The following is a 57,671-nucleotide window of genomic DNA, read 5'->3' as shown; positions in this document are numbered from 1 at the left end:
GGGGGCCGAGCGCCAGGGCCAGCAGCACCAGCAGCTGCCCGCCGGCCGAGAGCACGTCGCTGGCCAGGGCCGCCTGCACTTTGCCATCGGCCAGCAGCAGCTTGCGAAGCGTATCCTGCCCCCCGGTGGCGGCCAGCAGCACCACAAAAGCCGGCAGCACCGCAGCGGCTTGGGGCAGCAGGCGGGCGCCCGCCACCACACCCGCCACCGCCAGCAGGCTAAAAATCAGCTGCAGCGCCAGCAGCAGTTGCTGGTAGGCGGCCCGGCGGGTGGCGGGCAGCGCGCCCACCACCACCTGCATGGGCTGCGTGATAACGGCCCCCTGCACCGCCAGCAGCAGCAGCAGCACCAGCTGCCAGGCGCTGTACTCGCCAAAGGTGGCCAGGCCGCACAGCCTGGCAATGAAGATGTTGGTCAGAAAGCTGGTGGCGCTCACCGTGGCCTGGCCCGCCACCACCCAGTAGCGCGGCGACAGCCGAAGCCGCTCCAGGCGCAGGGCCCGGAGCGGCTTCGGTAGCATCGTGTTCAGGGTTGGGTTCATGCTTGCAGGTCGAGGCCGGCGGGCAGGGGCAGGCCCGTGGGTTCGGCGGCAGCTTGCGGGACGTGGCGGGTCCAGCGGCGCAGGCGGCGGGCCGCGATGCGCAGGAAGCCGGGGTCGTAGCCGTCGCGGTTCAGGCAGAGCTGCACATTGGGCAGCTGGTATTCGGCCACCAGCAGGTCCAGCTCGGCGAGGCGGGCGGTGGGCGTGGTGCGGCTGTCGATGACGAACAGGTTGGCCTGCGCACCGGTCATCACAGCCAGGGCGTGGCTGTCCTGGGCCAGGGTCAGGTTTTGGATAAGCAGCAGCTCATCGGGCTGGGCGTCGGGGTTTGGCGACGTCGCATCGCGCAGCACCAGGGCGCGCACTTTCAGGCCCTGCAAGGCCAACGCCTGCCGCAGGTGCTCAAAGAAAAACGACTGCCCTTCCTTGTTCGAGAAAGCACTCACCACCAGCTTGCTGCCGGGCACGAAGAAGCCCTTGAGCGCCAGCCGCGTGGCCAGCTGCTTGAAGAAGGCCAGCTGGCCTTCCAGGTCTTCGCCCAAATGCGGAATAGTGGCCGCCAGTGGCGTAGAAGCCTCTTTTTGCACCGCGTAAGCATCGCCCGGCGTCGCGCTCACGCCCGCAATCAGGTAGGCCAGCAGCGAGCCCACCAGCAGGCCCAAAAAGCCGGACACCAGCAGCACGAAGCCCCGGTGCGGGGAGGTGGGCTCGGTGGGTACCAGGCCATCGGCAATCACGCGGTGGTAGGAAATGGGCGTGGCCTTGGCAATCTCCGCTTCGGTTTCCTTTTCCCGCAGGAAGGTATACAGCTTCTCATTCAGCTGAAAATCACGCTCCAGAATGGCCAAATCTTTCTCGCGGGTGGGCAGGCCCGTAAACACGCCCTGCGACTGCCGAATGGTGCGGTCGATGTCGCGGGCGCGGATGGTGAGGCTGGTGCGCGTGTTCCGGATGCTTTCCAGCAGGTAGCTGTTGAGGTCGGCCAGCTTCAGGTCCACGGTTTGCACCTGGGCATCTTCGGGCGTGAAGCGCAGCAGCAGGTCGTGCTTTTCCGCCTGCAGGTCCTTGATTTTCTTGATGATATCCGTCGAGAGCAAGTCGTTGAACGTCTCGAAGTTGGGGGCCAGCGCCAGGGCGTGGTCCTTCCCGTTGGTCATGTAGCGGTAGAGGTCGTTGGCGGCGGCCAGGCTCATCTGGATGTTGGCGCGTTGGATTTTCAGCTCCGCAATCTTGCGCAGGTCAGTTTCGGTTTCCTGCTTGATGTTAACGATGCTCTTCTTGTCGCGGTATTGCTCCACGGTGTCTTCCGAGTGCGAGAGTGTGCGGCGCACGGTCTTCAGCTGCTCGGCAATCGACTGCGAGGTGGCATTCACCACCTTGTACTTAGTAGCCAGGTAATCATCCAGATATACGGCCGTGAGGGCGTTTACCAAGTCAGCGGCCTTCTGGGGCACCGGGCTCTGGTAGCTGATGCGCAGCACGGGCACGTTGTGGTCGGTGCTGCTCACGTCGAGCTGGCTGCCGAGGGCCTCAATCAGCTGGCCACGGTCGTGCTGCACCAGGCGGTAGTGGTCGGCGAGGGGCACGTCGGGGCGGTTTTTCAGCTGCTCCTCGTTGCGGGTAATGGTTACTTCCGCGCCGGTTAGCTGCATGGGCTGGCCCAGGCGGCCGCTCACCACTTCGCCCGATGGCGCGGTCAGCGTCAGGGCCCCGGCGGCGTCGATGCGCAGGTCGATGGCCTTCTCGGCCCACTTCGGGTTGCGCAGCGTCAGTGCCACCCGAAAAGGGCTGGCGCGGTACATTTCGGTGGTGCGCAGCTTGCCCACGCGGTAGGTGCTCAGGTCGAAGGCGAAGGACAGGCGGTCCAGCGCACGGCCCAGCAGCAGGGGCGAGCGCACCAGCTCGGCTTCGGCGCTGCTGCGGTCGGTGCCCGAGAAGGCGTCCAGGTTCTTAATCAGGGTCGTGTTCATGGCCCCTTCGTTCACGTCGGCCAGCTTGATTTTGGCCGTGCTTTCGTACATCGGCGTGGCGTAGCGCAGGTATTGCCAGGCGGCGGCCAGGCTCAGGCCCAGGCACACCAGCACCACGGGCAGGCCCCGCCACAAGGGGCGCAGCAGGCGGGAGGTTTGTTTCAATTCGCTCATTGGAAAGGGATTATAAGAAGAAGCGGGTCAGAATGAGAATGGTGCTCACGATGGAGGCAATGCCCAGCACCGACGGCGCTTTGCGGTCGAACTGCTTGCCGTTTTTGGCCGGTACGTACACCACGTCACCGGGCACAATCACTAGGTTGTTGCGCTCGAAGCTGCTGAGCTGGGTCAGGTCTACTTCGGTGGTTTTGGTGCCGGTGGCATCCTGGCGCAGCACTTTCACATGGCGCTTGTCGGCGTAGGCGCCAAAGTCGCCGGCCTTGCCCAGCACCTCCACCAGGGTGTTGCGCTCTTTCTCAAAGCGCTGCTTGCCGGGAATGCCTACTTCGCCCAGCACGGTGGCTTCCATGTTCAGCACTTTCAGGGTCAGCTGCGGGTTCACAATCCACTTGCTCAGTACTTTCTCCAGCATTTCCTCCGCCTCGGGCACCGTAAGGCCCTCCACGTGGTAGGAGCCCACCTTGGGCACGTTCAGGCCGCCGGTGGCGTCCACCAGCAGCCATTTGCCCTCTATTTCGTTCACGCTGTAGTGCCCGTAGATGGAGCCCACGCTCAACTCCTCGTGGTCCCACACGCTGAGGCTGACTTTGTCGTCCTTGCGCAGGTGGTACTGATAGCCCGGGCCCACGTCGAGGGTACTTGGTGCCGGCAGCGCCTTTTTAGTAGTGAACAGGTTTTGGGTGCAGCTGCTCAGCAAGCCAAGTGCGAGCAAGAGAATCAGACCCAGTGGGCCGCGAAGGTGTACTAATTGAATCATGAGGGGTATTGGAAAGGGAAGGCGCACCCACCACGGGTGCCGGCCTGGAAAAGGAGGAAAAGAAGGCCTTAAGCCGCGAGGGCTGAGGTGCCTGGCGCTGGGCCAGCAGCTGGCTCACCGTGCCAATTTTGTCGAGCACCGTGATGAGCCGGGTGGTGAGGTGGTCGTCCTTGACCACGTAGTCGAACGCCCCAAGCTTGAGGGAATCCACGGCTACCTGCACGTGGCGCTGCCCACTCACGAGCACCACGTAGGTATCGGGGTTGAAGCGCTTGATGGCCCGCAGGGCGTCGGTGCCCGACACGCTGCCCATGCTCTGGTCCAGAAAAATAATATCGGGTTCCTCGATGAGCGCATCCAGGCAGGCCCCGCCGCTTTCAAACAGGTGCACGTCGCTATAGCCATGGCTGCGCACCGCATGCTCTATCAAACAGCGGCAATAAGGGTCGTCGTCGACCAGGAATATTTTTTCAGTTTTGTTAAGCATGGTAGTTCGTTTGGCCGGGGCAAGGCCAAGGAAGTGCCAAAACACAAAACAGTTGTTATATAATTGATAATCAGTTTTTTGTTAAAAATTGAAAACCATCCGCACTCTATTTATCAGACGATAATCTGAAAAATAGAGTCGTTGAATTCCCGATTTATTGAGCTGTCGACGTGTATGCGATTCGGACCGGAGCATGCTTAAACCAGCAACAAAAACACCAGCCGCCGAAACCCATGCAGCCCCGCCAGGGCACCTGAAAGGCGTCCCGGCGGGGCTGCATGGGTTTCGGAAGCAGGCAGCTCAAAGCGGCACCGGACTCCTTTTTATATCCCGAACTTTAGAAGCCGTTTGAGTCAATTCTTCTGATTTCAAACGGTGTAGAGACGCATCTTTGCGTCTTGTCGTTGGGCGATTTCCTTCAACGACAAGACGCAAAGATGCGTCTCTACACCGTTCCAGCGGTATTCTTCGCTAACTTAAACTGCTTCTTAGCGGGAAAGGGGCTTCCTTTTGGCAATGACCCAAAAACAGATGGTGCGACGAATTGCCCACCGGGCTTCGTCGCACCACTTCGTGTCAGACTACCGCTCTTTTATCCGGCAATAAGCTATTTCAGCTTATCCAAGGCCGCTTTCAGGCGTGGCAGTGCGGCCGCAATAGACTCCACCGTTTCGGCTCCCACCGAGGCGCGGAACCAGGGCTCGGTGGCCGGCGAGCCGAAGGCGCTGAAGGGCACCAGCGCCAGCTTGGCTTCGGCGATGAGGTAGGAGGTGAGCTCGGCGGTGGTGGTGAGCACGGTGCCGTCGGGGGCGGTGCGGCCCAGCACGTCGATTTTGGCGGTGAGGTAGATGGCCCCGGCTGGTGCCACGGCATCGACGGGGCAGCCCTGGGCTTTCAGCTCCTTCAAGCCGTCGAACAGCGCAGTCAGGGAGCTTTGCAGGCGGCCTTTAATGCTGGTCAGGAACTCATCAACGGCAGCGGTCTGAGGCAGGAATTTACCCATGGCCACCTGTTCGGCTTTGGGGGCCCAAGCCCCAACGTGGCCCAGGATGGACTTCATCTTCTCGATAATGCCGGTCGGCCCGAAGCTGTAGCCCACGCGCACGCCGGTGGCGGCAAAGCACTTCGACGTACCGTCGATGTAGATGACGTAATCGCGCAGCTCGGGGCGCAGGCTTACGGGGTCGTAGTGCTTGGCATCGCCAAAGGTGAGGAGCCAGTAAATCTGGTCGTAGAGGATGTAGAGCGGCTTTTCGTCGGGACCACGGCGCTTGTTTTCGGCAATCACCAGGTCGCATATTTCTTCCAGGCCTTCCTTGGTGAATAAGGTGCCGGTGGGGTTCAGCGGCGAGCACAGGGCCAGCAGCGTGGCACCGGCCACGTGCGGGGCCAGGTCGGCGGCCGTGGGCATGAAGTCGTTTTCGGGCAGCGTGGGTACGGCAACCGGCGTGGCCCCTACAAGGTGGCAGTAGTGGTTGTTGTTCCAGCTGGGCAGCGGGAAAATAGCCTTGTCGCCTTCGTCCAGCAGGGCACGGTAGGTGGCGTAGATGAGCGGGCGCGAGCCGCCGGCAATCAGAATGTCATTGGGGCCGTAGTCCAGGCCCTGGCGGGTTTTCAGGAAGGCCGATACGCTGTCGCGCAGCTCGCCCATGCCGGCGGCGGGCGGGTAGTTGGTCATGCCGGCCTGGTAGGCCGCGACAATGCCAGCCGTAAGACCGGCCGGAATCGGAAAAATCTTGGAGTCAAAATCACCGATAGTCAGGTTGCAGATGTTCGCGCCCTGGCGCACCTGCTCGCTTACCTGGTTGCCAATTCGAATGATTTCGGAGCCGATAAGGCCGGCTGCCATCTTGGATACTTGCATGGGGAAAACGGAGAAATGAATGCCGCTTCGGCCCACGAAGGTAAAAGCCGCCGCGCTTAATAAAAATGAAGAACCTGGAGGGTTGTCATCCTGAGCGTAGCGAAGGACCTTGTCACGCCAGAAAAACTGGCAGTAAGCACGTCCAGCGCAAACGTAATAAGGTCTCCTTCGTCGCTGCTTGATTCGCAGAATGCTCAGAATGACAGCCGTACTTATTTCTCCGCAGGCGCTACTGTCCGGCGGCGCGGCGCAGCTCCTCGTCGGCCCCGGCGGCGCGCTTGCGGGCGGCCGTCACTTTGCTGCTGCCGAAACGGTAGGTGAGGGCCGCCGTAACCACCCGCGAGTCCTGCCGGGTAAAGAAGGTTTCGGTGAAGCCGGCGTAGGTGGAGGTAATGCGCAGGGGCGTGGTATAGAAAATGTCGGCCGCGTTCAGGCGCAGGGTGCCCTGCTTTTTCCAGATGCTTTTTTGCAGCCCCGCCGATACCTGGCCGCGTGGCCGGATAACCTCAAACCCATACACTTCCCGTGACTCGTAGAGCCCGTTCACATCGACCGACCAGCCGCCCGGCATTGTGAAGCTATTGTTGGCGGTGAGGGTGCAGGCCAGCTGGCCCCGGTCGAGGGCGGTGCCGGCCAGGTAGCCCACGTAGCGCGCGTAATAGAAGGTGCCGTTGGCGTAGAGCGTCCACCATTTGCTGAGCTCCAGGGGCGCGGTGAGGGTGAGGCTGTAGTTGTGCAGGGTGCTCAGGTTCACGTTGCGGTTCACCACCAGGCGGCCGCCGTCGGGGGCGGGCAGCACCACGTTCACAATGGGCTGGTCGGTGCGGGCATAGGCCAGGGCGCTGATGAACTTCTGGCGGTAAGTGTGCGTGAGCTCGACCGAATAGCTGGTCTGGGCCACCAAATCGGGGTTGCCGGCGCTATAGGAAGTTGCGTCGAGATAGGCCCGCAATGGGTTCAGCTGCGCGTAGTTGGGACGGTCGATGCGCCGGGCCACGGCCAGGCCCAGCGCGTGCCGGGTGCTGAGCGTGCGCTGTACCGTGGCGCTGGGAAACAGGTTGAGGTAGTGCCGCTCACGGCTGGCTTCGCCCGTAAAATCGGCCTGCGTATTGGTCTGCTCGGCGCGCAGGCCCGCCTGCCAGGTGGTTTGGGCGGCCGCACCCTTCAGGCTCACATACGCGGCATTCACGTTTTCGCGGTACTGAAAGCTGCTCGAAAGGGCCGGGCTAAAAGCGCCGTTGAACCAAAAAACGGCGTCGTTATCGGTCTGTACCCGGGTCACCTTTGCGCCGGTTTCCAGGCGTGTGCGGTGGGGCAGGGGCAGGCTGAAATCAACCTTCGCCGCCCCAATGCTCAGGTTGTTGCGCTGGTCGCCGGTGAGCAGGGTAGAAGGCCGGGCCGGCGCGTCGAAATACGTATTGAGCGCCATCAGGCGGGTGGTGTGGTAGCGGGCGTAGTCGGCGTCGGCGGTGAGGGCGGCGGCCGTGGCCGAGTCGGCGAAGGCGTGGCGCAGGTTGAGGTTGGCGCTGCCGTTGGGCCGGTTGATGTCCTGCGCTACCGCCGCAGAATAGTGGTCGGCCGCTTCGCCGGCCGCGTTGTAGAGCTGGGTCTGATTGGTGGTCGTGTTCGTGGTCTGGCTGGCCAGCGCGGTGACCGAAACGCCGAGCTGCGTGCGTTTGGAAAGCGTCAAATCCAGCCCGACTTTCCCGCTGTGCGAGCGCAGCCACGACAGCTGCTCGTTGGCCTGCACGCTGCTGGCGGCCGGCAGCAGCGCCGTGGCCCCAAACTGCCGGTTGAAATCGACCCGCACAAACCCGTGCCGGTCGGTGTAAGCATAGTTGCCGTACAGGTTCAGGCGTTTGCGCCGGTGATTGAGCCCGAAGCCGCCCACGAATTTGCCGTACTCGCCCCGTCCGTAGCTGGCGTTGGCACTGCCGTTGGTGCCCAGGCGCTGGTCCTTTTTTAGGTGAATGTCAATCACGCCCGCGCCGCCCTGGGCGTCGTACTGCGCCGGTGGGTTGGTAATCAGGTCGATGCTTTGCAGCTGCTCGGCGGGCAGGGCCCTGAGGTAGTCGGCCAGCTCCGTGCCGGTGAGGGGCACGCGCTTGCCATCGATGACCACCAGCAGGCCCAGGCGGCCGCGCAGGGCCAGGATATCATCTCCGGCCAGGGTCACGCCCGGCGCGCGGGTCAGCACCTCCAGCGTGGTGGCCCCGGCCGTGAGCGGGCTGTCGGCCACATTCACCACGGTGCGGTCGGCCAGGTGCTCAAACAGGGGCTTGCGGGCCGTTACGGTCACTTCCTTCAGGGTAGTAGCTTGGCTGGTTGCCAAGCGGATAGCCGGCACGGCCAGGCCGGCCACCGGCAGCGCATACACCGGGCTCCAGTACCAGGCAAACCCCACCTGCGCCACCGAAACCCGGTAGGAGCCACCCGCCGCCGCCTCCAGCTGGAACCGGCCCTGCTCGTCGCTGAGCTCAGATTTTACGGCCACCGAATCGGTGGCGCGGTGCAGGGTTACGGTGGCAAACTCCACGGGCACGCCAGCGGCGCTGCTCACGGTCCCGCTCAGCGTGGAGCGGCTCTGGGCTTGGCCGGCCAAAGGTGCGAAACAACTGATTCCGGCGAGCAGCAACGGGTAAAAACCGGTTGTGCCTCTGCCAGACCAGCGCGGGTAAAAATGGGGCATCGGGTAGCGATTGGGTAGAAATCGGAGGAAGAAGCCGGGAAACAGGAGTCCCCGGCCGGTGGGTGGCCCGCACAAAGCCCGCTTTCCAAAGCCACAGATATAGCCTTTGGAATGAACTGCTTAGCGGCCCCGCCAAAGTGTAAAGGTGTAGTTGAGCCGGCGATATTCCAAAAAAAGCTACCCGTTTCTGCCATTACGGCGGTATTTTCGCCCAATGCATCCCCTTATCCTCACCGTTCCTTCCCTGGCGGACCTGCCCGCTGCCGCCACCCGCCTGCAGGCGGCCATTGCCGAAGCCGGCTGTTCGGTGGTGGCCTTTGAGGGCGAGATGGGGGCCGGCAAAACCACGCTCATCCGGGCGCTGGCCGGTGCGCTGGGCGTGGTTGATGACGTGAGCAGCCCCACGTTTTCCCTCGTAAACGAGTACCGCGATGCCCGCGACACGCCTATTTACCACTTCGACTTCTACCGGATTGACTCCATCGTCGAAGCCGAGCAGATGGGCGCAACGGAGTACCTCGATTCCGGGTATCTTTGTTTGGTAGAATGGCCGGCCCGCGTGGCGGCACTTTTGCCCGTGCCCTACCTCGAAGTGCGCGTGCTGGTATTGCCGGATGAAACCCGGGAGATTGAATTAAAAATTATTAATTAAGAATTAAAAATTGCCCTCGCATATTCCGATATGCCCAGTGATTATTAATTGTTTCAAGATTTTTAATTCGTAATTTATAATTTATAATTTTCTAAAATGCCCGAGCAGCTACCCTCCGGTTTTGAGTCCTTGGCCACCAGCCGCGCCTATTTCACGCAGGAATCGATGCTGGCCGTGGAAACGCGCAAGCGCAAGCTCTTCATCGGGATGCCACGCGAAACCTCGCTCCAGGAAAACCGCCTCGGCCTGACGCCCGAAGCCGTGCAGCACCTCGTTTCGGCCGGCCACGAAGTAGTGATGGAGGCCGGTGCGGGCGAGCCCAGTAAGTACGCCGACCACGATTACTCCGAAGCCGGCGCGCAGATTGCCTACTCCACCGAGGAGGTGTTCAAAGCCGATATTCTGCTGAAAGTAGCCCCGCCCACGCTCGAAGAAATTGAGCTGCTGCATTCCGGCCAAACCCTGATTTCGGCCCTCCAGATGGGCTCCATGACGCAGGAATACATTTCGGCCCTCTCGCGCAAAAAAATCAACGCCATCGGCTTTGAGCTGATGAAAGATCCCAGCGGGGCCCGCCCCGTAGTGCGCGCCATGAGCGAAATCGCGGGCTCAACGGTGATGCTGATTGCGGCCGAATACCTGGCCCGTTCCAACGAGGGCAAGGGCATCATTCTGGGTGGCATCACGGGCGTGCCGCCGTCGCAGGTGGTCATTCTCGGGGCCGGCACGGTGGCCGAGTACGCCGCCCGCGCCGCCACCGGCCTCGGGGCCGAGGTGAAAGTGTTCGACAACCACCTCTACAAGCTGCGCCGCCTCAAGCACAACCTGGGCATGCAGCTCTACACCAGCACGTTGGACACGTTCGCGCTCAGCCAGCAAATTCGCCGGGCCGATGTGGTCATCGGCGCGCTGGCAGTGGAAGACGGCCGCATTCCCTTCATGGTGCCCGAGGAAATGGTGGCCAGCATGGCCTCCGGCTCTGTCATCATCGACGTGAGCATCGACCAGGGCGGCTGCTTCGAAACCAGCGAGATGACCAGCCACAGCAGCCCCATTTTCCGCAAATACGACGTGGTGCACTACTGCGTGCCCAACATCGCCTCCCGCGTGCCCCGCACCGCCACCAACGCGCTGAGCAACATCTTCACGCCCATCCTCCAGGAAATCAGCCAGCACGGCGGCATCAACGAAGTGCTGTTCACCAACGAGCATTTCCGCAGCGGCGTGTATATCTACCGAGGCTCACTGACGAATGCGATGATTGCGAAGAAATTTAATTTGCGGTATAAGGAGTTGGGTTTGTTGATTGCGGTGCGCAATTAATTTGTTGCGGAATGAAAGCTAATAGTAAAGCGCTTTTCCCGCTGATTTTTCTTGGCTTATGTATCTCGCTACTTGGCTGTGGGGAAAGTAAGAAAGACGATTCTAAGCAAGCCCCAGTAGCTTCTGCTGATAGTTTGACGGATTATATCACAGCATTACGTGCAAAAGAAACAGCTTATTCAAAAAGGCAAACTAATGGTTATGGGGAGTTACTTAATAACATCTCCTTCGAAGTTAGAACTGACGATAAAAAGGAATTTGCAAATGGCTTGATTCCTTGGGCCAGTATCGAAAATCCCGAAAGTGAAATCTCAAAACTTGTTGATGCAAACAAAATAGTTATTCCTGAAAAAAAGGTCACAATTGTGATTGATTATCCATTGGCAAAGGAATTTCGATTTGATGCAGAATCAAAAATAGGGTTCACCAGAGCGCAGCTTTTACGAGATATCAGCAGGGCTTACTACAAGATTTACGAGGAGGAAGAGCGTACTGCTACCACTAAAACAATTCCTGCTGAAAAGCGAACCACGACCTATAATAGGAACCATACTAATGGAACCTACGGCATTTGGGGCCATGACATTGCCGATTTAGTTTTAGCAGAAGTTTTGGTTTACAAGGAAAGCGGCGGTAAGATTATTCTGTCGCTGAACATTGAATCTTAAGGCATTCTAAGCCGCCACTTCATACCGCAGCCAAATAACCCCATGCGGCCGCTGCTCCACGCTAATTAATTTCAATTGCGCCGCCGGCCCCGGGTTTTCACCCTGCTCAAAAATGGTGGCCGAAGTGGCCGCCCCATCAATGACGGGGAAATGCAGCAGGCTGAGTTCGTCAATCAGCCCAGCTTTGAGCATTGAGCCGTTGATATGGCCGCCGCCTTCCAGCAGGATAGTTTTGATGGGAAAGAGGCGGCCCAGCTTGTCGAGCACCAGCGTTAAATCAAGCTCTTTCTTGCCGCCGAAGAGGTAGGAAACGCCCTGGTTGCGCAGGTAGGCCAAGTATTCGTCGCTCACCTGCTCGCTGAGGATGGTGATGAGATGGTCGTCGTCGATGGAGCCGGATTTCCAGCCCAGCTTGCCGTGGGCGTCCACGGCGATGGCGAAGGATGTGGCGGTGTAGTCGGCCACGAAATCCAGGCGGTCGAGCGGGTGGCTCACGGGTTGCAGGTTGGGGGCCAGGCCTTTGGTGAAGTCCTTTTCCATGGTCACGCGGCCGCACATCCAGGCATCGGCCTCAAAGGTGGCCGCGGTGGCTTCGTACTCCTTCGTATCGGGCGACTGGCCCCAGCGGCTGAGAATGGTGCGCCCGTCGAGCGAGCTCATCATGTGGCAGATAACGCGGGGTCTGGTGGTTTTGGGCATGGTGGACGGGATGGCGATGGTTGGGGAAATGTCCCGGTTTACGAAAACAGCTGCGCTCCGGCCAATCAGGCCAGCGGCCCTGCCGGCAACCGCTGGGCTCTACGACAACCCCGTAATCACCCCGTTGTCGTCGATTTCCATGCCGGTGGAAGCGGGCACGGGCGGCAGGCCCGGCATGCGCAGCAGCGTGCCGAGGATGGGGATGAGGAAGCCCGCGCCGGCCGCCAGCTCACACTCGCGCACGGTGACGCGGAAGCCTTCGGGCCGGCCGATGAGCTTCTCGTTGTCGGAAAACGATTTTTGGGTTTTGGCCATGCAAATGGGCAGCCCGGCCAGGCCCAGGCGGTCGATGCGGCGCAGGTCGGCTTCGGCCTGGGCCGTGTAGTCGACCCCGACTGCGCCGTACACTTCGCGAGCAATGGTTTCAATTTTGGCTTTCACCGGCTGGTCCCAGGCATAGAGGGGGCGCAGGTGGTTGGTGCCTTGGGCAATGTTGGCCAATACGGCCTCGGCCAAGGCGGTGGCACCGGCACCGCCGTCGGCCCAGCTGGTGCTGAGGACGGCCTCCACACCGAGGGCCTGGCACAGCAGCTGCACCAGGGCCACTTCTTCGGGCGTATCGGTCACGAAGTGGTTGATGGCCACCACGGGCTGGTAGCCGAACTTCTGGGCGTTTTCGATGTGCTTAGCCAGGTTGGCAAAGCCCCGCTCACAGCGGGCCAGGTCGGGGGTGTTGAGCTCGGCCGCGGGGGCACCGCCGTGGTGGCGCAGGGCGCGCACGGTGGCTACCAGCACCACGGCGGCGGGGGCCAGGCCCGCGTAGCCGCACTTGATGTTGAGAAACTTCTCAGCCCCGAGGTCGGCCCCGAAACCGGCTTCCGTCACCACGTAGTCGCCCAGCGAGAGGCCCATGCGGGTGGCCAGCACCGTGTTGGTGCCCTGGGCAATGTTGGCGAAGGGGCCGCCGTGCACCAGGGCGGGAGTTTGCTCCAGGGTTTGCACCAGGTTGGGCTTCAGCGCGTCGCGCAGCAGAATGGCCATGGCGTCCTCGGCCTGCAGCTGGCGGGCGTAAATGGGCTTGTTATCGTAGCTGAACGCCACCAGGATGTTGCCGAGCTTGGCCTTGAGGTCGGGCAGGCTGGTGGCCAGGCACAGGATGGCCATCACCTCTGAGGCGGCCGTGATGTTGAAGCCGTCGGAGCGCATCACCCCGTTGGCTTTGCCGCCCAGCCCGATGATGATTTGGCGCAGGCTGCGGTCGTTCAGGTCGAGGCAGCGTTTCCAGAGCACGGTGCGCGGGTCGATGTTGAGCGGGTGGTTGGGCGTCTGGATGGCGTTGTCGAGCAGGGCGGCCAGCAGGTTGTTGGCCTTTTCCACGGCGTTGAAGTCGCCGGTGAAGTGCAGGTTGATGTCTGCCATTGGGCTCACCTGCGAGCGGCCGCCGCCGGTAGCCCCGCCCTTGGCCCCGAAAACGGGCCCCAGCGAGGGCTCGCGCAACACCACCACGGCCTTTTTGCCTAGCTTGTGCAGCCCGTCGCCCAGGCCGATGGACACCGTGGTTTTGCCCTCGCCGGCCGGGGTGGGGGTGATGGCCGTGACGAGAATCAACTTGCTGGCGGCCACCTTTGCCGGGTCAATCAGGTGCAGGGGGAGCTTGGCCTTGTGGCGGCCATAGGGCTCCAGGTCGTCCTCGGAAATGCCCAGGCGGGCGGCCACCTCTTTAATGGGCGGTAGGACTACGGATTCGGCAATGGAAATGTCGGACATGCGGCGGGGGTGAGTGTTTTGAGTAGGGCAACAGAAAAGGTCGTCTTTTGTGTAGCCCACCCGAGCATCCATTTTGAGTCAGCTCCCGGATGGCTTCCCAATTGGGGCCATTATCAGCTTTTGAGCAACAGTGCTTGCCACGCCTCCACCAGCCGCCCTTCGGCCAGCAGCTGGCGGCCCAGCTGTAGCAGCTGCCGCTCCAGCTCTGGAGCATCGTCGCGGTGCTTGTTGAGCAGGTAGGCCACCATGGGCTCGGTTTTGAATTCCTCGACTTGTTCGGGCGTAGGCAGGGCATTGTGCTCGATGTTGGCGAGGCGGCCCAGTTCGTTGCCGGTGAGCACGTCGGAGGTGCGCAGGTGCTCGGGCAACTGGTCGATGCCGATGCCGATGTGGCGGTTGGGCTTGGGCACCTCGAAAAGGCTGCTGCCGCTGGCCCGGCAGTACCAGTCGCCGCCCAGCCGGGCCACGGCGTCGAGCTTAAACGGGTCGATGCCGTTGGCATCGGGCAGCAGAATATCCTGGCGAAAATGCGCTCGCACCACCCGGCAGATGATGAGGTTGCCGGCCCCGTTATTCTTGCCCAGCTCAATAATCTGCTCCACCACGCACTCGAAGGCGGCCGGCGCTTCGGCCACGCGGGGCGGGCGCACCAACTCCGATGCCAACTCGGTGAGGCCGGCTTTGGTAAATTCATTCACGCCCTTGCCGTACTCGGTGCTGGACAGTGACATCTGCTCCACCAGCGCGAAGTCGCAGATGTTGATGACGACTTCAGCAACCTCGCGCACGTTTTGCAGGGTGTGCTTCTGGCTATTGTCGCGCACGCGGTTGGCGGGCGAAAACACGAGGATGGGCGGGTTGGAGCTGAAGGCGTTGAAAAAGCTGTAGGGGCTCAGGTTCACGCGGCCCTCGGCGTCGATGGTGCTGGCGAAGGCCACCGGGCGCGGGGCCACGGCTCCCACCAGGAAAGGGTGCCACTGGGCGGGGGTGAGGTCGGCGGGGGTGAGGGAGTGGAAAGCGGGCTTGGGCGCGAGCATTAGCGTAGGACGGTGGGTTGAGTGACCAAAGCTACTTAACCCAGGTCGCGAAGTAAAAAACGACAGCCCCGGGCCTATTATAAAGAAGCTGTCTAAAAAGCCGATTCTTTTACGGGTCTGTCATCCTGAGCCTGCGAAGGACCTTCTCATGCTTGGTATTTCGTCGAACAAGTGTCGTTCAGCGGAGATAAGGTCCTTCGCAAGCTCAGGATGACAGATTTCAAGACTTGCTAAACAGCTTCAAAATGCAATGCAACGAGGTTGAGTAGCTTGCTGGCATGAAAACGATTTTACCGACGCTGCTGCTATTGCTATTGCTATTGCTGCCGGGGCGGCCCGCGCTGGCCCAGGTGGTGCCGCCCCGCTCCGTAGCTGCCGCCGACACCGCCCGGCTGCGCCAGCACCTCACGTATCTCACCACTATGCCGCAGCCGCGCAACTACACGCACCCAGCCGTACTCGATTCGGTGGCGGATTACGTGGCAGGACGGCTGCGGGCGGCCGGCGCGCACGAAGTGGGGGAGCAGCCCTACCAGGTGCAGGGCCGCACCTACCGCAACGTGCTGGGCACCTTCGGTCCGGCGGCTGGCCCGCGCCTGGTAATAGGAGCGCACTACGACGTGTGTGGCGAGCAGCCGGGGGCCGACGACAACGGCACCGGCGTGGCGGCCCTGCTGGAGCTGGCCCGCCTGCTGGGCCAGCAGGCCAGCCTGCCGTACCGCATCGAGCTGGTGGCCTACACGCTGGAGGAGCCGCCGTTTTTCCGCACGGCAAACATGGGCAGCTACGTGCACGCGGCTGCCTTGAAAGCGGCCGGAATACCGGTGCGCGGCATGGTGGCGCTCGAAATGCTGGGCTACTACGACGACCGCCGGGGCTCGCAGCACTACCCCATCGGGCCGCTGAAATTCATCTATGGCAGCCGGGGCAACTACGTAACGGTGGCCCAGAAATTTGGCAACGGGCCTTTTGGGCGGCGCTTTGCCCGGCGGTACCGGCAGGTGGCCGGGCTGCCCGTGAAACGCTTCAAGGCCCCGGCCTGGCTGCCGGGCATCGACTTTTCCGACCATCTCAACTATTGGAAGTTTGATTATCCGGCGGTGCTGCTCACGGACACCGCTTTTTACCGCAACCAGAGTTACCACCAAACCACCGACACCCTGGCCCGGCTCGATATGCGCCGGCTGGCCCTGGCCGTGGATGCGCTGCTGGCAACGGTGTTGACGGGCGGCTGAGTATGCAGCGGAGACGATATATTTGCTAAACTGATATATGTTTGGTAAATAACTGTAGCTTTGGGTGTCTCTCCAACTGATTGTGCCCTATGAATGCGCCCACCTGCCCAAAGTGTGATTCGGACGAAGCCACCAAAAGTGGCGTTATCAGCGGACGGCAACGGTTTAAGTGCCGGGCGTGCGGCTACCACTATACGGTGGCTAAGGTGGGCCGCGAGGTAGATAGCTACTACGTCATCAAGGCGTTGCAGCTCTACATCGAGGGCGTGAGCTACCGCGAGATTGAGCGCCTGCTGGGCGTGAGCCACGTGAGCGTGATGAACTGGGTGAAGAAATATGGCGTGAAAGCCCCGCGCCAGCCCGACTATCATCCGACCTATAAAATACTCAACCACAAGGAGCTGGCAGAGTTTTTTCAACAGCCCGGCAACCTGAAAGGGGCTGGTATGATGGTAACGGAGCTGGGCGACAAGTTTATGGTGATTCGTTGGGAACGGTTCCGGGGGAGCTGAGCTATAGCTGCGGGGCGCAACTATAGCCCGCGCGGCGGCATCGGGCCGGGAATGTATAGGTTTGGGGAAACTGATTGGCGACTTCCAATAGGCCGCGCTGGTTTTGCTGCTCTCTTTTCCAACTATTCCCACAAACCCATGCAATTTTCTCGCTACGCGCTGACCCTTACTGCGCTGCTGGCCGCCGAAGCGGTGTCGGCCCAGGTGCAGCCGCCACCCGTCGGTAATCCGACCTCGCCGCCGCCGGCCGCCCCGGCCCCGGCTCCCGCGCCGGCCGCGCCTACCAAGTCGGCTCCCTACGGCGGGGGCCTGAAGATGAACCTCTCGCCCGACGGCTCCAAATACGTGCGAATCCTGCTCTGGACGCAGGTTTATGCCCGCTACACCGAGAACAACACCGGCACGCTGCGCGCCCCCGGCGTACCCAAATCGAGCCAGGTCGATTTCGGCCTGCGCCGCTCGCGCATGGTGGTAATGGCCCAGCTGAACCCCCGGTTCCTGGTGTACACGCACCTGGGCATCAATAACCAGAACGCCGTGAGCGGCGGCGTGGCCCCCACCACCGACGGCAAAAAGCCGCAGTTCTTCATTCACGAAGCCGTGACGGAGTACAAGGTGAACAAGTACCTGAGCCTGGGCGCGGGCCTGCACTACTACAACGGCATCTCGCGCCTCACCAACGCCAGCACTACCAGCATTCTGCCGATGGACCTGCCGCTCACCAACTTCCCCACCATTGAGCAAACCGACCAGTTTGCGCGCTGGCTGGGCATCTACGCCAAAGGCCGCATCGGTAAGTTCGACTACCGCGTGGCCATGGACGACGCTTTCCTGACCAACCAGGCCAGCAACCCGCTCAGCCTGGGCACTACCACGGGTGGGGTGAGCACCGGCACCGGCGTAGCCAACTACAACCCCCAGAATACCAGCCACGTATACCAGGGCTACTTCAGCTATAACTTCCTGGAGCCCGAGGCGAACCTGCTGCCTTACACCCAGGGTACTTACCTGGGCACGAAGCGGGTTTTCAGCATCGGCACGGGCTTTTTGTATAACAAGGACGCCATGTACTCGCGCACGGCCGGCAGCGCCGTCGCCGTGACGCCCGGCGTGGCGGCCGACCCGTTTGGCACCATCGCTACCAATAAGCACGATATGGTGATGCTGGGCTTCGATGCCTTTTACGACGTGCCGCTCGATACGGCTTCCCGCACGGCCATCACGCTCTACGGCGTGTATTACAACTACAACATGGGCCCAAACCACGTGCGCTTTGTGGGGGCCGAGAACCCCGGTTACGGTGCCAGCGCCCTGCGTGGCAACGCCGTCCCACTGTCGGGCACGGGGGGAGTTTTCTACGGGCAGGTGGGCTTCCTGCTGCCTAAGAATACGCTCGGTGCCAAGGCCCGCCTGCAACCCTACATCGCCTACCAGCACGCCAACTACGAGGGCCTGAAAAACAGCGCCGGCGATACCCAGGGCGTGAACATCACCGATGCGGGCCTGAACGTGCTGCTCGATGGCCATAACGCCAAAGTGACCATCAACTACCGCGCCCGGCCCGACTTCACCAACCTGAACGATGTGCAGTACCGCCCCGAAATCTCGCTGCAAACGCAGGTATTCCTGTAGGCCCCGGCTTGTTGCTTCTTCTTGCTTTGCTAACCCTTTTTCTTGACTAAAACAGTATGGAACAGAGTCTAAACCCGCCCTACGTGGCTGACACTGCGGTTGCGCACGATAACAACACCACCTCCACCAGCACCATCTGGAAGGTTATCACGGCCTCGTCGGTAGGCACGGTCATCGAGTGGTACGACTTTTACATTTTCGGTTCGCTGGCGGCTATCATCGGGCCGGTGCTGTTTGGCTCGAAAGGCAAGATTGAAGACACGCTGCTGGGGGCGCTGGCCGTATTTGGGGCTGGTTTCGTGGTGCGGCCATTCGGGGCCATGTTCTTTGGCCGGCTCGGCGACATGATTGGCCGCAAGTATACCTTTCTCGTTACGCTGCTGATTATGGGCGGGGCCACGTTTATCACCGGCCTTATCCCGAGTTACGACAAAATCGGGCTGGCCGCGCCGGCCATTGTGGTGGTGCTGCGCCTGTTGCAGGGCCTGGCCCTGGGCGGCGAATACGGCGGGGCCGCGACCTACGTGGCCGAGTATGCCCCCGATGCCAAGCGGGGCTACTTCACCAGCTTTATCCAGATAACGGCTACCGGCGGCCTCATCCTCAGCATTTCGGTTATTCTCATCACCCGCAAGCTGATGGGGGAGGATGCGTTTAAGGAGTGGGGCTGGCGCATTCCGTTCCTGCTTTCGGGCTTCCTGTTGGTGGCTTCGTACTACATCCGCCGCCAGCTGCACGAGTCGCCGCTGTTTGCCAAGGCCAAGGCCACTGGCACCACCAGCAAAAGCCCCCTGCGCGATTCGTTCATGAACCCCGTGAACCGTCGCCTCGTCCTCATCGCCCTCTTTGGCGTGACCATGGGCCAGGGCGTTATTTTCTACACCAGCCAGTTTCAAGCCTTCACATTCATGAATGCCACGCTTAAGCTCGACATCGTGAATTCCAGTATCGTGATGGTGGTGGCCATGCTGCTGGGCACGCCGCTGTTCGTGTACTTCGGCTCGCTGTCCGACCGCATTGGCCGCAAGCGCATCATCATGACCGGTATGATTTGCGGAGCCCTGTTCACCGTTCCGCTTTTTTATGGCCTGAAGGCGTTTGCCGGACCACTCTCGGAAATTACGCCCGCCACGGTAGATGCCGCCGGCAAAGCCGTGCCCGCCGTGATGAAGGCCCTCACGCCCAACATCCCGGGCATGATTGCCATGGTGTTCTGCCTCGTTACGTTCGTAACGATGGTGTACGGCCCCATCGCGGCTTACCTGGTCGAGCTGTTCCCGACCAGCGTGCGCTACACCTCCCTGTCGGTGCCGTACCACATTGGTAACGGCGTGTTTGGCGGCTTTGTGCCCCTCATTGCCACGTCCATCGGCGTGTGGGCCGCCGCCCAGCCGGCCGGCACCTTCGCCAAAGAGCATAGCAGTCTGTTGGGCCTGGTTTACCCGGTCACCATTGCCCTCATCTGTTTCATCATTGGTATGGCCCTGATGAAGGACGTGCGCAACGTGAAGCTGATTGACGAGCAGCAGCCCGCCGCTTAACCCGTTCGCGCGCTGCGACCAGGTGAAAGTCCGCCGGGCCCCGCGCCCGGCGGACTTTTTCTTAGATTGGCCATCCCAAGCTGCCCCGCTATCATGTCCGACGCTCCCGATAACTCCCTGCCCAATCTCGTGCCCGCCGACCGCCCCGCGCCGCGCCGGGGGCCGCGCCTGCTGTTCATCGCGGTGCTGTTCGGGGTGCTGCTCAATTACCCGCTGCTGGGCTTGTTCGACCACGACGGGCGCGTGGGCGGCGTGCCGGTACTGTACCTCTATGTGCTGCTGACCTGGATTGCGCTGGTAGGCTTAACCGCCTGGCTGACGCGAGGAGGAATTAAAAATTAAGAAGGCAGAATTAAAAATGGAAGTTAGGTCTGTACTCAACCCAAACAGATGCACTTATTACACCCTGAATTTTTAATTCTTAATTCATAATTTTTAATTAAAAAAATGTCCAGGCTGCTCGTCATCGGCTTTTCCTTCGGCTACCTGGTCCTGCTTTTCGGCGTGGCCTACGCCGCCGAGCGCCGTTCGGCCGCCCGGAAAAGCCTGGTGAGCAACCCCTACGTGTACGCCCTGAGCATGGCCGTGTACTGCACGGCCTGGACGTACTACGGCTCGGTGGGCCGGGCCGCGCACAACGGGCTGGAGTTTGTGGGCATTTACCTGGGGCCCACGCTGCTGGCCCCGGTGTGGTGGCTGGTGCTGCGCAAGATTATCCGCGTGAGCCGGCAGCAGCGGCTCACCTCCATTGCCGATTTTATTTCGGCCCGCTATGGCAAGAGCGCGGCGTTGGGCGCGCTGGTTACGGTGGTGTGCGTGCTGGGCATTGTGCCCTACATCGCCCTGCAAATCAAAGCAATTGCGGCTTCGTTCGTCACCCTTACCGGGAGTGGCGCGGGCGTGGGCGGCCCGGCCGATACCACGGCCCTCTACACCACGAGCGCGCTGGCGGTGTTCACCATCCTGTTCGGGGTGCGCTCGGTAGAGGCTACCGAGCGGCACGAGGGCATTGTGCTGGCCGTGGCCGTGGAAAGCGTGCTGAAGCTGGTGGCATTTCTGGTGCTGGGGGCTTTCGTCACGTTTGGGCTGTTTCACGGCTTCACCGACGTGTTCGACCAGGCGGCGGCCGTGCCGGCCCTGCGGCAGCTGTTCACACTGCGCGGCTCGGGTACGAGCGGGGCCGAGTGGTTCACGCTGCTCGTGCTCAGCATGTCGGCCATTCTGCTGCTGCCCCGGCAGTTTCAGGTGGCGGTGGTGGAGAACGTGGACGAAAACCACCTGCGCAAGGCCATGTGGCTGTTTCCGCTCTACCTCATCATCATCAACCTGTTTGTGCTGCCGGTGGCCTTTGGGGGCATGCTGAAGCTGGGCCACACGGGCATCGACGCCGATACCTACGTGCTGGCCCTGCCGCTGGCGGCGGGGCATTCGTGGCTGGCGCTGCTCACGTACCTGGGGGGCTTGTCGGCGGCCAGCAGCATGATTATCGTCGAAACCATTGCCCTGAGCGTGATGATGAGCAACCACTTGCTGATGCCGGTACTGGTGCGCGTGCCCTCGGCCCGGCCCGAAGGCCAGACGCGCTGGTTTGCCTACCTGGGCCGCGTTGCCCTCGAAAGCCGCCGCTTGGCCGTAGTGCTGGTGCTGCTGCTGTCCTACGGCTACTACGCCGAGGTGGGCAAAGCCCTGCCGCTGGTGAATACCGGTCTGGTATCGTTCGCGGCGGTGGCGCAGTTTGTGCCCGCCGTGCTGGGCGGGCTGTACTGGAAGGGCGGGACCCGGCGCGGGGCCACAGTGGGGCTGCTGGCGGGGTTTGCGGTGTGGTTTTTCACGCTGGTGCTGCCCACGCTGGTAGGGCCGGGGCGGCTGCCCGAGTCCATTCTGACCGAGGGCCTGGGCGGCATCAGCGGCTTGCGGCCGTTTTCGCTCTTTGGGCTCGATGGGCTCGATTACCTCTCGCACGGGCTGTTCTGGAGCTGGTTTTTCAATATCGGCCTCTACGTGGGCCTCTCGCTGGCCTGGCCGCCCACGGCGCTGGAGCTGCGGCAGGCCGACGTGTTCGTGGACGTATTCACGCGTCGCAGCCTGGCCGAGGAAGTGGCCGGCTGGCAGGGCCGCACCCCATTTCCCGACGTGCGTGCCCTACTGCTCGGCTTCCTCGGGAAGAAGCGCACCAACCAGGCCCTGCGCACCTTCGCCACACGGTTCCCCGACGCAATGCCGCCTTCACCTTCGGAGGAACTCACCACCTCACCACCTCACCACCTCACCACGGCCGACCCGCGCCTGCTCACCTACGCCGAGAAGCTGCTGGCCGGCAGCCTGGGCCCGGCCAGCGCCCGCATGCTGGTGGCCTCGGTGGCCGGGGCCGAGCAAATCAGCTACGACAGCGTGGTGGGCATTCTCAAGGAAAGCCAGCAATTGCTCGAAGCCAACCGCCAGCTGCAGAAGCAGAGCCGCCAGCTCCAGCGCCTCACCGACGAGCTGCGCGCCGCCTACGACCAGCTGCAGGCCCTCGACCACCGCAAAGACGAATTTCTCTACACTGTGACGCACGAACTGCGCACGCCGCTTACCAGCATCCGCGCGCTGGCCGAAATTCTGGCCGATAACCCCGATTTGGAGGAGGAGGAGCGCCTGCGCTTTCAGCTCACCATCGGCCGCGAGGCCGAGCGCCTCACCCGCCTCATCTCCCTGGTGCTCGATTTGGAGAAGTTTGAAAGCGGCCAAGCCACCCTCGACCGCGCCCCGATAGCAGTGAACGAGCTGGTGGCCGAAGCTCTCGACATTGTAGGCCAGCTGCTGCGCGACAAGCACATCGCCCTGCACGTCGACGTGCCCGCCGACCTGCCCGTGCTCCACGCCGACCGCGACCGCCTGATGCAGGTGCTCGTCAACCTGCTTTCCAACGCCATCAAAGCCTGCCGGCCCGACGGCCAGGGCCGCATCGCGGTACTGGCCTGGCCCACCGCCGATGTGCTCCTGCTTTGCGTGGAAGACAACGGCCGGGGCATCTCGCCCGCCGCCCAGCACCTCATCTTCGACAAGTTCTACCAGGCCCAGCACCAGACCACCCGCAAGCCCGAAGGCACCGGCCTGGGCTTGGCCATCACCCGCAAAATTGTAGAGCTGCACCACGGCCGCATCTGGGTCGAAAGCAGCCTGGAGCAGGGGGCCCGCTTCTTCATCGAGCTGCCGCTGGCGGGAAGCGGTCCGGAAGAAACGGAGTACGACCCGAAACGTCATGTAGCGCGGAGCGAAGCATGACCATTTACTACCCTTGCCCACCCCGTGCCTATTGTTCTCTTTCCTGCCTCACCACCCATGAAAACGCCCCACATTCTCATTGTCGATGATGAGCCCAACATCGTCATGTCGCTCGAATTTCTGATGCGCAAGAATGGCTTCCAGGTCGGCATTGCCCGCAACGGTACCGAAGCCCTGGCCGCCATCGACCAGACCGCCTACGACCTCATTCTGCTGGACATCATGATGCCCGATGTTGATGGCCTGCAGGTGTGCCGCCAGCTGCGCCAGCGCCCCGACCGCGCCGGTACCAAGGTCATTTTCCTCTCGGCCAAAAGCCGTGAGGCCGACGTGCAGAAGGGCTATGAAGTCGGGGCCGATTTATACATTCCCAAGCCGTTCAGCACCCGCCAGCTCATGGAGAAAGTGCGGGAGCTGCTGGGCGTGGCGACGTAACGTTCCCGTAGCACATGCTTTAGCTTGTGCTCGCGTGCCGAATCCGTTCAACGCCGCACAAGCTAAAGCATGTGCTACATCCCACCACCCCCAAATCCCACCCGCTATGAAACCAGCCTGCTCTTACGCCGCCACCCACGCCGCCAGTCTGGCCGACCCGGCCGGGTTCTGGACTGCCCAGGCCGCCCACCTGCACTGGGACAAAAAGCCCACCGAACCTCTCAGCCAGGATGCTAACGGCTTCTACCGCTGGTTCAAAGGCGGCGAGCTGAACACCAGCTTTCTCTGCCTCGACTGGCAGGTGGAGCAGGGCCGTGCCCACCAGCCGGCCCTGATTTACGACTCGCCCGTGACCCACACCCAGCGCACCTACACCTACGCCGAGTTGCTGGACCTTACTGCCCGCCTGGCCGGCGGCCTGCGCGCGCTGGGCGTGGAAATGGGCGACCGCGTCCTCATCTACATGCCCAACATGCCCGAGGCCGTGGTGGCCATGCTGGCCTGCGCCCGCCTCGGGGCCGTGCATTCGGTGGTGTTTGGAGGGTTCGCGCCGCACGAGCTGGCGGTGAGAATAGACGATGCCCGGCCCCGCGTTATCATCTGCGCTTCGGGCGGCATGGAGTTCGACCGCGTGATTCCCTACAAGCCGCTGGTGGAGGAAGCCTTGGCCAAAGCCACCTTCCAGCCAGACCATGTCGTGGTGTGCCAGCGCGATTTCGTGACCGCCGAGATGCAGCCCGGCCGCGACCTCGACTACCAGGAATTGCTGCGCGCCGCCCCGGTTCCCGCCGTGTCCTTGCCCGCCACGCACCCGCTCTACATCCTGTATACCAGCGGCACCACTGGCCGGCCAAAGGGCGTGGTGCGCGACCACGGCGGCCACGCCGTAGCCCTGTTCTTCAGCATGAAAACCGTGTATGACCTCGCGCCCGGCGAGGTCATCTTCTCCGCTTCGGATATTGGCTGGGCCGTGGGGCATTCCTACATCGTGTACGGGCCGCTACTGCGGGGCTGCACCTCCGTGCTCTTCGAAGGCAAGCCCGTACGCACGCCCGATGCCGGCACCTTCTGGCGCATTGTGGCGCAGTACCGCGTCAACGCGATGTTCACCGCGCCCACCGCCATCCGGGCCATCAAGAAGGAAGACCCGGAAGGGCTGCTGGCCAAAAAGTGCGACCTGAGCAGCCTGCGCCACCTTTTCCTGGCCGGCGAGCGCTGCGACCCCGCTACCTACGCCTGGGCCGGCCACCTACTGGGCGTGCCGGTAGTGGACCATTGGTGGCAAACCGAAAGCGGCTGGCCCATGCTGGCCACGCTGGCCGGGCTGGAAGAAATGCCCGCCCCCCGCGCCGGCAGTGCCGGCCACCCTGTGCCTGGCTACGACGTGCATATCCTGGACGAGGCCGGCCAGCCCGTGCCCGCCGGCACCACCGGCCTGGTGGCGGTGAAGCTGCCGCTGCCTCCTGGCTGCTTCCCCACGCTCTGGAACGACGACGTCCGCTTCCGCGAAGCCTACCTCAGTGCCTACCCCGGCTACTACCTCAGCGGCGACGGGGGCTACCGCGACGACGATGGCTACACCTACATCATGGGCCGCGTCGATGACGTCATCAACGTGGCCGGCCACCGCCTCAGCACCGGCGAGATTGAGGAAATCCTGGCCGCCCACCCGGCCGTAGCCGAATGCGCCGTATTGGGCATCGCCGACCAGCTGCGCGGCCAGGTGCCCGTGGGCTTGGTGGTGCTGAAAGACGGCCAGACGATAGGAGAGGAGCAGCTCGAAAAAGACTTGGTGGCCAACGTGCGCGCCCAAATCGGGGCATTGGCCTGCTTCCGCGCCGCGCTGGTGGTGAAGCGCCTACCCAAAACCCGCTCCGGCAAAATCCTTCGCAAAACCATGCGCCAGCTCGCCGACGGCGAAGATTTTACCCTGCCCGCCACCATCGACGACCCCCTGATTCTGGATGAAATCCGCGCCGACCTACAGCGGCGCGGCCTGGGGTTGGCTTTCACGGCCAAAGCCTCCGCCTAGCGCACCGCACCGCGCCAAGCCGAGGGCAAGCCCCATCTGCTGCCCCTTGCCAACTCCTAACTCTCAACTCCTAACTCCTAACTCAAAAAAATGTCTGCAATCCGAACCCGTACCCTCGAAGAATACCACGCCGACTACCAGCAGTCTGTGGCCGACCCCGATGCCTTCTGGGCCGCCGCTGCGGAGCCCTTCACCTGGCGCAAAAAGTGGGATACCGTGCGCAGCGGCGAGTTTTCGCCCGCCGGCGAAAGCCGTTGGTTTGATGGGGCCACCCTCAACCTCACCGAAAACTGTCTCGACCGCCACCTCGAGCAGCGCGCCAACAAGCTGGCCATCATCTTCGAGCCCAACGACCCCAAAACCCGCCACCTGCGCCTCACCTACCGCGAGCTGCACACGCAAGTGTGCCAGTTTGCCAATGTGTTGAAGAAAAATGGCGTGCAGAAGGGCGACCGCGTGGTGCTCTACATGCCCATGATTCCGAGCCTGGCCATTGCCGTGCTGGCCTGTGCCCGCATTGGGGCGGTGCACGGCGTCATTTTCGCCGGTTTCTCAGCCACCGCCATCGCCGACCGTATCAACGACGCCCAGGCGGCCTTCGTGCTCACCGCCGATGCCCTGGAGCGCGGGCCCAAGCAAATTCCCGTCAAGAGCGTGGTCGATGAGGCCCTGGAGTTCTGCCCCAGCGTGCGCCGCGTTATCGTGATAGAGCACACCGGCTGGCCCGTGCAGCTGAAGGAAGGCCGCGACGTGTGGTACCACGACGAGGTGAAGGACGTGTCCAAGGACTGCCCGGCCGAGGAAATGGCCGCCGAAGACCCGCTCTTCATCCTCTACACCAGTGGCAGCACCGGCAAGCCCAAAGGCGTGGTGCACAGCCAAGCCGGCTACATGGTCTGGGCCGATTACACCTTCCGCAACGTGTTTCAGGTGGAAGAGAACGACGTGTACTGGTGCACTGCCGACATCGGCTGGGTCACGGGGCACACCTACGGCCTCTATGGTCCGCTGCTGGCCGGCAGCACCACGCTGCTGTTTGAGGGCGTACCCACGTTCCCATCGGCGGGCCGCTTCTGGGAGGTGATTGACAAGCACCACGTTACCATTTTCTACACCGCACCCACGGCCATCCGCAGCCTCATGGCCACGCCCATTGATAACGTGCTGTCGTACTCGCTCAGCAGCCTGCGCATTCTCGGGTCGGTGGGCGAGCCCATCAACGAAGAGGCCTGGCACTGGTACCACCAGCACGTGGGCAAGGGCCGCTGCCCCATCGTGGACACCTGGTGGCAAACCGAAACCGGCGGCATCATGATTTCGGCAATGGCCGGCATCACGCCCAGCGTGCCCGCCCGCGCCGGCCTGCCGCTGCCCGGCGTGCAGCCCGTGCTCCTGAACCAGGACGGCACCGAAATCGAAGGCAACGACCAGGAAGGCTACCTGGCCATCAAAGGCAGTTGGCCGGGCGTCATCCGCACCACCTGGGGCGACCACGAGCGCGCCCGCCAAACGTATTTCACGCCCTATCCCGGCTACTACTTCACCGGCGATGGGGCCCGCCGCGACGAAAACGGCCTCTACCGCATCATCGGCCGCGTCGATGACGTCATCAACGTTTCGGGCCACCGCTTCGGCACTGCCGAAATCGAAAACGCCATTAACCAAAGCGACTACGTGGTGGAAAGCGCCGTGGTGGGCTACCCGCACGACGTAAAAGGCCAGGGCATCTACGCCTACGTCATCTGCAAAAACGGCGTGCCCACCACCGACCTCGACCTGCAAATGGCCGAAGCCAGCATCATCGAAGCCGTGGTGGCCGAAATAGGCCGCATCGCCAAGCCCGACAAGATTCAAATCGTATCGGGCCTGCCCAAAACCCGCTCCGGCAAAATCATGCGCCGCATCCTGCGCAAAGTGGCCGAAGGCGAAACCAGCAACCTCGGCGACGTAACCACGCTGCTCGACCCGCTGGTGGTGGAGGAGATTCTGGCGGGGAAGAAATAAATCCTCCACTACATTTGAAACGGGCCGCTGAACCAGTTTCGGCGGCCCGTTTTTTTGATTGTTGGTTTCTGGCGATTTCGCCTCATTGCCGCTTCTTTGCCTTTGCCCGGCGTTTTAGCGAAGGGTTAACCAATATTTTCGCTTCATTGCCGCTTCTATCCTTTGCCCGGTGCTTTAGCGCCGGGTTAACCAGCAATATTTTATCGGGCTTTAGCCCTTCCCATCGCATGCTATGCCTTACACCGCTATCTGGATTCACGCGGTTTGGGCCACCCATCAGCGTCATCCCTGGCTTACCGCTGCCATTCGCACTACCTTGTATCAGCATATGCGCGAGCAGGCTAACCGCCAGAATATTCGCCTTACCGATGTGAATGGCTTCGCCGACCACGTCCACATCCTCTTCGCCCTCGCTCCCGACCAAACCCTGGCGAAAGTCATTCAATTGCTCAAGGGAGAGTCCAGCCATTGGCTAAATCAGCAGGGCTTTATCGCATCCGGACCATTCCGCTGGCAGTCAGAATACTGGGCCGGCTCTGTCAGCCCTTCCGGGCTGGCGCGGGTACGGGCATACATTGCCGGCCAGGAAACGCACCACCAATCCATGAGCTTTACTGAAGAATGCGAGCTTCTTTTTAAAGGGCTGGAAATTGCGCCGGACGTAACTGGCTCGGAATCCAGCAAGGGCTAAAGCCCCGTGAAAAGTAAATGCCTCAATCCCGGCGCTAAAGCGCCGGGCAAAGTGTGGGGCCGAATGCAAATCGGGACTTCATATAACACTGGCCTATTCTACCGTGAAATAACTCAGCTCATCCAAAAACCTTCACCCGCTCGCCCTTGCGCTTGGTGCGCAGGTGGTTGCGGATAATCTGCTGCACGTCCTTATTATCAGTATAGCCCTTAATTACATCCCGAAAATCGGCCAGTTTGCGCGCCGAGAACGTTTCATCTACGTAGCCGAAGCCGCAGTAGCGGCCATTTTCCACCAGCACGATGCTCTTTTCCAGTTCCGTGCGGCCCGGGCCGATGACTACGAACGATTCGTGCTCGTAGCTGATGCTGTCGATGGCCTCGTCCACGCGCAGGTTGTAGCTCTCGGGCGGCTCCTGGCCCACGCAGGCCCCCTGGCAGCGGTGCACTTGGTAGTCGAAGCACGCGCCGGGCGTTTTATACAACCCGCACAGCTTCTGGCAGAGGTTGTACTTGGCCACTTTATGGTACAGAAATCCCTGCGCCTTGTATTGGTTGCCGAGCGCGATAATGGGAATTTCGGCGTTGCGGGCATCGGCGCGGCCATAGGCCAGCACCTTGTAGCCGTCCTCGTTGGTGCGCAGGTAGATGCCCGCCGGAAATACCGAGCGCCGCTGCGCCCGGTTGTAGGCCGGTTTCATCTGCTTAATCAGGTGCGACTCATACAGCAATGCCACCAGCTCCGAACCGGTCAGCTCCCAGGTAATGTCAGCAATGGAATTCTTAAATTCCAGGCTCTTGCGCGACTTCACATCAATGGCAAAATGCTGCTGAATGCGCTTGTAGATATTGATGCTTTTGCCCACGTAAATCACTTCCCCGGCCTCGTTGTGGAAGTAGTACACGCCCGTGGCCTGCGGCAGGCTGGCTACTACCGCCGCCGGCAGCAGCGGCGGCATCAGCGCCTCCCGAATGGCGGTTTGCACGGCGGCCACACGCTTGGGCGAGGGCTTTTTGGCGCTGGCCGCCTGGCCGGAAGGAGCCAGGGCATCCACGCGGGCCAGGGTGTGGCTGGTGTCGGTGCCGTGGGGGAGGTCCTCGGTTTCGGTGGTGATTTTGAGGAGCTTGCCGAAGAGCAGGGCAGTGGCGTGGGCATCGCCGGCGGCGCGGTGCCGCCCTTCGAGCGGGATGCCGATGCTCTGGCACAGCTTGCCCAGGCTGTAGCTGGGCTGGCCCGGGATGAGGCTGCGCGACAGGCGCACGGTGCACAGCGTTTTGCGCGAGTAGTTATAGCCGAGGTCGGCAAATTCCTTCTTCAGAAATGAGTAGTCAAAGCGCACGTTGTGGGCCACGAACACGCAGCCTTCGGTCATTTCCACCACCTTGCGGGCCACTTCGTGGAACTTGGGCGCGTCACTCACCATGTCGTTGGTGATGCCCGTGAGCTGGGTGATGAACGGCGGAATGCTCCGGCCGGGGTTGAGCAGCGTAGCGTACTCGTCCACAATCTTCTCCCCGTCGTGAATGTAGATGGCTATTTCGGTGATGCGGTCCTGGGTGGGCTGCCCGCCGGTGGTTTCAAGGTCGATGATGGCGTACAAAGCGCGGCACGGAAGGTGGTCAGAAAGGAAAGCTAACAAACTTAGCCCGGTAGAAGGTTGCATGTGCCGTAACGTGGTTCTAGCCCGCGCACGAAATAGCCAGCCACTCGCGGACTAAAAGTCCGCGCTACATCCGCTTTATCATGCGCCAGGCCTTCGCAAAAAAGCCCGGCTTGTCGTCCGAGGTGTCGTTTTGCGTGTCCTCGCCATCGGTCACGTCGCCGAGCAGAAAGCCCCAGGGCTCGGTGGCTTTGCTGGCATCGAACACCACTTTGAGCACCGCTACCAGCGGAATGCTCAGAATCATGCCCGGCGTGCCCCACAGCTCGCCGCCCAAAATCAAGGCAACGATGGCGGCCATGGGGTTAATGCTCACTTTCGAGCCCGTAATCATGGGCGTGATGAAGTTGCCTTCCAGAAACTGCACGAACATAAACACGCCCACCACGGCCGCCGCCTTGCCCGGCGAGCCGGTTTCGACCAGCGTCACCAGCGCCGGAATGGCCGAGCCCACCATGATGCCGATGTAGGGAATAACGGCCAGCACGGAAGCAAACACGGCAAAGAAAATGGCGAATTTCACCCCCAGCAGCAGCAGCCCGATGCCATTGAGCACCGACACCACCACAATCACCGTGAGTAGCCCCTGAATATAGGCCTGCACCACGGTCTGAATGCTGTCCATGGTATGCAGCACGGTGGTGCGCTTGTCGGGGGCCACGAAGCGGAACATAAACTGCCGCATGTGGTCGCGGTAATACAAAAAGCAGAAAATATAAATCGGAATCAGCGTGGTTACGCTCAGCACGGCGGCCGTCATGCTGAGCGTGGAGCCCAGGTAGCCGCCCGCCGATTTCTTCACCGATTTCATCGACGAGTCAATCAATTCGTCCTTGCTCATGGGGTGGTAGCCGAACTTCTCGCTGGCCCATTGCTGAATCTGGTCGAAGTACACCAGTGATTTTGCCTGGAGCTTGGGCAGCTCGTCGCGCAGCGTCATCAGCTGCGTGCCGAAAAGGTAGAACAAACCCACCAGCGCCGCCACTAGCAGCAGCAGCGTCACAATAATGGCCCAGATGCGCGTGAATTTCCACTTTTCCAGCCGCAGCACCAGCGGCAGCAGTAGCACTGCCAGCAGCCCGGCAAAGAGGATGGGCAGCAGCACGCCATCCAGCTTATGCAGCACATACACCAGCAGCGACAACCCAATCAGGAGAAAAGTATAGTGGATTACCGGCGACTGCTTCACCTCGGCCGGTGCCTGGTTTTGGGCGGGCGTGGGCAAGTTGCGCGGCTGGTTGATGAGATTGGGGCGGGGAAACATATTCGTTGGGCGATAAGCAGTAGGAGGGAAGCAGAAAAACGGGCGACTGGCCCCCCGGCCCGTGAACCGGGACGGTAGCAGTGCTGTTGAAAACTAAATAATTTGGCGGGACTGGCTAAGCTTACTGGCAGCAGTGGGCTTGCCATGCCGCTGTTTTCTGCGTTATTTTACCCCAGAACTGCCCTCCTTACGGATTTTTTAGATGAACGACGAACAATTGCCGCTCGCCCCGGCCGCCGCCGACCACGGCTACAACGAAGACAGTATCCGCTCGCTGGACTGGCGCGAGCACATTCGCCTGCGGCCCGGCATGTACATCGGCAAGCTCGGCGACGGCTCGGCGTACGACGACGGCATTTATGTGCTCGTGAAGGAAGTCGTCGATAACTGCATCGATGAGTACGTGATGGGCCACGGCCGCACCATCGACATCAAAATTTCCGACAGCCGGGTGCAGGTGCGCGACTACGGCCGGGGCATTCCGCTGGGCAAGGTGGTCGATGTGGTGAGCAAAATCAACACCGGCGGCAAGTACGATAGTAAGGTATTTCAAAAGTCGGTGGGCCTCAACGGCGTGGGCACCAAGGCCGTGAACGCCCTCAGCGGTTACTTCCTTGTCCAGAGCGTGCGTGAGGGCATCCTTAAGGCCGCCGAGTTTGCCCAGGGCAACCTGGTGGGCGACCCCAAGCCCACCAAAACCAGCCAGCGCAACGGCACGCTCGTCACGTTCCAGCCCGACGATACGATTTTCAAGAACTACCGCTTCATTCCGGAGTACCTCGAAAATCAAATCTGGAACTACGTTTACCTCAACGCTGGCCTCACCATCAACTTCAACGGCCAGAAGTATTACTCCGAAAACGGCCTGCTCGACCTGCTCGCCCGCAAGGCCGACGTGGAGCACCTGCGCTACCCCATCATCCACCTCAAAGCCCCGGATATTGAGATGGCCATGACCCATGGCAACGACTACGGCGAGGAGTATTACTCGTTCGTGAACGGCCAGTACACCACCCAGGGCGGCACCCACCTGGCTGCCTTCCGCGAGGCCGTGGTGAAGGCCGTGCGCGAGTTCTACAAGAAGGACTACGACGCGGCCGACATCCGGGCCAGCATCATCGCCGCCATTTCGGTGCGGGTGCAGGAGCCGGTTTTTGAAAGCCAAACTAAAACCAAGCTCGGCAGCGTGAACATGGGCGAGGACGGCCCCACCGTGCGCGGCTTCATCCTCGATTTCGTCAAGGAGCACCTCGATAACTACCTGCACAAAAACGCGCTGGTGGCCGAAGCCCTGCGCAAGCGCATCGAGCAGAGCGAGCGGGAGCGCAAGGACATGGCCGGCGTGAAAAAACTCGCCAACCAGCGCGCCAAAAAAGCCAACCTGCACAACCGTAAGCTGCGCGACTGCCGCTTCCATCTGGGCGAAAACGCCAAGGACGGGGCCGAAAAGGAGCTGCTTACCACGCTCTTCATCACCGAGGGCGACTCCGCGTCGGGCAGCATCACCAAGAGCCGCAACGTGGAGCTGGAGGCCGTATTCAGCCTGCGTGGCAAGCCGCTGAACTGCTTCGGGCTCAAGAAAAAAATCGTGTACGAGAACGAGGAGCTGAACCTGCTCCAGCACGCGCTCAACATTGAAGAAGGCATTGAGCACCTGCGCTATAACCGCGTGGTGGTGGCCACCGATGCCGACGTCGACGGCATGCACATCCGGCTGCTGCTGCTCACGTTCTTCCTGCAGTTCTTCCCCGATTTGGTGCGCAACGGCCACGTTTTCATCCTCGAAACGCCGCTCTTCCGCGTCCGCAACAAGAAAGAAACTATTTACTGCTACAACGAAAGCGAGAAGCAGGCCGCCATGCGCAAGCTGGGCAAAAACCCCGAAATCACTCGTTTTAAGGGACTGGGCGAGATTTCGCCGGATGAATTCGGCAAGTTCATCGGCGAAAACATCAAGCTGGAACCCGTCATTTTGCAATCCGACCGCAGCATCCAGCAGGTGCTCACCTACTACATGGGCAAGAACACGCCTGCCCGCCAGGAATTCATCATTGAAAACCTGCGCCTCGAAAAAGACCTGATTACCTCCGACGTGCTGCCCGTGGCCGAAGTAGCCGAAGCTGATTTGGCCTAAACAACAAATGCGCTAGCTGTCCCATTTCTGGAAAAATGCCCGATAAGCACAACTGTTAGCTTCGTAAAATTTCCCTGAATGAGTACTTGATGTTTGGGAATAATTTTTTTTTGTGTACGTTTGCCTTGTCGCCTAGGGGTAGACTAGTCGACACATTCCACGGAAAAGCCCGAGCCCTTGGTTCGGGCTTTTTTCTTTTTGCGCTGGCCGGCCGCTGTGCAGGTATCCACCAACCCGGAGGAAGACAGCCGTTGGCTAGTTTATTTAGTTTGGTTTCTGGTGATAAAAAGCCGAAGTTTGGCTTTGTGGGTGCGTTGCTATTCGATGGGGCGTATTCCTGGTAGCCCTGGTTCGCTAAGAATCTTGGGAACTTTCCGGCCCCGGCCGGAATTGTAATTTATTGCGCTCCGCGCTGATTCCGGTATTTTTGACGGCAGTACGCCGACCTCATTCGCTTCCCCCCGTGGCTTCTCTCGATACTCCCAACTCCGACGCTCCCGACCAAGATTATTTACAGCCCGGCGACTCGGTGAATTTTGACCTGTCGGCTTTTTCGCCGGCCGCCGATGCCGATGCCGAAGAGCCCACCAGCTTTGCCGCGCTGGATGCCGCCGAAGGCACCACTGCCGACGATGCACCGCCCGCGCCCGCCGATTTGTTCGGTGGCCTCGCGCCAGAGCCCACCGCCGCCGTGGCCATCCCCGTAGAGGAGCAAACCGAAGAAGAGCCCAAATTCGCCCCTGGCGAAACCATTCACGATGTGGCCACCGTGCGCGGCATGTACCAGAACTGGTTTCTGGACTACGCCTCCTACGTAATTCTGGAGCGGGCCGTGCCCGCCATCGAAGACGGCCTTAAGCCCGTGCAGCGCCGCATCCTGCACGCCATGAAGGAGATGGACGACGGCCGCTTCAACAAAGTGGCCAACGTCATCGGCCAGACCATGCAGTACCACCCGCATGGCGACGCCAGCATCGGCGACGCCATCGTGAACCTGGGCCAGAAAGACCTACTCATCGAAACGCAGGGCAACTGGGGCGACGTGCGTACCGGCGACGGTGCCGCCGCCGCCCGCTACATCGAGGCCCGGCTCTCGAAATTCGCCATCGACGTGGTGTTCAATCCGGATACCACCGAGTGGCAGCTCAGCTACGACGGCCGCAAGCGCGAGCCCACCACGCTGCCCGTGAAGTTCCCGCTGCTGCTCGCGCAGGGCGTGGAGGGCATTGCCGTGGGCCTGAGCACCAAGATTATGCCCCACAACTTCCGCGAGCTGTGCAAGGCCAGCATCGACGTGCTGCGGGGCCGCGAGGTGCAGCTGTTTCCGGACTTTTCGACCGGTGGCCTGTGCGACGTTAGCAACTACAACTCGGGCATGCGCGGGGCCAAAATCCGGCTGCGCGCCACCATCGAGAAAGTCGATAAAACGCTGCTCATCATCCGCGACATTCCCTACGGCTCCACCACCACGGCGCTGATGGAGAGCATTGTGAAGGCCTCGGAAGCCAACAAAATCAAGATTAAGAAGGTGGTCGACAACACGGCGGCCAACGTGGAGATTCAAGTGCAGCTGCCCACCGGCGTGTCGCCCGACCTGACCATGGACGCGCTGTACGCCTTCACCGACTGCGAAATCAGCATCTCGCCCAACACCTGCGTCATCATCGACGACAAGCCCCGTTTCGTGGGCGTGGAGGATGTGCTGCGCCAGAGCACCAAGGCCACCGTGCGCCTGCTGGAGCGCGAGCTCGAAATCCGCCAGGATGAGCTATGGGAGCGTTGGCACAACGCTTCGCTGGAGAAGATTTTCATCGAAAACCGCATCTACCGCAAGATTGAGGAATGCGAAACCTGGGCCGAAATTCTCGAAACGATTGACAAGGGCCTGAAGAAATTCGTGCGCATAGAAGGGGAGAAGGCCAAAGCCGAGGACACCCGCATAGTGCTGCGCCGCCCGATTGAGGAGGACGACCTCACGCGCCTCACCGAAATCCGCATCAAGCGCATCTCGAAATTCGACGCCTTCAAGGCCGATGAATACCTGCAAAAGCTGGAAGCCGAGCTGGCCGAAGTAGCCGACCACCTGGCCAACCTCACGCGCTACGCCATCAACTACTTCGAGGGCCTGCTGAAGAAGTACGGCGCGGGCCGCGAGCGCAAAACCCAGCTCCGCACCTTCGACGTGGTGACGGCTCAGAAAGTGGCCATCGCCAACCAGAAGCTTTATGTGAACCGCGTGGACGGTTTCGTGGGCTACGGCCTCAAAAAGGACGAATTTGTGTGCGACTGCTCTGATTTGGACGACATCATCGCCATCAAGCGCGACGGCACGTTCATGGTCACCAAAATCGGCGATAAGACCTTCGTGGGCAAGGATATACTGCACGTCGGCGTCTACAATAAGAACGATGACCGGCTGGTGTACAACATGGTGTACCTCGACGGCGCGTCGGGCATCAGCTTCGCCAAGCGCTTCCTCGTTTCAGGCATCACCCGCGACAAAACCTACGACCTGACTAAGGGCACCAAGGGCACCAAAACCCTCTACCTCACGGCCAACCCCAATTCGGAATCTGAGATTGTCAACATCCTGCTTTCCGACAAAGCCCCGGCGCGGGTGAAGCAGTTCGATTTCGATTTTGCCGAGCTCAGCATCAAAGGCAAGGGCTCGATGGGCAACATCGTGACCAAGCAGCCCATCAAAAAAATCACCCAGAAAACCCTGGGCGACTCGACATTGGGCGGCCGCGAAATGTTCTTCGACAGCGTGGTGGGCCGCCTCAACACCGCCGGCCACGGCCGCTACCTGGGCACCTTCGACACCGAAAATGCCTTGCTGGTGGTGCACAAGGACGGCAGCTACGAGCTGACCGCGCCCGACCCCGCTATACACTTCGACGTGCCCAACATGGTGTTGCTGCGCAAGCTGGAGCCCGATACGGTGCTCTCGACGGTGTACCTCGATGGGGAAAGCAAAGTGCACTACGTCAAGCGGTTTAAGATTGAAACCAGCACGCTGGCCAAGCGCTTTCTGTTCATCTCCGAAGCCAAAGGCTCGAAAATGCTGGCCGTGACGGCCAACCCCGAGCCGCTGGTAGAAGTCAAAATTCAGAAGGATAAGAAGGCCGACAAGGAAACCGAAAACATTGCCCTGCACGACTTTATCGACGTGAAAGGCTGGAAGGCGATGGGCAACAAGCTCAACTACTACAAAATCCACGCCCTCACGCTGCTCACCGACGAAGGCCCCGAGCCCCAGCGCCGCGAAGTGAAAAAGCGCGCCGCCGCCCCCCGGCCCGGTGAAAATCCCGCCGGGGCCGAAGCCCAACCCGAGCCCGCCGGCCCCGTCGACGTAACCGCCGAGGAAGTGGCCCGCGCCCAGGAGTTGCTAAAGCGGCCCAAGGCGCAGCTGGGGCTGTTTTAAATCCAGCCGCCGGGTAGTGGAGTGATGCCGGGCAGCGGGCCGTTGGGTTTTGAGCGACTGATTCTGGCGCTCAGCAATCCTTTTGCGCTATTTATTTGCGTTTATGCTTGTGTTGTTTCGGTGGTGGTCGTGCTTGCTATTGGTAGCCCGGTGGGGGTATGGCGGGCTGGGTCGCGCCTTGCTGCTCTGCGTCCTGGCGGTGCTGCCGGCGGCTGGCCAAATCCGGCCGCTCCCTACTAAGCCCGTTGCCCTCCCCGTGCTGGTAGCCGCCCCACCCGCCGACCCGCCGGCCGTGCGCGTCAAGCTATTCCAGGCCGCCGCGCTCGCCAATAGCTTCAAGGATTCCGAAGCCCTGGCCGTTTACCAGGAAATCCTGAAAGAGGTGCCGACCCACTACCTGGCCCTGTGGCAGGCCGCCGTGCTGAGCGTAAAAATCGGTGCCCGCTATTCCGATGAAACCCGCAAATCGGCCTATTTCGACCTCGGCCGGCAGTACGCCGACCGCGCCCTGCTGCTCCGGCCCGAAGGCGGCGAAAGCAACTACGCCGTAGCGTTGGCGCTGTTCAACGAGGCCACGCTGTACCGCGCTGGTGCTCGTCTCAGAGCCTTTAGCGACCTGCGCTCGCACGTATATCTGGCCACCGAGCGCCGGCCCGACCTGCCCGAAGCCTGGCAGCTGCGCGGCCGCTGGCAGTACCGCGTGGCGCACTACAACATAATCGAACGCCTGTACAGCAAAATCGTGCTCGGCGGGGTGCCGCCCGGCGGCGATAGCAAAGAAGCCATGGCCGACCTGGAAAAAGCCCGCGAGCTGGCTCCCAAAAACCTGCAGTTTTGCTACGATTTGGCCCGGATGTACGTTTACCAGGGCCGCCGCCGCCGCGCCATTGCCTTGCTGCGCGAGGCCGAGCGCCTGCCCACCTTCACCAGCGAAGATTTGGTGGTGAGCCGCCTGTGCCGCAAAATGCTGCCTCCGCTAGTGCGGGCCGATGCGCGCCGCCAGAAACGCCGGGCGCGCGAAGGCAAAAAACCTAAACCTGCTATTCTGGCTCCCGCTGATTCCAGCCGGGCGCGCCGCGATACCCTCAGCCGCAAGCAGTAGCAACTAGCTTTGCATTTACATGACCATGCGCTTTTCGGTTTCGATACGGTTTTCTTCGCGTTGGCTGCCGCTGGTGGGCTGCTTGGCCGTGGCTGCTTGCCAGTCCGCGCCCTCCGAGCAGCCCGACACCCTGGTGAACCTGAAAACAGTGCAGAGCGGCCCCCGCGTGCAGGCCGACGAGCTCAACGGCGCCATTGCCCGCGAGCCCCGCAATACGGCCCTGCTGGCCCGCCGCGCCACCCTGCGCCTGGCTGCCGGCCAGCCCACCGCCGCCCTCACCGACGTGGCTGCTGCCCTGGAAATAGACGATTCCGATAGCAACCTCTACTTCATTCAGGCCAAGGCCTACCGGGCGTTGGGGCAGCTGCCCGCCGCGCTGGCCGCCGCCCGCCAGGCCGCCGAACTTGGCTTTTCGGGCCCCGAACTACCGCTTTTCGTGGGCGAAACCCATCTCGCCGCCCGCAACTACCCCGCCGCCCTCGACAACCTCGACCGCACCCTGCGCCTCGACCCCGACCAGCCCGCCGCGCTCTTCTACAAAGGCCTCGCCTACGCTGCCACCGCCGATACCAGCACCGCCGTGCAGTACCTGCAGGATGCCCTGGCCCGCAACCCCCGCGAGCCCGAAATCCTGCACCAGCTGGCTTTCCTGCTCAATGCCTGGCGCATTCCCGCCGATGCCGCCCGCTACGCCGCCCTCGGCATGAAACTCGATACCACCTCCGGCTTGTTGCGCTACGACTACGGCCGTCAGCTGGAGCTGCAGGGCCGCCCGGATAGTGCCCAGTGGTACTACCGCCGCGCCCTGGTCCTCGATACCAGCGTGTACCGGGCCGATTATCGTCTGGGCCTGGCCGCCGTTAAAGCCCGCCAGCCTGTTACTGTCATTAAGCACCTTACCCGCGCCCTGCGCCGCAACCCGCGCCTGCCCGAAGCCCGCTCACTACTTGCCGAAGCCCTCGAAACGCAGGGCCGCCTCTCCGAAGCCCTGGTCCAGTACCGCCTGCTCGTGGCCGAAAATCCCGGCAACCCGCACTGGACGTTTAAAGTGTGGAAGACGAACGGGATGGTGCAGGCTACTTTGCCTGATAGCCTGCGCACCGCGCCGCGCTACTTCTACCGCCGCCCCGTAGCCCGGCCCCGCATCGAGCCCATCGCGCCGGTTTCTCCGCTGAATTCCGCAGCAAGGAATCAATAGCCCAGGATACTGTTTAAAACCAAGCATCGGTATTTCCCGGCCGCCGCTTGTTTGAAAAAAATATCGCCCCTCCCGGCACAAGTGCTAACTTGCGCCTTGCTTGGCCCTTCCGGCCGCTTTTACCCCAGTCTCATGCTCAACATCACCCTCCCCGACGGCTCCCAGCGCCAGCTGCCCGACGGCGCTACCGGCTACGACGTAGCCGCCAGCATCTCCGAAGGCCTTGCCCGCAACGCCCTCGCCGTCACCGTCAACGGCGACGTGCGCGACCTGCACCGCCCCCTGCCCGACAACGCGCAGGTGAGCATCCTCACCTGGAACGATACCGCCGGCAAATCCACCTACTGGCACTCCTCGGCCCACCTCATGGCCGAAGCCCTCGAAGTGCTGTACCCCGGCGTGAAGCTGGCCATCGGCCCGGCCATCGAAAACGGCTTCTACTACGATGTGGACCTCGGCGAAGGCCGTAGCATCAGCAGCGAGGACTTCCCCGAAATCGAGAAGAAGATGCTCGAGCTGGCCAAAACGAAAAGCCGCTACGAGCGGAAGGACGTTTCCAAAGCCGATGCCATCGCCTACTTCACCGACAAGCAGGACCCCTACAAGCTGGAGCTGATTGACGGCCTCGAAGACGGCCAAATCACCTTCTACACGCAGGGCGGCTTCACCGACCTCTGCCGTGGTCCGCACATCCCCGACACCAGCACCATCAAGGCGGCCAAGCTGATGAACGTGGCCGGGGCCTACTGGCGCGGCGACGAGAAAAACAAGCAGCTCACGCGCCTCTACGGCATCACCTTCCCCAAGGCCAAGGACCTCACTGAATACCTCGAACGCCTCGAAGAAGCCAAGCGTCGGGACCACCGTAAGCTCGGTAAAGAGCTGAAGTTGTTTGCTTTTTCCGAGAAAGTAGGAGCGGGGCTACCCCTGTGGCTGCCCAAAGGCACCGCCCTGCGCGAGCGCCTCGAGCAGTTCCTACGCAAAGCCCAGGTGAAGGCCGGCTACCAGCCCGTTGTCACGCCCCACATCGGCTCCAAAGAACTGTACGTGACCAGCGGCCACTACGAGAAATACGGCGCGGACTCGTTCCAGCCCATCAAAACGCCCAACCCCGGCGAGGAATTCTTCCTCAAGCCGATGAACTGCCCCCACCACTGCGAAATCTATAAAACCGAGCCCCGCAGCTACCGCGACCTGCCCGTGCGCTACGCCGAGTTCGGCACCGTGTACCGCTACGAGCAGTCGGGCGAGTTGCACGGCCTCACCCGCGTGCGCGGCTTCACGCAGGACGATGCCCACATCTTCTGCCGTCCCGACCAGGTAAAAGAGGAGTTCAAAAAGGTGATTGACCTGGTGCTCTATGTCTTCAAAAACCTCGGTTTTGAAGACTACACGGCCCAAATCAGCCTGCGCGACCCCGAGAACAAAACCAAGTACATCGGCACCGATGAAAACTGGGCCCTGGCCGAAAGCGCCATCATTGAAGCGGCGGCCGAAAAAGGCCTTTCCACCACCACCGAATTGGGCGAAGCCGCCTTCTACGGTCCCAAGCTCGACTTCATGGTGCGCGACGCCCTCGGCCGCCGCTGGCAGCTCGGCACCATCCAGGTCGATTACAATCTGCCCGAGCGTTTCGACCTCGAATACGTAGCCTCCGACAATACCAAGCAGCGCCCCGTTATGCTGCACCGCGCGCCCTTCGGCTCGCTGGAGCGCTTCGTGGCCGTGCTCATCGAGCACTGCGCCGGCAACTTCCCGCTCTGGCTCACCCCCGAGCAATTCATCGTACTGCCCATCTCCGACAAGTACATCGACTACGCCAACGAAGTAAAAGCCCAGCTGGAGCAGCGCGACCTGCGCGGCACCGTGGATGCCCGCGACGAGCGCATCGGCCGCAAAATCCGCGATGCCGAGATGAGCAAGCTGCCTTATCTCCTGGTAGTAGGGGAGAAGGAGGCCCAGGACAACATCATCAGCGTGCGCAAGCACGGCGAAGGCGACTTGGGCTCGATGCCGATTGAAGACTTCGTGAAGAGCGTTCAAAGTCAGATTGTAGAGGCCTACTAATCAGGCTACAATTTGAATAATTGGAATGTCATGCAGCGCGCAGCGAAGCATCTTTACCGCAATACGAATCCAATTAACAGGGTTTAGTAACGAGGTAAAGATGCTTCGCTGCGCGCTGCATGACGTTCTTTAATTATGCAGGCTGTCAAATTGATTAGGCAATCCACTTGCCTTTCCAATTAAAAATGCCGATATTTGCCCCTTGATACCCAGGCCTTACCCGGCCTAAACCACGCAGACTCTCATTCCCCGCCACTTTTTTAGCAGGAGGACCAAACCATAGCAGCTCCGAATCGTCGGTACGTGCCCCGCCAGCAGGTGGAAGAGCCGTTCAAAATCAATCAGAAAATCCTGGCCCGCGAGGTACGACTCGTCGGCGACAATGTCGAACAGGGTGTTTATCCAACAGACCAAGCCCGGAAAATGGCGCAGGAGCAGAATCTCGACCTCGTTGAGATTTCGCCTACCGCCACCCCGCCCGTCTGCCGCGTCATCGACTACTCGAAATTTAAGTACGAGCAGAAGAAGAAAACCCGCGAGCTGAAAGCCAAGCAGACCAAGGTCGTGCTCAAGGAAATCCGCTTCGGTCCCAACACCGACGAGCACGACTTCGCCTTCAAGGTGAAGCACGCCCAGGAGTTTCTGCGCGAAGGCGCGAAAATCAAGAGCTACGTGCACTTCGTTGGTCGTAGCATCGTGTTTAAGGAGCGGGGCGAAATCCTGTTGCTCAAGTTTGCCCAGGCCCTCGAGGACCTCGCCAAAGTGGAGCAGCTGCCCAAGCTCGAAGGCAAGCGCATGTTCCTCTACCTGGCCCCGAAAGCGGCTGCCGTAGTGAAGCCCGCCGCCAAGCCCGCCGCTGCTTCCGATGCCAAGCCCAAAGCCCCCAAGCCCGCCGAGCCCAAGGCCGAAGCCCCCGAAAAGCCCTCCGAAACGGCGCCAGCACCCGCTGCCGACGCCGCCGAATAGATTTTACCCGGTTGAAGATGGCTTCCCGACCACTGGTCAGTCAGCAATCAACAATCAACAACCAACCCTCCAACACTTACTACAATGCCGAAAGTAAAGACGAAATCCGGTGCCAAGAAGCGCTTTGCGCTCACCGGAACGGGCAAGGTGAAGCGGAAGCACGCCTTCAAATCGCACATCCTCACGAAGAAGACGACCAAGCAGAAGCGCGGCCTGACCCACACCGGCCTCGTGAGCAGCGCCGACATGAACCGCGTGCGCCAGATGCTGAATATTTAATTATAAATTCAGAATTATAAATTATAAGTGAGCGGCCTAGTTTTGCTCAGTCTTAATTTATAATTCGCAATTTATAATTTATAATTTTTTCTCCACCAGGCTTCCGGCCTTAAGACCTCACCCGTCGCCGGCTGCCAAAAACTCTCTAGGTTATGCCAAGAAGTGTCAACCACGTGGCCTCGCGCCACCGCCGTAAGAAAATTATGCGTTTGGCGAAAGGCTATTATGGCCGTCGCAAAAACGTGTGGACCGTAGCCAAGAACGCCGTTGAAAAAGGCCTTCTCTACGCTTACCGCGACCGTAAAGTAAAGAAGCGCGAATTCCGTGCTTTGTGGATTCAGCGTATCAACGCCGGCGCTCGTGAGCACGGTCTGTCGTACTCGCAGCTGATGGGCGGCCTGAAAAAGGCTGGCATCGAGCTCAACCGCAAAGTGCTGGCTGATTTGGCCCTCAACCACCCCGAAGCCTTCAAAGGCATCGTGGAGAAGGCAAAATAACTGCCTCTGCGCGCTATCCACCAAGAAAACGCTGGCCCTTGGGTTCAGCGTTTTCTTGTTTTACCCCTTGTTGGTCTGTCCAGCTTGTCGGGTTGTTTCCGCTCCGTATCTGGTTAGGCAAATCACTGACTAAAAGTACTGGAAACAAAAAAACCGCTCCAGTACTAGACTGAAACGGTTTTCGACGTAGCGGGAGGCGGGCTCGAACCGCCGACCTCAGGGTTATGAATCCTGTGCTCTAACCAGCTGAGCTACCCCGCCGGGTTTTTTGTGGGTGCAAAGGTAACGTTACAAAAGGCCCCAAAGCAAGGTGCTGGGCCAAATAAAACTGTATTTCTTCTGTGTTCCGCTCGTTTTATCATTGCGGCGCTCAGCTTCCTTCGTCCTAGTCCTATGGCATTGCCTGATACTCAAACTAAAACGCGTTTTTTGGTAGAATTTCCCATCAACGCATCACCCAAAATTCTTTTTCCCTACCTGGCTACTGCCTCGGGCCTTTCGCAGTGGTTCTGCGACGATGTGCGCTATGTGGAGGGCCAGCGCCTCAATTTTATCTGGGATAATGACAATCATTACGCTGAAATCTCGGGTCAGCGCCTGAATAAGGCGGTGCGCTTCGTATTTCTCGACGACCACCGCCAGTCGGTGCTCGATGCCAATTCCCTGGAGTTTACCCTTGATTCGTCGCAGGTGACCGACGAAGTGTACCTGCGGGTGGTTGATTACTCTGCCGGCCACGATGCCGCCGAGCAGCATGAGATGTGGGAAGGCCTTGTGGCCAAGCTGCGGGAGCAGGTGGGCGGCTAAGCGGCCCAATCCTTTCACAATGGTACTGCGGTACTTTTTTCTCTGAACTTTCGTTTCTGCGCTGGCGCACCTTTTGCGCCCTCAAGCGTCGCTCACCATGCTCAAAAAGCTCGATAAGCTTATTCTGAAGGCCTTTGCCGGCCCGTTTCTGCTCACCTTCGCGGTGGTGCAGTTTATTCTGCTCACGCACACCCTGCTCAAGTATCTGGACGATATCATCGGCAAGGATTTGGGTACGGGGGTGCTGTTGCAGCTGCTCTTCTATTTCAGCGTGCTTATCGTGCCCGTGTCGCTGCCGCTGGCCGTGTTGCTGTCCTCATTGATGACCTACGGCAACCTCGGCGAGCACCACGAGCTCACGGCCATCAAGGCGTCGGGTATTGCGCTCACGCGCATTTTGCGGCCGGTGCTGCTGCTCACCACGGGGCTGGCCATCGGCGCGTTCTGGTTCAACGAAACCATTGTACCCAAGGCCAATCTAAAAGCCTACAGCCTGCTGTGGGACGTGCGCCAGCAAAAGCTGGCCCTGGATATCCGCGAGGGGGTATTTTACAGCGGCATTCCCGGCTACACCATCAAAGTGGATAAGAAAACCGGCGAAAACGGCGACCGGCTGCACGGCGTCATGATTTACGACCACACCCAGAAGTCGGGCAATGCCACGGTGATGCTGGCCGATTCCGGCCGCATGTTCACCACGCTCAACGGTGGTTATTTGAACCTGGAGCTATTTCACGGCCACAACTACATTGAGCAGCCCGATTCCCGCGACCGGGCCGGTGCCAGCTTCGTGCGCCAGGGATTTGACCACAACGTCATTACTTTTTCGCTGGCTTCGTTCAGCCTGGGTCGCACCAAGGAAGACCTGTTCAAGGAAAACCGAATGATGCTCAACATTACGCAGCTCCGTTCCGCCACCGATTCGGTGCAGAAGAAAATGCATGCTGAGCAGCGTCAGCTTCCCCGGCAGATGAATGCGTACTACACCTTCGCACGTTTCGATACCACCGGACGGCGGGCCAACCAGAAGGTGGCAAACCTCCAGGTACCTGCTACGAAGCTGGCCCCGGTTACCGGGTCTATTCTCCAACAGGCGTCCAACCGGGCCCGCAACCTCCAGGCATTTGCCAACTCGACTTCCGAACGGCTCAATGACTACGCCCGTAACTCAGCCCTGTTCCGGATTGAGGTTTACCGGAAATACTCGCAGTCGGTGGCCGTGCTGCTGATGTTTCTGATTGGGGCGCCGCTGGGCTCCATCATCAAGAAAGGTGGCCTGGGCGTGCCCATTCTCATTTCCATTCTTTTTTTCATCGTGTATTACGTGCTCAGCATCATGGGCGAGAAGTATGGGCGCGAGTTCGTGATGCCGGTAGGAGTGGGCATGTGGATGTCGAACCTGGTACTGCTGCCGGCTGGCCTGTTCTTCCTATATCAGGCTTACAACGACTCCGGCCTGCTGGAGATGGACTTCTGGCGGCGGTTGCCGCGGCGGCTGGGCATCCCGGCCCTGCGCAAAATCACGGAGCCCGAGGAAGAGCTGGTAGCATAAGCAAGCTTATATTACAAATCCCGCCGGCTCGCTTTCATCCTGTTATTAAATTCCGTACCTTTGCGGCACCCCGATGTACGGGGTAATCACAATCCTTATTTTAACCCAAAATCTTAGACGGGGTAACACCTATCAACTGATGATTCTGACTACTGAAGCAAAACAGGCCATTTTCGAAAAGAACAGCCTGCAGAAAGTGAAAACCGACACCGGTTCGGCCGAGTCGCAAATTGCGCTTTTCACCCACCGCATCACCCACCTCACCGAGCACCTGAAGGTGAACAAGAAGGACCACAGCACTCGCCTGGGCCTTCTGAAGCTGGTAGGTAAGCGTCGCAGCATGCTGGATTACCTGCAGCACCGCGAAATCAACCGCTACCGCGCCATCATCAAGGAGCTGGGCATCCGTAAGTAATTTCGGAATCTGAGAGTAGGGAGCCTTCCAACGAAGGTTCCCTACTCTTTTTTTGTTCGGATTGGTTTTGTGCCGAGGCCACCCCGAAAAGCTGTTTTACCATCGGCATACTGTTGTGTCTACCCTGAGTAACGAGGGCCGTGCGCGGTACTCGTTTTTGGCTGCTCGCCCGCTGTCGCTTTTCCAAGCAAATCCCGCTGATGTCCCATCCCCACGCCATTACCAAAACCCTGGCGCTGCCCGACGGCCGCGTTATCTCCATCGAAACCGGCAAGCTGGCCAAATTCGCCGACGGTGCCGTCGTGGTTCGCCTCGGCGATACCATGCTGCTCGCCACGGTGGTTTCGGCCCCGAGCCAGCGCGATGGCGTTGACTTTCTGCCCCTTTCGGTTGATTATCAGGAGAAATTCGGCTCGGCCGGCAAGATTCCCGGCTCGTTCCAGCGCCGCGAAGGCCGCCTGAGCGACTACGAAATCCTGGTGTGCCGCCTCGTCGACCGCATCCTGCGGCCGATGTTCCCCAAAGACTACCACTACGAGGTGCAGGTGATGATTACCCTCATCTCGGCCGATAAAGAAGTTCAGCCCGACGCTTTGGCCGCCCTGGCTGCCTCGGCTGCGCTGTCGATTTCCGATATTCCGTTTGCTGGTCCGATTTCCGAAGTGCGCGTGGCGCGCATCGACGGCCAGTTCCAGATTAACCCCAAAACCTCCGACCTGGCCCGCGCTGACATGGACCTCATGGTAGGTGCTACCGCCGACTCCGTGGCCATGGTGGAAGGTGCCATGAAGGAAGTGAGCGAAGAGGAGATGGTGGCGGCCATTGCTTTCGGCCACGAAGCCATCAAGGCCCAGTGCCAGCTGCAGAAGGACCTAGCCGAGGCCGTGGGCCGTACTGCCGATTCGCCTACTCGTGAGTACCCCAAGTACGAGGAGAACGAGGAGCTGAAAAAGACCATTCTGGATGCCGTGTACCAGGGTGCTTACGACGTGGCCCGCAGCGGTAACACCAGCAAAGGCGGCCGCAAGGAAGGCTTTGGCAAGGTGAAAAAAGCTGTGCTGGAGCACTTGCTGTCCGTGGATGCTGAGCTGAACATGAAGATGTTCAGCCGCTACTATGGCTCGGCTGAGAAGAAGGCTATTCGGGACATGATGGTGAAAGAGCGGGTGCGTCTCGACGGCCGCCAGCTCACCGAAATCCGTCCTATTTGGTCGGAAATCAACTACCTGCCCGGCGCGCACGGCTCGGCTATTTTCACCCGTGGCGAAACCCAGAGCCTGACCACGGCCACGCTCGGCACCAAGCTCGATGAGCAAATCATCGACCAGCCGCTGGCCAAGGGCTACTCGAAATTCATGCTGCACTACAACTTCCCCGGTTTCTCGACTGGCGAAGTGAAGCCGAACCGGGGCGCTGGCCGCCGCGAAATCGGCCACGGCAACCTGGCCCTGCGCTCGCTGAAGCAGGTACTGCCCCCCGAAGATGAGAACCCCTACACCATCCGCATCGTGTCGGACATCCTGGAGTCGAACGGCTCCAGTTCGATGGCTACCGTTTGTGCTGGTTCGTTGGCGCTGATGGACGCGGGCGTGAAAATCACGGGTGCCGTGTCGGGCATCGCCATGGGCCTCGTGCAGGACAAGGAAACCGGCGAATACGCGGTGTTGAGCGACATCCTCGGCGACGAGGACCACCTCGGCGACATGGACTTCAAAGTAACCGGCACGGAGAAAGGCATTTGCGCCTGCCAGATGGACATCAAAATTCAGGGCCTGAGCAATGAGATTCTGACCGCCGCGCTGCACCAGGCCCGCGCCGGCCGCCTGCACATCCTGGCCGAAATGGCCAAGACCATTGCTGCGCCAGCCGCTGAGCTGAAGGCTCATACGCCGCGCTCGCATAAGATGCTGATTGACAAAGAGTTTATTGGTGCCATCATCGGGCCGGGTGGCAAGGTTATCCAGCAGATTCAGAAGGATACCAACGCCACGGTGATTATCGAGGAGAAGGATGAGAAGGGCCACGTAAGCATCTACGCCTCCAACCAAGAGGACATGCAGGGCGCCATCGACCGGATTCGCGCTATCGCGGCGCAGCCCGAAGTGGGCGAGGTTTACAAGGGCAAAGTGCGCAGCATTCAGCCCTACGGCGCTTTCGTGGAGATTATGCCCGGCAAAGACGGCCTGCTGCACATCTCGGAAGTGACGCACGAGCGGATTCAGACGCTGGAAGGCTTGTTGGAAGTGGGACAGGATATTGACGTGAAACTGGTGGAAATCGATAAGAAAACCGGCAAGTACCGCTTGTCGCGTAAGGTGTTGCTGCCCAAGCCGGAAACGGCCGGTGCCAGCAACGGCGAAGCTCAAGCGTAGTCAGGCGGATAGTCCGAACTAATGTTGGAGGGAGCCTGTTGGCTACCTCTGACTTAGGGGACTGTCCGGACGGCTTTTTCTTTCGTATAACCCCATCAGATATCGTTCTTACCTAGTCCCCAATGAGACAGCTAAAAATTAGTAAGCAGATTACCAACCGCGAAAGCCAGTCGCTGGATAAATATCTCCAGGAGATTGGTAAGGTTGATTTGCTCACGCCCGACGAGGAGGTAACGCTCGCGCAGCGCATCCGCGACGGGGACCAGCAGGCGCTGGAAAAATTGACGAAAGCCAACCTGCGTTTCGTGGTATCGGTTGCAAAACAGTATCAGAACCAAGGCCTTAGCCTCGGTGACCTCATCAATGAGGGCAACCTCGGCCTTATCAAAGCTGCCAAGCGCTTCGACGAAACCCGAGGCTTCAAATTCATTTCGTACGCCGTTTGGTGGATTCGCCAGTCGATTCTGCAGGCCCTGGCCGAGCAGAGCCGCATCGTGCGTCTGCCCCTGAACCGGGTAGGTTCGTTGAACAAAATCAGCAAGTCCTTCTCGGAGTTGGAGCAGAAATTCGAGCGCGAGCCTTCGCCCGAAGAAATTGCTGAGGTGCTGGAGTTGACTACTTCGGAAGTAGTGGATACCCTGAAAATTTCGGGCCGCCATGTATCGGTGGATGCTCCGTTTGTGCAGGGCGAGGAAAACCGTCTGCTCGACGTGCTCGAAAACGAGGATGAGGAGTCGCCGGACATGGCCCTGATGAACGACTCGCTCCGCAAGGAGGTGCAGCGCGCCCTGAGCACGCTCACCAAGCGCGAGGCGGACGTGATTACGCTCTACTTCGGTTTGAATGGCGAAGCCGCTTTGACCTTGGAAGAAATTGGCGAGAAGTTTAACCTGACCCGCGAGCGGGTGCGTCAGATTAAGGAGAAGGCAATTCGTCGTTTGCGGCACACGTCGCGCTCGAAGGCGCTGAAGCCTTATCTGGGCTAACTTCTGCTTAGTTTTGTTGTTGAGAAACCCCGGCTGTAAGGTTGGGGTTTTTTGTACAACTTGTGCGGTAAGCTTTAGCTTGCCGTGAGACTTTTATTTGACTACCACTTTCACAGACGGCAAGCTAAAGCTTACCGCACTACGCAATGGCTGAACACATCAAATGCCTGATTATCGGCTCCGGCCCAGCCGGCTACACCGCCGCCATCTATGCCGCCCGTGCCAACATGGCCCCCGTTATGTATATGGGTTTGCAGCCGGGGGGGCAACTCACCATCACGAATGATGTGGAGAACTTTCCTGGCTACGCCGATGGCGTGATGGGTCCGGAAATGATGGAGGACCTGAAAAAGCAGGCTTCGCGCTTTGGAACTGATATCCGCTATGGCATTGCTACGGCGGTAGACTTCTCGGTGACGCCACGCAAAATCACGATTGATGAAAGCCTGGAGTTGACCGCAGATACCGTGATTATTGCCACGGGCGCTTCGGCCAAGTGGCTGGGCATCCCGTCGGAAGCGCGGCTGAATGGCTCGGGTGTTTCGGCCTGCGCCGTGTGCGACGGGTTCTTCTATCGCGGGCAGGAAGTGGCCATTGTGGGCGCGGGTGATACCGCCGCTGAAGAAGCCACTTACCTGGCCAACCTGTGCAGCAAGGTGACCATGATAGTGCGTAAGAGTGAGATGAAAGCCTCGAAAATCATGCAGCAGCGCGTGCTCGACAACCCCAAGATTGAGGTGCTGTTCGATACCGTGACGGATGAGATTCTGGGCGAGCACGCGGTAGAAGGGGTGCGCGTGAAAAACGTGCTGACCCACGAAACCCGCGAAATTGCGCTCACGGGCTTCTTCGTAGCCATTGGCCACGAGCCGAATTCCACCATTTTTCAGCCCTACCTGCACCACGATGAGCAGGGCTACCTGAAAACCATTCCCGGCACCAGCAAAACCAACGTGGATGGCATCTTTGCCTGCGGCGATGTGCAGGACTTCACCTATCGCCAGGCCGTGACGGCCGCCGGTACCGGCTGCATGGCCGCACTGGATGCCGAGCGCTACCTGGCCGCCATGGGCATACACTAAATTTGCGTCTGGAACGTCATGCAGAGCGTAGCGAAGCATCTTTACCACAATAGTAATCCAATGGAAAGGGTTTACTATTGCGGTAAAGATGCTTCGCTATGCTCTGCATGACGTTCAATGGCTTCCAGTTAAAAAAACCTGCTTTTGACTTTCCTGAAAACAACTTTTTGGCGCCCGGCGCTGCTCCTGCTGGCACTCCTCTGCCTGCTGGCGGGGCTGAGTCCGGCCCAGGCGCAGAAGCGTAAGGCTCCGCGCACCAAGGCCAAAGCCGGCAGTACAACCGGCAAATCGGACTTTTTCCGCATCAAAACGCCCCGCATGCGCTATGTGCGGCCGGATACTACTACGGTTATCGAAACCGAGGAGATACCCGACGATAATTCGGACGCCGCGAAATCCATTTATTTCAACCCGGCTAAAAAGCTCAGCATTGTGAGCGAAGACACCACGACGCTGAACGAGGGCGGGCAGGAAATCGTGGAGATGTCGGAGGAAGTGCTCATTGATTCGTCGTGGGTGAAGGTGGCCGGCTACTATTCCATCTGGGACACGCACCGCGTGAACCCGTACCGCGTGGATGGCCGCAGCTACCGCGACTCGCTGAGGCTGCACCTCACCGACCCCAACCGCCAGCGCTACGCTAAAATGCCGCTTTTGTCTACGCCCATTACCTCGGGCTTTGCCTTCCGGGGCTACCGCTGGCACTACGGCATGGACCTGGACCTGGAAACCGGTGACTCGGTGAAAACGGTGTTCGACGGTGTGGTTCGTATTCAGGCCTGGGACGGCGGCGGCTACGGCAACTACATTCTGGTGCGCCACTACAACGGCCTCGAAACCGTGTACGGGCATCTGAGCAAGGCGCTGGTAACGGTGGGCACCTTCGTGAAAGCCGGCCAGCTCATTGGCTACGGCGGCAGCACGGGGCGTAGCACGGGCTCGCACCTGCACTTTGAGGTGCGCTACCAGGGCAACCCCATTAATCCGGTGCTGATGTATGACTTTCCCGGCTACAAGCTGCGGAAGGACAATTTTACGATTACGGCGGCCCTGTTCAACTACTACAGCCGTGCCTTGGGGCATCACAGCAGCGGTAGTAGCAGCCGCAGTGGTTCCCCGTCACGGGCACGCCAGACGGTCACGCACAAGGTGCGCTCCGGCGATACCCTGTCGGAGGTGGCGGAGCGGTACGGAGTACGCGTCAGTACCCTGAAGAAGCTGAACCCGGGATTGAAAACGTTGCAGCCCGGCAAGAAGCTGCGGGTTAAGTAAATCACTGATTTTCGCGGATTAACCGTGATTTCGCTGATTTATTCGGTTTCGATTCGGTAAGCTGTGGGATGGGGCAGTATTCCTGCTGTTTTGGCCGTAACGAGGAAAAAAGGAATGCTGTAGGCAGCAAAAAATATACTAATCAGTTAAAATCAGTGATGAAACTAGATGTCTTAGCCCTCGGCGCGCATCCCGATGATGTGGAAATGTCCTGCACCGGCACGCTACTAGCCAGCATGGCGGCCGGCAAAAAAGTGGGTATTGTCGACTTCACGCGGGGCGAGTTGGGCACGCGCGGTACGCCGGCCATTCGGGCGGCTGAAGCGGCTGCTTCCAATAAAATTCTGGGCATTGACATCCGTGAAAACCTGGGCATGGCCGATGGCTTCTTCCGCAACGACCGGGAGCACCAGCTGCCGCTTATTGCCGCCATTCGGCGCTACCAGCCCGAGGTAGTGCTCTGCAATGCCATTGTTGACCGGCACCCCGACCACGGTCGCGCTGCTCAACTAGCCGTGGAGGCCTGCTTTCTGGCCGGTTTGCGTATGATTGAGACCATCGGTGATGATGGCCAGCCGCAGGAAGCCTGGCGGCCCAAAAACGTGTATCACTACATTCAGGACCGCCAACTGACGCCCGCATTCGTGGTCGATATCACGCCCTATTGGGAGAAGAAGTGGGAAGCCATTCAGGCCTTCAAAACCCAGTTTTTCAACCCGGATTTAGATGCCCCGCAAACGTACCTTTCCAGCCAGGCCTTTGGCCGGTTTATGGAGGCACGGGCGCGCGAGTTCGGCCATATTATTGGGGTGGAGTTTGGCGAAGGCTTCACGGTGGCGCGGCCGGTGGGCGTGCGCGAGATAGGGGACTTGCTGTAGCAGCGGCGCAGCGGGCCGGGGAGGACGTTTGGAAAGGAAATTTGAGGGTAAATTTCCACCATGAAAACAACTCTACTCGCCGGTTTTCTTTGGCTTATACTCCTTCAGCCTGTCGCCGCCCAGTGGCAATGGCTTAACCCTAAGCCCAATACCTATCCGGGGAAGGTAGTGCGCTTTGTGAGCGCCAACCGGGGCTTCGTTCTCCAGGAAGTTGGCTCGCTGCTGCGCACCGACGATGCCGGGACCACCTGGCAGGAAGTGAAGCGCTACCCCGATGCCGCCGACCTGGACTTTTCGCCGGATGGAATCGGCTATTTGCTCACGCACCCCGGCGTGCTGTGGCGCAGCACCGATGGCGGCACCAGCTGGGCGCGGGTGTCTGGCGCGCCCCAAACGGCCCCGCAGTATGGCGGCTATAGCCAGCCCTTGTTACAGAACTACTACACCCGGCTTCACGCCATCAGTGCTGATACGGTAGTGGAGTTGACGAACAACGGCCTCGTGCGCCGCTCCGCTGATGGTGGCCGCCATTGGCAGGAATCGAACAGCGGCGTTCAGGTGCTGAGCAGCTTTTTCGTGTCGGGGAAAGTGGGCTTTTTAGGTTCGTGGGGAGGGAAGGTGTACAAAACCACCGACGGCGGCGCCACCTGGACCAAGCTGTCGGAGGTCAGTTATTTCCCTTCCGAAATCACCATGCTCCACTTTATCTCGCCGCGGGTGGGGTTTGCGCACCGTGAGCATAGCGACCTATTGCGAACCATCGATGGCGGCCTGACCTGGACGCTGGTATCGAATAGCATGCAGGATATTGCCGACATGCACTTTCTGTCGGCCACGGCCGGCTTTGCGGTGGGCGATTACGGCACCATCTACTCCACTACCAATGCAGGGCTGACCTGGACTGCTATTGGTCCGGCTGCAAACTCCGGCTTCATCAACGGCAACTACTGGAGCAGCGTCCGCTTCACCTCGGCCAGCACGGGCTATGTGACCGGCCGGGGCAACAAAGGCCCCATCATGCGCACCACCGATGGCGGCCAAACCTGGCAGCCGCTCGGCCCGCTTATGGGCAACATTCAGGCAGTCGCATTTCCGGGCAGTGGGGCATTGGGCTATGCCCTGAGCAGCAATGGCCTGCTGCGCACCACCGATAGTGGTGATAACTGGACGCTGCGCTCCCAAATGGCGGGAACCCAACTGGCCTGCCTCGACGCCAATACGTTGCTGGCGGTGAATGGCAACATCGCCCGCTCAGTTGATGGCGGCCAAACCTGGACCACCATCACAATTCCAGCCCGCTACTACGGCACTACTGTCGTCTCAACCCTGAGCATGGTGAACGCCCAAGTAGGCTACGCGGGCGGGCTCGATGGCAATGGGTACGTTATTGCCCGCACTACCGATGACGGCCAGACGTGGCAGCTGCTCAACGGAACCTATACGCAGGGCATTCGCAAGCTCAACTTTGTGTCGGCCACCACCGGCTTTGCTACCGCCTTCGGCGACCTGTTCAAAACCTCCGATAGCGGCCTGACCTGGCAGCCCGTTCGGCTTAACCAATACGGAACCCCAAGCGACGTGCAATTCCTCGACCAGCAGGTTGGGTATGTGCTCGATGAATACGCCGTGGTGTACAAGACCACGGACGGCGGCGCTACCTGGACGCCCCTCGAAATCAACCGCTCGCGAGGGTATTCAACCGGCCACACCCTGCGCCTGCACTTCGTCGACCGCGACAATGGCTGCGTGCAGGACGATGCCGGTTCTATTTTCCGCACTGCCGATGGCGGCCGTACCTGGATTTGGGAGCGTAACCTGGGCTCGCAGGCGATGGGGTACACCCACGGTGGGCAGTCGCTGGTGCTGGGCGGGGGCAACGGCATGCTGGTGCGGCGCTCGCTGGCGGCCAATCCGCTGCCGTTTCGGGCCGAAGCCCTGTCACCGGTGGCCCTCACCGACAGCAGCGCCGTGCTAGCGGGCACGCTCACAAGCACCAACTGTATTGTTGATAGTGCCCGCTTCGAGTTTGGCCCGGCCAATGTACCCGGCTTCAGCCAAGTGGCCCTGGCCTACCCCGCCCTGTGGTACGGCAGCGACTCGCTACGCGCCCGCGTGCCCAGTGGCCTGCTGCCCACCACGGCCTACCGCATGCGCATCCGGTTCCTTCACAACGGCACCTACTACTACAGCGCCGAATCGAGCTTTACCACCCCGGCGCCGCCCGTTCTGCCCGAACCTGAGCTGACGGCCTACCCCAACCCCACCAGCGGCTATCTGCGGGTGCTGGCCCCGGGCGGCAAGGGTACTGCCCACCTGGAGCTATTCTCGCTGCAAGGCAACCGCGTGGCCGAAGCCACCGGCACGGGGCTGGACCTGCGCGCTGTGCATAGCGGTATCTATGTGCTGCGCGTCAGTCTGGGCGAAAAAGTGTACCGCCGCCGCATCATGAAGCTGTAGCTAACCAGAAACACCCGGCCGGCGCGGTGGGCGCATATAAACGGCTGTTGCGTTCTTCGAGGTCTGTCAGGCACATTGATAGCAGGTGAGAGCGGGGTGGATATCAAATCGGCAAGCGCTTGATGGCTGGAGCATATTGAGCTAGGCTTTCGCGCAGAGTGGCTTACCTCGCCGGAAACTAATGGGAAATATTTCCCGTTAATAAAGAAATATTTCCCATATTTGAGGAAAGAACTAATTCCCAACACTCATGGCTGCCTTTGCCACTCCTCCCGTCGCCGTTTATTCGCCTGCCCTGCGGAGCCTGCAAGCCACCGTGGCCGATTCCTTCGCCCTCGTGATGGAAGCCCGCACCGGCGTGCCGGCCAAAACGGCTTTCGACGTGGCCTCGCTGCTAAAGCTGAGCGCCGATGAGCTGGCTGCTCTCCTGCATACCACCACCAAAACCCTGCGCGCTTACCGTGAGGGTAAAAAGCGCCTCGGCCCCGCTGCCAGCGAGCAAATCTTGAAACTACTGGCCCTGGCCCGCCTGGGAGAAGAGTCCTTCGGTGCGCTGCCGGCCTTCCGCCGCTGGCTCGATAAGCCCGCCTACGGCCTCGACAACCAGCCGCCGCTGGCCCTGCTCGAAACGAGCGGCGGCATCGACCTGGTGGCCGCCGAAGTCGCCCGCATCGCCTATGGGGATTTTGCCTAACAGAACGTTATGCTGCGCCCCGCGAAGCACGACGTTCGATTAACTTCTCCCAGTGGAAATCTACCGCATCTGCCTAGCCAAGTATGCCGGCGAGCTAGTCGCTTCCGGCAACCCCGGCCGCTGGAACCTGCGCGGCCAGCTAGTCATTTACGCCGCTGGCAGCCGCGCCCTGGCCTGCCTCGAAAACGTGGTGCACCGCAGCGGCGAGGGTCTCAATAGCCTCTTCAAAGTCATCCGCATTGAAGTGCCGGATACGTTAGCCGTCGAAGAACTAACGCTGGACCAGATGCCCCCCGAATGGCAGCTGCCGCGCCACTACGCCCGCTGTCAGCCCTTAGGAGCAGCCTGGTACCAGCGCCAAACTGTGGCTATTCTGCGGGTGCCGTCCTCCATCATCGCTCACGAGCACAACTACGTGCTCAATACCCAGCACCCGGATTTTGGGCAGGTAAAGATTGTGGGCTGGGAAGACTTTGAGTTTGACCCTCGGATTAAAGAGGCGTAAAGAACCCGACTACTTCAACTGTTATATCAGGTGATAAATGGATTTAAAAACGTTAGAAGAAGCACTGATAGCAGGAAGGTTTCGCGGCTGGTACCTAAACGGTGGCTTACTTAACGAAACCTACACCATTGGCAAAACAACTCGTGGATGGGAGGTTTATTATAGCGAAAGGGGCCAGAAATCCAACTTGAAAATCTTTGCCAGCGAATCTGAAGCGTGCAAATACTTTTGGGATACTATCGGTGGTGACAGCTTAACGAAGCTGTAGGCGCACTAAAAAAAGGGAAGCCCGGCGTCAGCCATGCTTCCCTTTTTTTTTAAATTGAGGACGTTACCGCACGCCCAACCGGTTGCGCCGCCAGCCCGAAACCTCCGCGCCCGCTGTTTCACCAGTTGCGGCAGTTGTTTTAGGTTTCTTCTCGCTGAGCAGCATCGCACCCAGCGCGGCGGCTACTTTGGCCGTGGCTTCATCCGGCGTGATGGGGGCGAGGTCGGCGGGGGAGAAATGGTCCTTAATGAAGTTGGTATCGAAGTCGCCGCTCACAAAGGCGGGGTGGCGCATTACGTAGGCTCCGAAGGGCAGCGTAGTTTCGATGCCGGTGATTTTATACTCCTCAATGGCCCGCAGCATGCGGGCGATGGCCTCGGCGCGGTCGGCCCCGAAGGTGACCAGCTTGGCAATCATCGGGTCGTAGTAAATCGGGATTTCCATGCCTTGCTCGAAGCCGTCGTCGACGCGCACGCCGGGGCCTTGGGGGCGCACGTAGGTGGTGAGGGTTCCGATGTCGGGCAGGAAGTTGTTTTGCGGGTCTTCGGCGTACACGCGCAGCTCCATGGCGTGGCCGGTAATGGTGAGGTCGTCCTGCGAGAAGGCGAGGGGCTCGCCCTGGGCCACTTTTATCTGCTCTTTCACCAGGTCGAGGCCGGTGATTTGCTCGGTCACGGGGTGCTCTACCTGCAGGCGCGTGTTCATCTCCAGGAAGTAGAAGTTGCGTTTATCGTCGAGCAGGAATTCCACGGTGCCAGCGCCCGCGTAGTTGCAGGCGCGGGCCACGTCCACGGCGCAGCGGCCCATTTCGGCACGCAGCTCGGGGGTAAGCACCGATGAAGGCGCTTCCTCAATCACCTTCTGGTGGCGGCGCTGGATGCTGCACTCGCGCTCGAACAAGTGCACGATGTTGCCGTGCTCATCACCCAAAACCTGAATTTCGATGTGGCGGGGGCCGGTCACGAATTTCTCGATGAATACCGCCCCATCGCCAAACGCCGACACGGCCTCGTTGATGGCCAGCTGCATTTGCTCCTCAAACTCATCGGCCCCATTCACGATGCGCATGCCCTTGCCGCCGCCGCCGGCCGAGGCCTTGATTAGGATGGGAAAGCCGACTTCCTTCGCAATCTCCTTGGCGGCGGCTACGTCCGAAATCGCTTCGTCGGTGCCGGGCACCAGCGGAATGTTGTAGGCTTTCACGGCCTGCTTGGCCGAGAGCTTGTCGCCCATCATTTCCATGGCCTCGGGGCTGGGGCCCACAAAAATCAGCCCTGCCTCGCGCACCATGCGGGCAAAGCCGGCATTCTCCGAGAGGAAACCATAGCCGGGATGAATGGCATCAACCCCCAATTCCTTGCAGACTGCCAGAATCTTGTCGCCGCGCAGGTAGCTGTCTTTCGAGGCAGGCGGGCCTACGCATACGGCCTCATCGGCGTAGCGCACATGCAGGGCATTGCGGTCGGCCTCCGAGTAGATGGCCACGGTGGCAATGCCCATTTCCTTGGCGGAACGGAGGACGCGGAGGGCGATTTCGCCCCGATTGGCGACGAGCAGCTTGGTGATTTTTTTCATGTGGGTGGGAGGGGAGCAATTCAATCAGTACAGTCATGCTGAGCGCGGCTGGCACAACGCGGCCGCATCGGCAAATCAATGGTGGTAACGAAGCCGTGAAGCTGCTTCGCGGGGCGCTGCACGACGGGCCGCAAGGGCAATCGAGGCAAAGCGCCCACAAAGAAACTGCGAAACCACGCCCCGCCGGCAAACCCTCGGGCCATTACGCGGTTATTAAGCCCAAATTATGTACAT

Annotated in this window: 44 protein-coding genes, 1 tRNA gene and 1 pseudogene (1 of these 46 cut by a window edge); 33 read left to right on the top strand and 13 right to left on the bottom strand. The window is 60.5% G+C overall.

Translation table 11 applies throughout. The features are described from left to right. The 6 genes from HBN54_RS09630 to HBN54_RS09605 form a co-directional block, all read right to left on the bottom strand. Positions 1-541, bottom strand: the start of a protein-coding gene (locus HBN54_RS09630; RefSeq protein ID WP_168672971.1) for an MATE family efflux transporter. The gene continues 734 nt to the left of window position 1, outside the view; only the first 541 of its 1,275 coding nucleotides appear in the window; the start codon lies at positions 539-541; the stop codon falls past the left edge of the window. After that, on the bottom strand, positions 538-2,685 hold the full coding sequence (locus HBN54_RS09625) for a GumC family protein (protein ID WP_168672970.1): 2,148 nt from the start codon (positions 2,683-2,685) through the stop codon (positions 538-540). The genes HBN54_RS09630 and HBN54_RS09625 overlap by 4 nt, the downstream gene beginning before the upstream one ends. A 10-nt stretch (positions 2,686-2,695) precedes the next feature. Continuing rightward, complete coding sequence (locus HBN54_RS09620; protein ID WP_168672969.1) at positions 2,696-3,403, bottom strand: polysaccharide biosynthesis/export family protein; 708 nt, start codon at positions 3,401-3,403, stop codon at positions 2,696-2,698. Then, positions 3,351-3,935 carry a response regulator gene (locus HBN54_RS09615; protein ID WP_168672968.1) on the bottom strand — a complete coding sequence of 195 codons (585 nt, stop codon included), beginning with the start codon at positions 3,933-3,935 and terminating at the stop codon, positions 3,351-3,353. Before HBN54_RS09615 ends, HBN54_RS09620 begins: the two co-directional genes overlap by 53 nt. 607 nt (positions 3,936-4,542) lie before the next feature. Then, the gene (locus tag HBN54_RS09610) at positions 4,543-5,799 is read right to left on the bottom strand and encodes a pyridoxal phosphate-dependent aminotransferase (protein ID WP_168672967.1); all 1,257 of its coding nucleotides are present in this window, start codon (positions 5,797-5,799) and stop codon (positions 4,543-4,545) included. A gap of 229 nt (positions 5,800-6,028) precedes the next feature. Beyond that, entirely contained in the window at positions 6,029-8,401 is a 2,373-nt protein-coding gene (locus HBN54_RS09605; RefSeq protein ID WP_168672966.1) for an outer membrane beta-barrel protein, read from the bottom strand. Between the two features lie 301 nt (positions 8,402-8,702). On the opposite strand from HBN54_RS09605, the gene tsaE reads away from it, so the two are divergent. From tsaE to HBN54_RS09590, 3 genes are all read left to right on the top strand, one after another. Further along, positions 8,703-9,140 carry a tRNA (adenosine(37)-N6)-threonylcarbamoyltransferase complex ATPase subunit type 1 TsaE gene (tsaE, locus tag HBN54_RS09600; RefSeq protein ID WP_168672965.1) on the top strand — a complete coding sequence of 146 codons (438 nt, stop codon included), beginning with the start codon at positions 8,703-8,705 and terminating at the stop codon, positions 9,138-9,140. Positions 9,141-9,236: 96 nt separating this feature from the next. Beyond that, positions 9,237-10,463, top strand: coding sequence for an alanine dehydrogenase (locus tag HBN54_RS09595; RefSeq protein WP_168672964.1), 1,227 nt, complete (start codon positions 9,237-9,239; stop codon positions 10,461-10,463). An 11-nt stretch (positions 10,464-10,474) separates the two neighbouring features. Continuing rightward, positions 10,475-11,131, top strand: a complete 657-nt coding sequence (locus HBN54_RS09590) for a hypothetical protein (RefSeq protein ID WP_168672963.1) — start codon at positions 10,475-10,477, stop codon at positions 11,129-11,131. A 6-nt stretch (positions 11,132-11,137) separates the two neighbouring features. Here HBN54_RS09590 and HBN54_RS09585 read toward each other — a convergent pair whose 3' ends face one another. From HBN54_RS09585 to HBN54_RS09575, 3 genes are all read right to left on the bottom strand, one after another. After that, positions 11,138-11,830: a RibD family protein gene (locus tag HBN54_RS09585; protein ID WP_168672962.1), complete on the bottom strand. Its 693-nt coding sequence runs from the start codon at positions 11,828-11,830 to the stop codon at positions 11,138-11,140. Between the two features lie 99 nt (positions 11,831-11,929). After that, positions 11,930-13,597, bottom strand: coding sequence for a formate--tetrahydrofolate ligase (locus HBN54_RS09580; protein ID WP_168672961.1), 1,668 nt, complete (start codon positions 13,595-13,597; stop codon positions 11,930-11,932). A 113-nt stretch (positions 13,598-13,710) separates the two neighbouring features. Continuing rightward, entirely contained in the window at positions 13,711-14,634 is a 924-nt protein-coding gene (locus tag HBN54_RS09575) for a flavin reductase family protein (RefSeq protein WP_168672960.1), read from the bottom strand. A gap of 278 nt (positions 14,635-14,912) precedes the next feature. Here HBN54_RS09575 and HBN54_RS09570 point away from each other — a divergent pair, with 278 nt between their 5' ends. The 10 genes from HBN54_RS09570 (at position 14,913) to tnpA (ending at position 27,983) form a co-directional block, all read left to right on the top strand. Beyond that, entirely contained in the window at positions 14,913-15,869 is a 957-nt protein-coding gene (locus tag HBN54_RS09570; protein ID WP_168672959.1) for a M28 family peptidase, read from the top strand. Positions 15,870-15,958: 89 nt separating this feature from the next. Then, positions 15,959-16,381 carry an IS1/IS1595 family N-terminal zinc-binding domain-containing protein gene (locus tag HBN54_RS09565; RefSeq protein WP_168672958.1) on the top strand — a complete coding sequence of 141 codons (423 nt, stop codon included), beginning with the start codon at positions 15,959-15,961 and terminating at the stop codon, positions 16,379-16,381. Positions 16,382-16,519: 138 nt separating this feature from the next. Beyond that, entirely contained in the window at positions 16,520-18,013 is a 1,494-nt protein-coding gene (locus HBN54_RS09560) for a hypothetical protein (protein ID WP_235955458.1), read from the top strand. Positions 18,014-18,069: 56 nt separating this feature from the next. Beyond that, positions 18,070-19,554 (top strand): MFS transporter, encoded by a 1,485-nt coding sequence (locus HBN54_RS09555; RefSeq protein WP_168672957.1) that lies wholly within the window; start codon positions 18,070-18,072, stop codon positions 19,552-19,554. A gap of 93 nt (positions 19,555-19,647) precedes the next feature. Continuing rightward, positions 19,648-19,896 carry a hypothetical protein gene (locus HBN54_RS09550; RefSeq protein WP_168672708.1) on the top strand — a complete coding sequence of 83 codons (249 nt, stop codon included), beginning with the start codon at positions 19,648-19,650 and terminating at the stop codon, positions 19,894-19,896. 105 nt (positions 19,897-20,001) lie between these two features. Further along, the gene (locus HBN54_RS09545; protein ID WP_168672956.1) at positions 20,002-22,821 is read left to right on the top strand and encodes a sensor histidine kinase; all 2,820 of its coding nucleotides are present in this window, start codon (positions 20,002-20,004) and stop codon (positions 22,819-22,821) included. Positions 22,822-22,878: 57 nt separating this feature from the next. Further along, the gene (locus tag HBN54_RS09540) at positions 22,879-23,256 is read left to right on the top strand and encodes a response regulator transcription factor (RefSeq protein ID WP_168672955.1); all 378 of its coding nucleotides are present in this window, start codon (positions 22,879-22,881) and stop codon (positions 23,254-23,256) included. 106 nt (positions 23,257-23,362) lie between these two features. Next, on the top strand, positions 23,363-25,288 hold the full coding sequence (locus HBN54_RS09535; protein WP_168672954.1) for an AMP-binding protein: 1,926 nt from the start codon (positions 23,363-23,365) through the stop codon (positions 25,286-25,288). Positions 25,289-25,378: 90 nt separating this feature from the next. After that, positions 25,379-27,292 (top strand): acetate--CoA ligase, encoded by a 1,914-nt coding sequence (gene acs, locus HBN54_RS09530; RefSeq protein ID WP_168672953.1) that lies wholly within the window; start codon positions 25,379-25,381, stop codon positions 27,290-27,292. A 232-nt stretch (positions 27,293-27,524) separates the two neighbouring features. Continuing rightward, entirely contained in the window at positions 27,525-27,983 is a 459-nt protein-coding gene (tnpA, locus tag HBN54_RS09525) for an IS200/IS605 family transposase (RefSeq protein ID WP_168672952.1), read from the top strand. Between the two features lie 118 nt (positions 27,984-28,101). Here the strand turns inward: tnpA and HBN54_RS09520 are convergent, their stop codons facing one another. After that, positions 28,102-29,583, bottom strand: coding sequence for an exonuclease domain-containing protein (locus HBN54_RS09520; protein ID WP_210428000.1), 1,482 nt, complete (start codon positions 29,581-29,583; stop codon positions 28,102-28,104). A gap of 127 nt (positions 29,584-29,710) precedes the next feature. After that, positions 29,711-30,907: an AI-2E family transporter gene (locus tag HBN54_RS09515; protein ID WP_168672950.1), complete on the bottom strand. Its 1,197-nt coding sequence runs from the start codon at positions 30,905-30,907 to the stop codon at positions 29,711-29,713. Positions 30,908-31,109: 202 nt separating this feature from the next. Here HBN54_RS09515 and HBN54_RS09510 point away from each other — a divergent pair, with 202 nt between their 5' ends. The 8 genes and pseudogenes from HBN54_RS09510 (at position 31,110) to rplT (ending at position 42,574) form a co-directional block, all read left to right on the top strand. Then, positions 31,110-33,041 carry a DNA topoisomerase IV subunit B gene (locus tag HBN54_RS09510; protein ID WP_168672949.1) on the top strand — a complete coding sequence of 644 codons (1,932 nt, stop codon included), beginning with the start codon at positions 31,110-31,112 and terminating at the stop codon, positions 33,039-33,041. A 691-nt stretch (positions 33,042-33,732) separates the two neighbouring features. Next, complete coding sequence (locus HBN54_RS09505) at positions 33,733-36,465, top strand: DNA gyrase/topoisomerase IV subunit A (protein WP_382213596.1); 2,733 nt, start codon at positions 33,733-33,735, stop codon at positions 36,463-36,465. Between the two features lie 103 nt (positions 36,466-36,568). Then, positions 36,569-37,567, top strand: a complete 999-nt coding sequence (locus tag HBN54_RS09500) for a tetratricopeptide repeat protein (RefSeq protein ID WP_168672948.1) — start codon at positions 36,569-36,571, stop codon at positions 37,565-37,567. Between the two features lie 19 nt (positions 37,568-37,586). Beyond that, positions 37,587-38,765 carry a tetratricopeptide repeat protein gene (locus HBN54_RS09495; RefSeq protein ID WP_168672947.1) on the top strand — a complete coding sequence of 393 codons (1,179 nt, stop codon included), beginning with the start codon at positions 37,587-37,589 and terminating at the stop codon, positions 38,763-38,765. Positions 38,766-38,897: 132 nt separating this feature from the next. Further along, a complete protein-coding gene (gene thrS, locus HBN54_RS09490; RefSeq protein WP_168672946.1) occupies positions 38,898-40,832 on the top strand; it encodes a threonine--tRNA ligase in 1,935 nt (644 codons plus the stop codon). A gap of 279 nt (positions 40,833-41,111) precedes the next feature. Continuing rightward, positions 41,112-41,669 (top strand): annotated as a pseudogene (infC, locus tag HBN54_RS09485) (translation initiation factor IF-3); the annotation flags it as partial. 213 nt (positions 41,670-41,882) lie between these two features. Beyond that, positions 41,883-42,077, top strand: coding sequence for a 50S ribosomal protein L35 (gene rpmI / locus HBN54_RS09480; protein ID WP_046242504.1), 195 nt, complete (start codon positions 41,883-41,885; stop codon positions 42,075-42,077). 152 nt (positions 42,078-42,229) lie between these two features. After that, a complete protein-coding gene (rplT, locus tag HBN54_RS09475) occupies positions 42,230-42,574 on the top strand; it encodes a 50S ribosomal protein L20 (RefSeq protein WP_168672944.1) in 345 nt (114 codons plus the stop codon). A 187-nt stretch (positions 42,575-42,761) separates the two neighbouring features. Here rplT and HBN54_RS09470 read toward each other — a convergent pair. Next, positions 42,762-42,835 (bottom strand) — tRNA-Met (locus HBN54_RS09470). 132 nt (positions 42,836-42,967) lie between these two features. Between HBN54_RS09470 and HBN54_RS09465 the strand changes: the two genes are divergently transcribed. The 12 genes from HBN54_RS09465 to HBN54_RS09410 all read left to right on the top strand — a co-directional run bounded on the left by HBN54_RS09465 (position 42,968) and on the right by HBN54_RS09410 (position 55,862). After that, a complete protein-coding gene (locus tag HBN54_RS09465) occupies positions 42,968-43,381 on the top strand; it encodes an START-like domain-containing protein (protein ID WP_168672943.1) in 414 nt (137 codons plus the stop codon). 97 nt (positions 43,382-43,478) lie between these two features. Further along, on the top strand, positions 43,479-44,933 hold the full coding sequence (locus tag HBN54_RS09460) for an LptF/LptG family permease (protein WP_168672942.1): 1,455 nt from the start codon (positions 43,479-43,481) through the stop codon (positions 44,931-44,933). 139 nt (positions 44,934-45,072) lie between these two features. After that, entirely contained in the window at positions 45,073-45,348 is a 276-nt protein-coding gene (gene rpsO, locus HBN54_RS09455) for a 30S ribosomal protein S15 (RefSeq protein ID WP_168672941.1), read from the top strand. A gap of 200 nt (positions 45,349-45,548) precedes the next feature. Continuing rightward, positions 45,549-47,720 (top strand): polyribonucleotide nucleotidyltransferase, encoded by a 2,172-nt coding sequence (gene pnp / locus HBN54_RS09450; protein WP_168672940.1) that lies wholly within the window; start codon positions 45,549-45,551, stop codon positions 47,718-47,720. A gap of 122 nt (positions 47,721-47,842) precedes the next feature. After that, on the top strand, positions 47,843-48,706 hold the full coding sequence (locus HBN54_RS09445; protein WP_035566352.1) for a sigma-70 family RNA polymerase sigma factor: 864 nt from the start codon (positions 47,843-47,845) through the stop codon (positions 48,704-48,706). A gap of 146 nt (positions 48,707-48,852) precedes the next feature. Then, entirely contained in the window at positions 48,853-49,788 is a 936-nt protein-coding gene (gene trxB / locus HBN54_RS09440; RefSeq protein ID WP_168672939.1) for a thioredoxin-disulfide reductase, read from the top strand. Between the two features lie 144 nt (positions 49,789-49,932). Then, positions 49,933-51,060, top strand: coding sequence for a peptidoglycan DD-metalloendopeptidase family protein (locus HBN54_RS23975; RefSeq protein WP_317170200.1), 1,128 nt, complete (start codon positions 49,933-49,935; stop codon positions 51,058-51,060). A gap of 158 nt (positions 51,061-51,218) precedes the next feature. Then, the gene (bshB1, locus tag HBN54_RS09430) at positions 51,219-51,938 is read left to right on the top strand and encodes a bacillithiol biosynthesis deacetylase BshB1 (RefSeq protein WP_168672938.1); all 720 of its coding nucleotides are present in this window, start codon (positions 51,219-51,221) and stop codon (positions 51,936-51,938) included. 60 nt (positions 51,939-51,998) lie between these two features. Then, positions 51,999-54,395, top strand: a complete 2,397-nt coding sequence (locus HBN54_RS09425; RefSeq protein ID WP_168672937.1) for a YCF48-related protein — start codon at positions 51,999-52,001, stop codon at positions 54,393-54,395. Between the two features lie 250 nt (positions 54,396-54,645). After that, positions 54,646-55,089: a type II RES/Xre toxin-antitoxin system antitoxin gene (gene parS, locus HBN54_RS09420; protein WP_168672936.1), complete on the top strand. Its 444-nt coding sequence runs from the start codon at positions 54,646-54,648 to the stop codon at positions 55,087-55,089. Positions 55,090-55,141: 52 nt separating this feature from the next. Then, on the top strand, positions 55,142-55,594 hold the full coding sequence (locus HBN54_RS09415) for an RES family NAD+ phosphorylase (RefSeq protein WP_168672935.1): 453 nt from the start codon (positions 55,142-55,144) through the stop codon (positions 55,592-55,594). A 37-nt stretch (positions 55,595-55,631) separates the two neighbouring features. Continuing rightward, the gene (locus HBN54_RS09410) at positions 55,632-55,862 is read left to right on the top strand and encodes a hypothetical protein (RefSeq protein WP_168672934.1); all 231 of its coding nucleotides are present in this window, start codon (positions 55,632-55,634) and stop codon (positions 55,860-55,862) included. A gap of 63 nt (positions 55,863-55,925) precedes the next feature. On the opposite strand, the gene accC is transcribed toward HBN54_RS09410, so the two are convergent. After that, on the bottom strand, positions 55,926-57,437 hold the full coding sequence (accC, locus tag HBN54_RS09405; RefSeq protein ID WP_168672933.1) for an acetyl-CoA carboxylase biotin carboxylase subunit: 1,512 nt from the start codon (positions 57,435-57,437) through the stop codon (positions 55,926-55,928). Positions 57,438-57,671: the final 234 nt, after the last annotated feature.

Source organism: Hymenobacter artigasi (genome assembly GCF_012275535.1).
GTDB lineage: Bacteria > Bacteroidota > Bacteroidia > Cytophagales > Hymenobacteraceae > Hymenobacter > Hymenobacter artigasi.
The sequence above is the reverse complement of the archived record's forward strand: the minus strand, read 5'-3'. Positions and strand labels throughout refer to the sequence as shown.

Excerpts from the sequence above, each read along its gene's own strand:
- HBN54_RS09445 (WP_035566352.1), top strand. The coding sequence starts at position 47,843 with ATGAGACAGCTAAAAATTAGTAAGCAGATTACCAACCGCGAAAGCCAG.
- HBN54_RS09495 (WP_168672947.1), top strand. The coding sequence starts at position 37,587 with ATGACCATGCGCTTTTCGGTTTCGATACGGTTTTCTTCGCGTTGGCTG.
- parS (WP_168672936.1), top strand. The coding sequence starts at position 54,646 with ATGGCTGCCTTTGCCACTCCTCCCGTCGCCGTTTATTCGCCTGCCCTG.
- HBN54_RS09585 (WP_168672962.1), bottom strand. The coding sequence starts at position 11,830 with ATGCCCAAAACCACCAGACCCCGCGTTATCTGCCACATGATGAGCTCG.
- rpmI (WP_046242504.1), top strand. The coding sequence starts at position 41,883 with ATGCCGAAAGTAAAGACGAAATCCGGTGCCAAGAAGCGCTTTGCGCTC.
- HBN54_RS09570 (WP_168672959.1), top strand. The coding sequence starts at position 14,913 with ATGAAAACGATTTTACCGACGCTGCTGCTATTGCTATTGCTATTGCTG.
- accC (WP_168672933.1), bottom strand. The coding sequence starts at position 57,437 with ATGAAAAAAATCACCAAGCTGCTCGTCGCCAATCGGGGCGAAATCGCC.
- HBN54_RS09575 (WP_168672960.1), bottom strand. The coding sequence starts at position 14,634 with ATGCTCGCGCCCAAGCCCGCTTTCCACTCCCTCACCCCCGCCGACCTC.
- HBN54_RS09500 (WP_168672948.1), top strand. The coding sequence starts at position 36,569 with ATGCTTGTGTTGTTTCGGTGGTGGTCGTGCTTGCTATTGGTAGCCCGG.
- trxB (WP_168672939.1), top strand. The coding sequence starts at position 48,853 with ATGGCTGAACACATCAAATGCCTGATTATCGGCTCCGGCCCAGCCGGC.
- HBN54_RS09515 (WP_168672950.1), bottom strand. The coding sequence starts at position 30,907 with ATGTTTCCCCGCCCCAATCTCATCAACCAGCCGCGCAACTTGCCCACG.
- HBN54_RS09410 (WP_168672934.1), top strand. The coding sequence starts at position 55,632 with ATGGATTTAAAAACGTTAGAAGAAGCACTGATAGCAGGAAGGTTTCGC.
- acs (WP_168672953.1), top strand. The coding sequence starts at position 25,379 with ATGTCTGCAATCCGAACCCGTACCCTCGAAGAATACCACGCCGACTAC.
- HBN54_RS09550 (WP_168672708.1), top strand. The coding sequence starts at position 19,648 with ATGTCCGACGCTCCCGATAACTCCCTGCCCAATCTCGTGCCCGCCGAC.
- HBN54_RS09610 (WP_168672967.1), bottom strand. The coding sequence starts at position 5,799 with ATGCAAGTATCCAAGATGGCAGCCGGCCTTATCGGCTCCGAAATCATT.
- HBN54_RS09615 (WP_168672968.1), bottom strand. The coding sequence starts at position 3,935 with ATGCTTAACAAAACTGAAAAAATATTCCTGGTCGACGACGACCCTTAT.
- HBN54_RS09555 (WP_168672957.1), top strand. The coding sequence starts at position 18,070 with ATGGAACAGAGTCTAAACCCGCCCTACGTGGCTGACACTGCGGTTGCG.
- HBN54_RS09545 (WP_168672956.1), top strand. The coding sequence starts at position 20,002 with ATGTCCAGGCTGCTCGTCATCGGCTTTTCCTTCGGCTACCTGGTCCTG.
- HBN54_RS09465 (WP_168672943.1), top strand. The coding sequence starts at position 42,968 with ATGGCATTGCCTGATACTCAAACTAAAACGCGTTTTTTGGTAGAATTT.
- pnp (WP_168672940.1), top strand. The coding sequence starts at position 45,549 with ATGTCCCATCCCCACGCCATTACCAAAACCCTGGCGCTGCCCGACGGC.
- HBN54_RS09580 (WP_168672961.1), bottom strand. The coding sequence starts at position 13,597 with ATGTCCGACATTTCCATTGCCGAATCCGTAGTCCTACCGCCCATTAAA.
- HBN54_RS09590 (WP_168672963.1), top strand. The coding sequence starts at position 10,475 with ATGAAAGCTAATAGTAAAGCGCTTTTCCCGCTGATTTTTCTTGGCTTA.
- thrS (WP_168672946.1), top strand. The coding sequence starts at position 38,898 with ATGCTCAACATCACCCTCCCCGACGGCTCCCAGCGCCAGCTGCCCGAC.
- HBN54_RS09595 (WP_168672964.1), top strand. The coding sequence starts at position 9,237 with ATGCCCGAGCAGCTACCCTCCGGTTTTGAGTCCTTGGCCACCAGCCGC.
- HBN54_RS09425 (WP_168672937.1), top strand. The coding sequence starts at position 51,999 with ATGAAAACAACTCTACTCGCCGGTTTTCTTTGGCTTATACTCCTTCAG.
- tnpA (WP_168672952.1), top strand. The coding sequence starts at position 27,525 with ATGCCTTACACCGCTATCTGGATTCACGCGGTTTGGGCCACCCATCAG.
- tsaE (WP_168672965.1), top strand. The coding sequence starts at position 8,703 with ATGCATCCCCTTATCCTCACCGTTCCTTCCCTGGCGGACCTGCCCGCT.
- HBN54_RS09565 (WP_168672958.1), top strand. The coding sequence starts at position 15,959 with ATGAATGCGCCCACCTGCCCAAAGTGTGATTCGGACGAAGCCACCAAA.
- HBN54_RS09460 (WP_168672942.1), top strand. The coding sequence starts at position 43,479 with ATGCTCAAAAAGCTCGATAAGCTTATTCTGAAGGCCTTTGCCGGCCCG.
- bshB1 (WP_168672938.1), top strand. The coding sequence starts at position 51,219 with ATGAAACTAGATGTCTTAGCCCTCGGCGCGCATCCCGATGATGTGGAA.
- HBN54_RS09510 (WP_168672949.1), top strand. The coding sequence starts at position 31,110 with ATGAACGACGAACAATTGCCGCTCGCCCCGGCCGCCGCCGACCACGGC.
- HBN54_RS09560 (WP_235955458.1), top strand. The coding sequence starts at position 16,520 with ATGCAATTTTCTCGCTACGCGCTGACCCTTACTGCGCTGCTGGCCGCC.
- rplT (WP_168672944.1), top strand. The coding sequence starts at position 42,230 with ATGCCAAGAAGTGTCAACCACGTGGCCTCGCGCCACCGCCGTAAGAAA.
- HBN54_RS09535 (WP_168672954.1), top strand. The coding sequence starts at position 23,363 with ATGAAACCAGCCTGCTCTTACGCCGCCACCCACGCCGCCAGTCTGGCC.
- HBN54_RS09625 (WP_168672970.1), bottom strand. The coding sequence starts at position 2,685 with ATGAGCGAATTGAAACAAACCTCCCGCCTGCTGCGCCCCTTGTGGCGG.
- HBN54_RS09540 (WP_168672955.1), top strand. The coding sequence starts at position 22,879 with ATGAAAACGCCCCACATTCTCATTGTCGATGATGAGCCCAACATCGTC.
- rpsO (WP_168672941.1), top strand. The coding sequence starts at position 45,073 with ATGATTCTGACTACTGAAGCAAAACAGGCCATTTTCGAAAAGAACAGC.